Genomic DNA, 56,172 nt, shown 5'->3' on the forward strand with positions numbered 1-56,172 from the left:
TTAAGCAGGCTTTGGGTCATGCTCTCGTCCAAATAAGCCAGATTGGCCGCATGGCCGTCAGCCGCCGCCTTAAGCGGGAGCAGGCGCATGACGAATTCATTGCTTGTCGTAAGTCCGTATTCGCCCTGCGCGGGGTCGGTTACCTGCTTCGCAATGGATCGGAAGTCATCAAACGTCCAGCTGTTTGGCGGCATTTCCACCCCATGCTTGGCCAGTAAATCCTTGTTAACGACAATCCACATCGGCACATCCACGAACGGCACGGCTAGTCTGCGCCCGCGGAAATTCATCGTATCGAAGTAACCGTCCGGGAGCACTTTATCCTGGAAGGAGGAGTCCTTGTCCATATAAGGCTTCAAATTTTCCAACAGCCCTTTTTCCTCATAGGCGAGCAGATCTCCGTCAATCCAGGCCAGGTCGGCAGGTGTTCCGGCCTTCTGCAGCTCTTTGATTTTCGCCATAATGTCCTTCTCGTTCGCTTCCACCTTAACCGGCTCAATCGTAATCCAGGGATATTTCTTATGGAACATCTCGTACAGCTGCAGGTAACGGTCATCCGCCCAAGTGAGCAGCCTGAGCGTAACCGGCGCGGGCTCCGGAGACTTGGCGGGAGACTCTGCCGAATAGCCGGAGCATGCGGCAAGAACCAGTATAAGCGTCAGGAGTAAACTTCCAATAACGTAACGTCTGTTATTCAATTGATACTCCTCCTTTTATAGCAGCATGACATGGAACCGTGCTCCCCTTATTTCACTCAAAGGTCGAATCCAGCTCCTGGCCTTCCTTCAGCACCGGATGCCTTAACGTAATTTTGGTTCCGATCTCCGGTCCCGTTACAATCTTCAGCTTATACGCCTCGCCAAAATACAGCTGCAGCCGGTCATTCACGTTACGCAGTCCCACGCCTCTGCGCGATGGCGAGAACTTGCCGCCTGACGGTTCCTCCGCCTGCTCAAGCTGGTCGAGCACATGCTGCGGTATGCCTTTCCCATTATCGGCGATATCAATCACAATATCATCCTCTTCTTGCCTTGCGGCAATCATGATTTTCCCTTTGTCGAAGTTATCCCTCACGCTATGCTGGATCGCATTCTCCACAAGGGGCTGCAAGAGCAGCCGGAGGAACGGCAGCTCCAGCGTTTCCTCATCGCAAGCGTACAGGATCCGGACGGTCTTGCCCATCCGTGCCTGCTCAATCGCCACATAAGCTTTCACCTGATCGAATTCCCGCTTCAGCGTCGTGATTTCTTTCCCTTGGTTGAGGCTCAAGCGAAGCAAATTGCCAAGCGCCGATACCATCTCGCTAATATCGCTCCGGCCGTGGTTTTCGGCCTTCCACCGGATCGACTCCAGCGTGTTGTACAGGAAATGCGGATTAATCTGATGGCTGAGCACCTGGAATTCCAGCGCCTTCTTGTTGCGCTCCGAGCGCGCAGCATCCTTCACAAGCCCGTCTATCCGGTGCACCATGCTGCCAACGCTCCGGTACAGCCAGCCTACTTCATCCTTGCGGGAGGACCATGGCGATAAAAAATGGAGATTATCCGATTCCAGCTTGCGCATCAGGCGGACAAGATGGGCGATCGGCTGCGTATACGTTACGGTCAGATAGATTACGACACTGAAGCAGCACACCAAGTACACGATCAGAAAAATAATAAGGACACGGTTAATCTCGTCCATGGCACCGGTCAGCTCTTTGAGCGGCGTTAAACTGACAATCGTCCAAGGATGATTGGCCATCGTCACGTAGGTCGCCAGGTAGGTTTGTCCGCCGATAGCGATGGACTGCGAACCGGCGTCGCTTTTTTTCATATAGCCCACGAAAGACTCCGAAGGGAACGGCTGACCGGTCCATTCATTGACGGCCGAATCGTAATGCACAATGCCTTTATCGTTTACGAGCAGCAGCTTTTGATCCTTGAGCTGATCCGACGGGGAGAAATACCGCTCCAGGAAATCGTCCGACAGATCCGTCGCAATAAGCCCCCGCAGCTTGGAATCATACAATCCGGTAAACCGTTTCACGTAAGTGAGCAGCGGCTTTGCGTATTTCCCCTGCTTTGGCATGGTCAGGTACCAGGTCGGCTCTACCGTTGCTTTCGAACGCTGGAACCAGTACTGGTCGCCAATCCTCACGGACTCATCGATAGATCGCATATAGGAAGGGTACTTGGTTGGATTAATCGGATACACCTTCACCCGGAAAGCATCGATAACCGGCGTGGCATGATAGAGAGCCGTCAACATATTTACCGCAAACGATTCCTCGTCCTGTTCGTCAACGGGCTCCTTGTATAGTAAATCCTGAATGCTTTTATTACCGATAACCTCGTTAACCTGTTCATTCAAATTATTTAAATAGATTTCGAAGTTCTTCTTCGCCTGAAGAAGATAGCTCATCGTCATCTTTGTATTCGTCTCGGATATCCCCTCAATCGATTTGATGTGGGAATAGTAGGCGAAGAGCAGGAACGGGACAATGATAATAAGCAAAAAGATAAAAATCATACGGTTGCGGAAGGACGATGCCAGCCGAAACGAAACTTTTCTCATAACGATAACATTCCCCCTTAAAGTTTGCGTTTCCCTCATTGTGACGGCATACCCGATTCTTTACACTAGTTGCGTAATGACTAACCTTCTACGAAAAAGAGAAAAGAGGAACCATCATGCCGTCTTCCAAACGCGTTGTTCATGTCATCTCTCATACCCACTGGGACCGGGAATGGTATATGCCGTACGAAGCCCATCACGTCAAGCTGATCGAGACGATGGATACGCTGCTCCGGACCTTCGAATCCGATCCGGAATTCCGAAGCTTCTATCTCGACGGGCAGACGATTGTTCTCGACGATTATTTGCAGGTGTACCCGGAGAAACGGGAGCAGATCCAGAAGCTATGCGATGAGGGCAAGCTCTCTCTTGGCCCTTGGTATGTTCTGCAGGACGAATTTCTGACGAGCAGCGAAGCGAATGTGCGCAACCTTCAGATCGGTCACCGTGACGCGGCAGCATTCGGGCCGATCTCGAAGCTTGGCTATTTCCCCGATTCCTTCGGCAATATGGGACAGGCCGCGCAGCTTCTGAAGCAAGCCGGCATTGATACGGCGGTTTTTGGCCGTGGCGTCAAAGCGACAGGCTTCAATAACCGGGTGGACGACTCGGGACTGGAATCGCCGTTCTCCGAGCTGGTCTGGCAGTCGCCCGACGGCTCCAGCGTACTGGGGATCCTGTTTGCCAACTGGTATAACAACGGCATGGAAATTCCGGTTGAACCGGATCAGGCCAAGCCTTATTGGGAGCACCGCCTGGCTCGCGCCGAGTTGTTCGCGTCCACCCGGCATTTGCTATTGATGAACGGCTGCGACCATCAGCCGGTACAGACCAATCTGTCCGAGGCTCTGCGCGTGGCAAGGGAGCTATACCCGGATTATGAATTTGTTCATTCCAACTTCGACGATTACGTGCGGGCGGTTGAGACCGAACGGCCTGATACGCTTAGCGTCACGCGCGGCGAGCTTCGCGGCCAGCAGACCGACGGCTGGTATTCTCTCGTAAATACCGCTTCCGCCCGCGTCTATATTAAACAGTTGAATCAGCAAAATCAGACGCTTCTCGAAAAAGTAGCCGAACCGCTTGCCGCAGCCGCGCATCAGCTTGGCAAGCCTTACCCGCATGGCCTGATGCAGTATGCTTGGAAAACCTTGATGCAGAACCATCCGCATGACAGCATTTGCGGCTGCAGCGTCGATGAGGTCTACGACGAGATGAAGACGCGCTTCGCCAAAAGCATGGAGGTTGGCAAGCGGCTGACGGAAGAAAGCGTCAGGTTCATCGGCTCCAGGATCGATACCTCCTCCTTTGCAGCGTACAGCGAGGAAGCCGTGCCTTTTGCCGTCTTTAACACAAGCGGCTACGAAGGCTCATCCGTTGTCACGCTGGAGCTGGAATTCTCCTACCGGTTCTTCGACCAAAGCGAGGATCCGGTAGCGATTGCCGCCGAGGTAAAAGCGCGTACGCATGGCGAAGGTTATCTAGTCAACGCAAAAGGCCAAGCGATTTCGCATTCCGCGGAAGATCTGGGCGTACGCTTCGGCTACGAGCTGCCAAGCGATAAATTCCGCCAGCCCTATATGGCTCGCGCCGTTCGTTTAACCTTTGAAGCGGAGAATCTCCCTCAGCTCGGGTATCAGACGTTCGCCTGGATTCCAAGCCAAGGCAACGCCGTTGCCGGCAAAGCGGGTACGGCTGGAGAGAAGACTCTCCTTAGCGGCAGCCGCGTTATCGAGAACCGCCACCTGAAGCTGACCGTAGAAGATGACGGAAGCTATGCCGTCTATCACAAAACCAGCGGCCAGACCTTCAGCGGACTGGGCGTTTACGAGAATGTTGGCGATATCGGCAACGAATATATTTTCAAACAGCCTGCTCTCGACAAAGCTATTACAACCAAAGGGCTTAAAGCCGCTATTCGCGTCGTGGAGGACACTCCGTACCGGGCGTCAATCGAAATCATCCATTCGCTCGCCATCCCGGCAAGCGCTGACGAACGGTTAGCCCAAGAGATCGGCACGATGGTTGAATTCCGCAACCGGAAAGCCGGACGCTCCGCCGAGCTGGCCCCGCTCGTTATCGTCACCAAGCTTAGTCTGGACCGCAACGGCAAGGGCGTACGCGTCCAGGCAACAATCAACAACGAATCCAAGGATCACCGGCTGCGGGTACTTTTGCCTTCCGATGCCGAAGGCTCTACTCATTTTGCCGATTCGATCTTCGAAGTTGCCGAGCGCCAGACAGTGCCGTCCGCGGTATGGGAGAACCCGAGCAACTGCCAGCATTTGCAGACGTTCATCGACGTTCACGATAAAGAGAGAGGGTTGGCCGCTGCCGGCAAAGGCTTGAACGAATACGAAATCCTGCAGGATGGCCGGAATACGATTGCGCTGACGCTGCTCCGCTGCGTCGGCGAACTAGGCGACTGGGGCGTGTTCCATACGCCGGATGCGCAATGTCTTGGCGCCAATGTCGCCGAATGGATGATCATCCCTTACGGCGGCGTGAACGAGCGTTTTGACGCCTACCGCGAAGCTTACCGGTTCCCGGTACCGCTAACGACGGTTGGCGCACGCTTGCAGGAAGGAGAGCTTCCTCTCTCGGATCAATTCCTCGCTTGGAACGGGGACGGCCTTGCTTTCTCCAGTCTGAAGATCAACGAAGAGCGCGGCGACCTGATGGCCCGCTGGTACAATCTGTCGGGTGAACCAACGGCGCTTGCCGTCCTGCCGAACTCGTCAACGGAAACTTACTTAAGCAACATTATGGAAGATGCCGCGAGCAAGACGGAGGGCGGCAGCATTCCGGTGGAAGGCTATAAAATCGTAACGGTTGGCATCAAGTCTTAAAATCATTCGGATACAGCAAAAGGCAGTTCCAAAGGGAAAGCGTTATTCACCTTGGATACTGCCTTTATGCGTTACTCGTCAATAATGCCGCGCTGCCTGCGGTATTCTTTGGGCGTGCAGCCAACCTGCTTTTTGAACAGCTTCGAGAAATGAACAGGGTCTTTATAACCGACCTGGTAAGAGATTTGGTACACCTTGTACTGGATGTCGCCAAGCATCTCCTTCGCCTTCTCGATCCGGATATCGGTCAAATATTCAAGGAACGTCTGCCGCTTCTCTTTCTTGAACAGCTTGCTGAGCCATACGGGAGTAACGTGTACGGCGCTTGCCACGCTTTGAAGCGTTAAGCTTTCCGCGTAATCCCGCTGCAATATTTTTTCCGCTTCGCATATAATCTGGCTTGGCGTAGCGGAGAGACTCCGGAAATCGGCCGCGATTTCCTTCAGGCATCGTTCGGCCTGCTCCTTGAGCGACTGCAGCGTATCGTATTGCTCCAGCTGCTCCCAAAGCGCAATGGGATTGCTGCCCCATTTTTTATTCGGAATTCCGGCAGCGGCCGCTTTCCTGAAAATCTCGAACAGCCATTCGAAAATGCTCTGCTGAATATCCCGCAGCTGTGTTAGCTGCCACGCCTGTACCATTAATTCGAACCGTTCCATTGCTGCCGTTATATCCTCATCCGATCCGAACTTGACCAGATCCAGTACTTCTTCCGGCTCTGCCAGCTTGAGATCGGCTTGCTCGCTTTCTTCAAAACCGCCTTGCAGCGTAAATACGCGGTTGCCGCCGTAGACGGCCTTCTGCTCGAGGACGCTAAGCGCTTCCGTATACATCTCGTGCAGATGCTCGAAGGTGCAAGGGTTCGTCCGGAGTCCAACGCTTGCCTTCACCTTCACGAAATCATTGATTCGCTTAATGCATAGATGCGCGATTCCGCTAGTCAGCTCGGCCTGTTCCGAACGCAGGCAGCTTAACAGAACAAGCCATCTATTAGAGCTGTCCATGCAGATCGCGTACGGATAAGGATAATCCTCCTCCAGCGTCTGATTCACGACATTGCCGATCCCGAACAGGATCAGGTCCTTCTCCTGCCCGCGCCGGTTCTCAATGGCTTTCAGATCATCGGCGACAATGACCATGACCGTCATATGCTCCACTGTAATCCATTCCATGTTTAACGTCGTGAGCCGATGGCGCCGTCTTGTTTCCTTATACGGGTCATGCTCCTGCTCCACCATCTCCCGAAGCAGCTCTTCGCGCATTTTCGGAATCGCGAACTTTACCTGGTTGATCAGCTGCTGCTCATTATGCTGCTCGAGCCGCTTCCGCTGAATATTTTCGACCGCTTTGCGGACAATCTGCTCCAGCTCGCTTATATTGATTGGTTTAAGAACATAATCGATCGCTCCGGTCTTCATCGCCTGCTTCACCAGATCAAAATCGTCATAACCGCTCACCACAATGGCTTCCGGATCATAATCCTTCATCGGCTGCAAGGCGTTCAGAAATTCCAGCCCGGACATGCGGTTCATTTTTATATCCGTTACGATGAGGTCCGGACGTGCATCCTTCGCCAGCATTAGAGCCGTGTCGCCGTCATCGGCAACCAGCACTTCTTCGATACCAAACGTACTCCACGGAAAGCGGTTACGTAAACCTTCGCGAATCTCGAACTCGTCATCTACGATTAACACACGCAGCATCCGCTCACCCTTCCCCATGATCTATGATCTATGTTGCAATGCGACCATTATATCCTGTCCGCCTGTATAAGCCTACCTCCATACTAAACGACCCGATTTTGGATTGCACGGGGGTAAAAGCAAACTTTATGGGGATGTATTAAATTGTTGAGGAATGCTGCTGCGCTTACCGTTCTTTCTAACCAATGACGAGAAACGGCTCCAGCTCTTTGAAAAGCTTCTTGTAGTTCACGTCATCCGGGATGACAAGCGTTAACGGCTCGTTAAGCTTTAGTACAAACAGGCCAAGAATCGACTTGGCGTCGGCCATTCCGCTTTTGCCGTGAATCCAGATATCGAAGTCGTAACGCGACACGATATGGTTGATTTGTTCAATGTCTTTCACGTCTCTTACTTTAATGGGAGTAATCATCGGGAAATCCCCTTTCGCCATCCAATTTTTTCTTATTAGTTGTTTGCCGGCAGACATTGCTTTATGCGTACAGGCATAACATGTATTGGACAGGTAAGTTTGAAGGGAGGGGGCTGGCTGGCATGGCTTGGCGTGAACTCGTACCAAACGATGCAAGGAAAACTTTCGAGACACTCATCGACCGTAAGAGAAAGTGGGAAAATTGCAAGTCAAGAGCTGTTTTTTGTGCACTGCTATGCTTGTTTTGTTTTTTGATGTTTGGCATTGTCTACTTCCGCAATATCGGCACCATTCACGGCAGCTTTGCGAGATTGTATGAGAGCATTATGAGCAGTTCCTTCCTCATCTTCCTGCTCGCGGTCTTTATCGTCAGCTTTGTTTACCTGTACTGGCTGGCCAAGGAAATCGATAAAGCGAAGAAAAAGTATGAGACTCTTCGGATCGAGACCGTTGATAAATTCGACACAACCTGGCTAAAGAGCATCAACTTCGAGACAAGAAGCGAAATCTCCATTGAGATGAACAGCTACGATATTAATATCGATTATAAAGGTTAAATAAAAGGGGCTGTCTCGATGAGAAAGCCCCTTGCCGTGTATTTAAGCTTAACCTGTTATGGTAGCAACGCTTCTACGTTGGATTTCGTACAGCGTAACGGGCCTGTTTTGACTACTGAATCGAGCTACGTTGGATCGCCTCCATTATATTAGTTCATTTTGGACGGTAGTGGTTCATTCTGGGCCTTTATGCTGGAGTGAATCCAACATAGCGAAAAATGTTTGCCTTTAAGTCTGATTTGACTGGAGAGAATCCAATGTAAGTAAGTTAAGGGAGATTTGTTTCTATTATACGGTTTAAAAGTAAAAAGACGTATGAGCGCTCCATACGTCTTTTTGCATTATTTCCCCGGCACCCCAAAGTCGGGCGTCCCGTCTTCCTTCCAATTGAATGCCTGAATGCGGGCATGGCGGTTAGGATCGGAAAGCGGACTGCCGATAAGCTCTTTATAAGGTCTCGCATGATATACCATAAGGTCGGTCAAGCCGTCCTCGCTGACGGTGAAGCTGTTATGCCCCGGTCCGTAATTCTCCGTCTCCTCATTGGTCTCGAACACAGGCTTGGGATGCTTGGTCCAGCTGCCCGGATCGAGCAGATCCGCATCCAGAGACGCCTCCAATAAACCCATGCAATACCGGTGATCGGTCGCGCTTGCCGAAAAGGCTACGAAAATCCGCCCGTTGCGCAGCAATACGGCCGGTCCCTCATTCACCCGGTAGCCTTGAATCTCCCAGTCGTATTCCGGCGTGGAGATCAATACTTGCGGCCCGATAATCGTCCACGGGTTAGCGAGCTTGGCTACGTACAGATTGCTGTCAGACTCTTTATACTGTGCCCAGATCAGATACCGTTCCCCGTTATGCTCGAACGTTGTCGCATCCAGGGAGAAGCTTTCGAAGTCGAGCTTTATTTTGCCTTTTTCCACCCATGTGCCTGTAATGGGATCTTCATCGCCGCATTCCAGCACATACGGCCGAATCGCCCATTGATCCTCCGCCGTGCCTGCCGCGAAATAGACGTACCACTTGCCCTCGATAAAATGAAGCTCGGGCGCCCAAATATGGTTGCCCATCTCGCCTGTTTCATGCTTCCGCCAAATGACCGTTTCCTGCGCGTTAACAAGCCCGTCCAACGTAGCGGCTTTGCGCAGCACAAGCCGGTCATACTCCGGTACGGAAGCGGTAAAGTAATAGAGACCATCCGTATGCTTAAGCACATAAGGATCCGCCCGGTTTACAATCCAAGGTTTAAGATCATTGCTAGTATCCAACATGAATTCGTCACCTCGAGGAATGAAGTTTTTACTACGTTTGCCTGGATATTATTATAACATTATTATTTATCAAGCGACCTACGCAAAGCGCGAACGTCCCGGACTGGCGGGAGCCCAAACATCCGCGCGTATTCCCGGCTAAAATGCGACGGGCTCTCGTATCCGACCTGAAACGCAGCTTCTGCCGCATCGATCGATCCTGATAAAAGCAGCCTGCGCGCCTCTTGCAAACGGATCTGCTTTTGAAATTGGATCGGGCTCATCCCCGTGACCTCCTTGAAATATTCGTATAGAGATGAAGCGCTCATTCGAGCCTCTTCTGCCAACTCGTCTACTCGCAAGGGCTGGGCAAACTCGCGATTGAGCTTCTCTACCACCCCAGAAATTCGCTGCGCATGGCTTCCGATAACAGCAAATTGCTTCAGGGAAGCACTATTGTCGTTCTGAAGCACCCGATAAATGATCTCCCGCATGGCATAAGGCGCAAGCACAGGGATATCCTGCGGATTCTCAACCAGTTTCGCCAGCCGCAGTATTGCATCCAGGAGTGTATCGTTTATCCGGCTTACCTTTAACCCCCTGCTGGTCTCTTTTCCTACTCTTAGAGCATCTCCGGAAGTCCGAATGACATCCAGTATCTGGCTCATATCGAATAGAATCTGCAGGCTATAGTATGGCGTATCTTCCGAAGCTTCCGTTACTTGTCCTGTAATTGGCAAGTGTACCGAAGCGGTTAAATAACAGCTTGGGTTATACTGATACACCTCTTGTCCCAAAATGACCATCTTGGAACCCTGCGCCACGACGCAAAGGGAGGGTTCATAGACCGAATAAACCGGCTCGGATACCCGGGATGCACGAATCAAGCGCAAACCGGGTACTTGAGTATCATGCGTCCCGTCTTCGGGAGTGTATTTCTCCATAATTTTCAGCAATTCTCTCCTTTGTTTCTCGAACCATTCATTCATCCTCTTCGTCCCACCTTTTGTCCGTGCGATTTACTCAACTTTATCTCTTCCTGGAGGATTAGGCAATCATCATGTAAAATCCGGCTACCGCCTTGTTAATCGATAGAACGATAATAGACCTGTAGATGATACGGAGTCCGTGACCGTAGAAATCGATGCTATCGGAAGGAGTAATTCAAATGACTAACCTAAACAAATCTCATCCCTATGTGGGCGTGTGGGTAACGAAAGATGGTTATATCCGTCATGAGCTGCTGCCGAACGGAAGGTACGACGAAGCGCGCGGAAAACGGAACAGCGCTTATCAAGGCAGCTATACCATCATAGGCGACCATATCGAATATGTGGATGATACAGGGTTTACTGCGGACGGCGATTTCCGCGATTCCGTGCTCTATCACGCCGGTATGGTGCTTTATCGCGAGAAATAGTGAGCGAAAATTTCAATAAAAAAGGAGTAATATGCAATGTCCGAAATAAAAGGAAAAGTCGTTGTCATTACGGGAGCCAGCAGCGGGATAGGGGAAGCAACGGCGAAGCTTCTAGCTAGTCATGGGGCCCATATCGTCATAGGGGCAAGACGCGTCGATAGACTGGAAACTTTGGCATCCCTCATTGAATCTGAAGGAGGATCCGTCATATATCAACCATTGGATGTGACGAAGATCGATCAGATGCAGCAAATCATTCGTTTGGCACAGTCCCGGTTCGGGCGTGTTGATGTCATTGTGAATAATGCCGGCGTGATGCCCCTCTCTCCCTTAGAAGCCTTGTAGATCGACGAATGGAACCGCATGATCGATGTCAATATCCGCGGAGTTCTGCATGGGATTGCTGCGGGCCTCCCCATAATGAAAGAGCAGCAAGCCGGTCACATGATTAACATAGCATCCATCGGTGCCTATGCGGTATCGCCGACGGCAGCGGTATATTGTGCGACAAAATACGCCGTACGTGCCATCACGGAAGGCTTGCGGCAGGAGGTTGGTTCTGACATCCGTGTAACGCTCATTTCTCCCGGCGTGACCGCTTCCGAGCTCGCGGATAGCATTTCGGATGCCGAGGCCAGGGAACTGATGAAAACGTATCGGCGCGATGCCCTTCCCGCTTCCGCAATCGCTAGTGCAATCGCTTATGCCATTGGACAACCAACAGACATCGACGTAAACGAATTGGTGGTCAGGCCTACAGCCCAGCTTGCGTGAAGCAAGTCTCGATCGTGATCGGATGATCATACTCACTTGCTGGAGCTGTCTACCGTTCGGGCCATAACGCAAAGAACCGGATCTCTGGAGATCCGGCTCTTTGCGTTATTTATCATGTTTCCTGACTATTACCCCCAAGCAGCCAGCTCCAGCTCGAATTCGTTAGCGAAATCCGGGCTGATTGGAGTAACCCGCACGTTGACGTCAGCCTTCCAGATGTTATCTGTCGGGATGTCTTCGGAAGCTCCTTCAAACACGTATAGTCCCTTCTCCTGCTGCTGTACCGGCTCCAGCTTCACCTTCCAGATACCTCGATGACCATCGGAGCCAACCGCCTCCACGCGGACGTCCCCGCGCCATATGGTGCCTAGTTGAATTTCGGCACGGAATTTTTTCAGTCCGTTCCTGCTGCCATTGTCCTCTTGAATATTCACGTTCCTGACCTGAACGGCCGACCAATTGCTGCGAATGAATTGCTTGTAGGCCGCAACCCTAGACGCAACCTCATAGTTATCCGCAGCGTACCGCTTCCCTCTCGCGCTTGTTGGAACGTACATCTTATTCCAATAATCGGTGACCATTCTGTGGGTGTTGTAGACCGGTGCAAGCGAGCAGATCGACTCCTTCATCAAGCTGACCCATTCCTCGGGAACATTCCAATCCCCCCGCTTGTAGTACAGCGGAATAATCTCTTCCTCGAGCAGCCGGTAAAGCGATTCGGTATCCTGCTTCGCCTGCAGCCAAGGATCGCCATCGATCGTGCTCTCGATCGCCCAGCCGTTTCGCCCGTTGTAGCCTTCCACCCACCAGCCGTCCAGTACGCTGCAGTTCAGCACGCCATTCAGGGCGGCCTTTTGCCCGCTTGTACCGCTGGCTTCCATTGGCTTGAGCGGCGTATTGAGCCATACGTCCACGCCTTGAACAAGCAGCTTTGCTTTATCCATCGCGTAGTTCTCTATCATGTAAACACGGTTTTTAAACCTTTCATCCTCAGACAACTCTACGATTTTGCGGATCAAGTCTTGCCCCGGTCCATCCGAAGGATGCGCCTTGCCGGCGAATACAAGAACTACCGGACGATTAGGGTTGCCCAGGATGCGCGCGATCCGCTCCGGGTCGTTAAAGATAAGCAGCGCCCGCTTGTACGTGGCAAACCGTCTGGCAAAACCAATGATTAACGGTACTCCGTCCGAAGGAGAGATCGGCAGCCCGAAAGCTTGCAGCATCCTGGCTTTCGCCCGCTGATGCTCCTCCCACAGCTCGATGCTTGGAATCTCCCGAACGGCAGCCCATGCTTCCGGCTCCGCTGCTTTCAGGGACCAGTCGGACGGGAGATGCCGGTCGAACAATTCTTTTAGGCCGGAAGCCAGCCATGTCCCTGTGTGGATGCCGTTCGTGACCGAATCGACGGGAATATCCTTTGCCGGAATGTACGGCATCCACCGGTGAAACATTTCCCGGGTAACTTCACCGTGCAGTTTGCTTACTCCATTCACCTTCGACGAAGCGCTGACGGCAAGGCGCGTCATGTTGAACACGCCGTTCATGCTGCCAAGCGATAATACCCGCTCCCTATCCGCTCCTAGCTGCCAGTAAAAATCGCCAAAATAACGGTCCATCATCTCAATGGAGAACACATCGTGCCCCGCCGGAACCGGCGTGTGCGTCGTAAAGACGGTGCTTGCCTTGACGACTTCAAGCGCCGTCTCGAAAGGCACGCCTTCCGCGGACAGCATGCGGATTCGCTCCAGGGTCAGGAATGCGCAATGTCCTTCGTTCATATGCCAGACCTCCGGCTGAATGCCAAGCGCGGTAAGCAATCTCGTACCGCCAATGCCGAGAAGAATCTCCTGGCTTATGCGAATATCTTGTGCTCCGGGATACAGCGTGTCAGTCAAGCGGCGGTCCGCATCGCTGTTCGATTCAACATCGGTATTCAGCAAATACAGGGTGACAGAGCCCACCTGCACGGAAAACGCTTTTGCATAGACCCTTCTGCCCTCCAGCGGAACCTCGATAATGACAGGATGGCCATTGTCGTCCCGCACAAGCTCAACCGGGTAAACACTAGCCTCTAGGTCGACTTCGGGATACCAATGATGCTGCGAGCCGCCTTCATCAATATGCTGCTGAAAATAACCTTTACCGTAAAATATGCCTACGCCCGTAAGCGGAATATTCAAGTCTGCTGCCGCCTTGATATGATCGCCAGCCAATATGCCAAGACCACCGGAATAAATCGGTAAGGATTCATCAAGTCCAAACTCCGCCGAGAAATACGCAATCCTGCTGTTTTGCATGTTTCCACCTCGTTTTTCGCCAATTTGCGCTATGAAAGCGCCTTTAAAAACTTGATGCCTTACTACTATATGCCGATTCATGGTACTCGTGCCTATACATTTTGTTGAGAGCAGCGCAACAAAAAAGCAGCTAATCATCCGGATTAGCCGCTCTGGTGAATAGAGGTTACGTCAACGTCTTGCTCATTATATAATCAATCTGCTCCTCGTCGCCCATATAAAACGAGTGGGCTCCCGTCCGAACGAATCCCGCCTTCTCATAAAACGTTATGGCGTTTTCGTTCTTCTCCCAAACCCCAAGCCAGAGCTTCTTTTTGCCATGACTAATAGCGATTTCCAATGCCTTGTCAAAGAGATGCTTGCCCAGCCCCTTTCTCTGGAAGCCGGAACGTATATAAATCCTTTCGATCTCAAGCGCTTCATCACCCATCGCTTCCGTTTGGGCATCATCTGCGTTTACCTTTAAATATCCAGCGGCTTCTTCATCGCAAAAAATGAGATAAAATTCCGAAGACGGATTGGACATTTCCTCTTCCAGCTTCTCCGTGTTAAAGGCCCGTTCCAAATAAGCCTGCATCTGTTCTGGCGAATTCTGATCTTTAAAGGTATCGTTAAAGGTTTCAATGCTTATCCGTTGGAGTAACGGCAGATCCTCACGGCCGCATCTGTTGATGGTAACGGTCATTTCAGTATCGCTCCTTTAGGAATAAGGCTTATACAGCCCTGTTGTTATCCTAAATGCTATCTTAATTTTGTTGTATTTGCAACAAAACTTTAACCGTGAGACGATCCTCTACTCATCCATGGCTGCCAACTTTTCGCCCTCCGATGAATGATTTCGCCCAGAAATACATGCCCATACCGAATAAAGTGATCATGCCGCCCGCAAGCTGAAATAAAGAAATGTTTTCTCCTAGCAGCAGATAAGCGAGAATAATAGCAAGTACCGGTTCGCCAATAATGCCTACCGATACGGTAGTGGCCCCGATGGATTTTAACAGCACGTTAAATAAGAATTGCCCAAAAATAGTCGGGATAATCGAAAGCAGCAAGAAGTAGATCCAATCGGACGAGTTATACTCCGTGAAAGAGTAACGGTTCAGCAAATTATGGATAAGCAACACGACGCCGCCGATGAAAAATACGATAATGCTGTAAATATTGGCATCAATTTTGCTGCTTACTTTCTGTCCCGCGAGCAAGTAACCGGACACGGCTAGCGTGCCGATTAACGATAAACCGTCCCCAATCAACGCTTCTCTCGATACGCCTATATCTCCCCATGCGATAAGGATGGAACCGAACAGCGCCGCAATCAAGCATGATACCGTAAGTACGTTAGCCTGTTCTTTAAACAATAAGTATGAACCAATCATGACAAACAAGGGCTGTAAGGCCAGGATGACCATGGAGCTTGCGACCGAGGTATGCACCAGGGATTCCATCCAGAACAAAAAGTGAAGGCCTAACAATATGCCGGCCAGGACCACGATACTCCAGTCTTTCCTATTCAGCTTTATGGAGCGAAGCCGCCTCCACGGCACAAAAGGCAGCATGATGATAACGGTAATAAACAAGCGGTACATCCCCGCCACGGAAGTTGGCGTATCCGAGAATTTAATGAGGATCGATGAAACCGAGACAGACAAAATACTAATAAATAACAATACGAACGGATGAGAGGGCAAAGAAGCTTTCTTTAATTTAAGCATGGTTCCTCCAAGCAAATAGACAATTACCCGTGCACGGGAATTGTAAGGGTAAGCCTAAGCTGGATATAATAATATCATCGCGGTTGTTTATTTTGTGCAATAATATCTTTCATTTATATCGATATATCGTCAACTAAGGAGCATGACTTTGGGGAAACAATTATACGAGGCCATACAATTTCCGGACGAGACCTTTCCGTACATCATGTACAAGCATACGATCCATCGCTCGATTCCCGAAGGCAGAGGCTTTAACGATCTGCATTGGCATGAGGAATTGCAGATTACGCTAGCGACCAAAGGGAATTTAACGATCCAGATTAACGGAATCGACTATCATTTGCATGCGGGTCAGGCTATATTCATCAACAAAAGCGTCCTTCACATCGTGACTCACCTGACTGCCGAAGGCGAATATGTCAGCTTTAACTTCCCGGAGAAGCTGCTTGCCTTCTATTCCGACAGTGCCATGGAAAAAAACTATGTCCTTCCGTTTACCAACTCCTATCTGTTATCCTGCGAGATTAAAGGCGATACGGAATGGCAGAAGCAGATTTTGAACATTCTCTGGTCCATGAAAAAGGAATTCGAAATTAATAAAAGCTGGAGATGGCAGTATGAGGTGTCGATCAAAACCGTTCAGCTATGGTTAATTCTGATCTCGAATATCTCCCTGCCGTCGGAAGAATCCTCCAAGCATAACCGGTTGAAGCAAGAACGGCTGCAATTGATGCTTAGCTTTATCCATCAGAACTATTCAAATCCGATAACGTTGAAGGAGATTGCCGATGCCGCGCATTTAAGCGTGTCGGAATGTACGCGCAGCTTCAAAACCAGCATTCATATGACTCCATACTCCTACCTGGTTAAGTACCGGATTAACAAAAGCTGCGAGCTGCTGCAATCGACGGAATATACGATAACCGAAATAGCCAGCAGAGTGGGCTTCAATCACGTGAACCATTTTATCCAGGCTTTTAAAAAGGATCTCGAGCTTACGCCTAAGGAGTTTCGTAAAATGAGAACGGAATAGTTAGACAAGAAAACCGCCAAGCTTGGCGGTTTTCTTGTCTCTATTCGTCCTGCAAAGTCAGGTAGGCCAATTCGGCTTCGGTAAAACGAAAATGGCTGTAGCCAATGCGACGCGGCATAACGTTACTTTTTCGCCAACCTCTTCACGGCGTTCTGCGATGCCTCCATAATCACTTCACCCAATGTAGGATGAGGATGGATGGTTAACGCCAGATCTTCGACCGTCGCTCCCATCTCGATGGCAAGGCTAAGCTCCGATACGAGGGTGGAGGCCTCTGCTCCAACCACTTGAGCTCCCATAATCAATCCCGTTTCCGCATGGGCGATCACTTTTACGAAGCCTTCCGGCTCTCTGACTGCCAAGGCCCTTCCGTTTATGCCAAATGAAGACCTTCCGGCAATCGTCGGAATCGCTTTTGCTTTGCACTCCTTTTCGCTTAATCCGACGCTTGCCAGCTCCGGCCCGGAGAATACGACAAGCGGGATCACTTTGTAATCAACCATTGTTGGCAATCCGGCAATAGCCTCGGCTGCAACTATAGCTTCGTAAGAAGCTTTATGGGCAAGCGCCGGTCCTGCGGTAATATCCCCGATTGCAAAAACATGAGGAACTTCGGTTCTGCATTGCTTATCCGTCTCTAATAATCCTTTGCTTGTTGTCCGCAATCCGATTCGGTCAAGCCCTAGGCTTCCATCCGTATTTGGTCTTCTTCCGACCGTTACCAGCGCATAATCGGCTCTAATGGAGTGGCGGACGTCATTTCTGACGTAATGAAGCGTGATCCCTTCCGAATCCTGCTCCGCTCTAACAGCTGTGGCTTCGGTTACGATGGTCATCCCGTCGGCATTCATTTGCTTCATGACCGGAGCAACCAGATCTGCTTCGAACCCTGGCAAGACTTGTTGTCCCCCCTCCAAAATAGTGACCTTGCTGCCGAATTTCGCGTACATCTGTCCCAATTCAACCCCGATATAACCGCCCCCGATCACAATCAGGCTCTCCGGTATGCCAGCAAGCGACAAAGCTTCCGTCGAAGACAAGACACGGCTGCCAAAGGGAATGGCCTGAAGCTCAATCGGACGAGATCCCGTCGCCAAGATTGCGTATTTGAAAGCTACTACCTGCTCCGTCTCCAATTGTGTGATCCTGGCCGTATGCTCATCCATAAAGCTCGCCTCACCTTCCAGAACCGTTACGCCGGCACTCTTTAAGAGATATTGAACGCCTCCGGATTGCTTGTTAACGATCGCTTCTTTAAAAGCCTGGGCCTCCTCAAAAGAATCCACGGAGCTGGAACGGCTCCATAACCTGCGCGAATGATAGCGATGCGCCTCCGCGATTAACGCTTTGGAAGGGATACAGCCCACATTCGTGCATATACCGCCTATTTGGCCGCGTTCAACCACGATTGTCTTCATTCCAAGCTGCGCTGACCGTACAGCCGCCGCATAACCTCCCGGCCCTGAGCCAATGACTAAAACATCTGCTTCTATTGGTCTGTCCATTTCCGATAACCTCCCAAACTCTAAATATGATGACCGTAATATATTATTATCATCATATTTAGATGGAGTCAATATTTCGTCTATCTGGCGAATTAAAATTGCATAAACGTTAAAAATCCATATAATAATATTAAGATCATCATATTTACAGGAGTGTTGATTGGGATGCCCTATACCAAAGCCCATAAACTAAATATCCGCGAGAAAATCGTTCAAAATGCCGCCAATGAATTCCGCCAGAAGGGTATCAAGGAAGTTAGCGTTCCTCAGATCATGAAGGGGGCCGGCTTAACGCATGGCGGTTTCTATGCCCATTTCGCGAATAAAGATCAACTCGTGGCCGAAGCTTGCCGGAAAGCCATCGAAGAGACGATTAATCTTCTTCAAGGAGCTACGGTCCGGAAAGAAGAGGCTGCCAAATTACAAACCGTCATCGATTATTACCTCAGCACCACGCATCGGGATCAACGGGAAATCAGCTGCATCCTCCCTACGCTGTCCAGCGAAATCTCCCGTTCTTCGGAAGAAATTAGAGAAGCGTTTACTTTGGAGGTCACCCGGTTTTTCAGCTTCATAGCGGGAATGATCGGAAAAGACAATGAAAAAAGCATGGCCATTGTAAGCTCTATGGTTGGCGCCTTGTTACTAGCCCGTTCGGTTAACGATCCCGAATTAAGCCAGAATATTTTGGAGGCCAGCAAGCGATATGCCAAAGAAATGGCAGCCTTGCAATAAGTCATTCAAGCTGCTCGAGGACGTCATATTAATATATTGTTAAGTTTATAAAAAAAGGTAAGTAGCGTTGCAACCTTTTATGGAAAAGCCCGTCTATGAGGAAGGAACGTTCCAAAAACTTGATGAGGTGATTCCAGCATGACGAAAAAATCCAAATTCGTTACTTTAGCAGCTACAGCCGTACTTACCCTGTCCATTGCCGGACAGAGCTTTGCGGCAACAAATCCGTTCTCGGATATTGCCAATGTACCCGCTAAGGATAAAATTGCGGCTTTGCAAAATAAAGGCCTGGTGCAAGGCGTTGGCGAAGATCGCTACTTCCCTAACGCAACGCTGACGGCTGCACAAGGCATTCAGCTTATTGTTAATGCTCTTGATCTGAACATCGATACGCTTCGTTTCTTCAAAGAGCCTCACGCTACGGACTATTTCCCGAAAGCAGACGATAATGCTTGGTATGCGGATGCGCTTATCATTGCGGCTAACAATAACATTGGCTTGCCGAATGATCTGGATCCTAACAAAACATGGACCAAAGAAGAGTTCACCCACCAGCTTATCCTTGCTATTGAACAGCACAGCAATCTTCCAATGATTAAGATTGCTCCGATGGAGTTCAACGATCAAGACGAGGTATCCATCTCGTACGATGGTTCCGTCCAAAGAGCGCTTGTTCTGAAAATCGCTGAGCTTGACCAGGACGGAAACTTCAACCCTACGGATGATATTACTCGCGCGGATGCAGCCGTACTCATCTACAATGCACTCGCCTATATCGGTGAAGCTCCGGCTCCATCGGCTGAATAATAATTATAAAAAAAACAGCTGGCCCATGTGGCCAGCTGTTTTTGCGTTGCGGTATTTTTTGCGAATGACCTTGTGCATAATGGTGGATAGAATATCCATAATAATACAGGTTAAATGATTTGAAATGCACAAGGAGCAGATAAACGTGAAAATCAAATGGATGCTGGCATTGCTTTTAACCTTTGGGCTCGTTATTGCCTTGAACCCGGCAGGTTTATCCGCTCAGGCGGCTAAGGAACAAAAGGCGGGATGCCTAACACCCCAGATGGTACAATTGAAAACGGATATGCAGAGGGTTTGGATCGACCATACCATTTGGACGAGAAGCTATATTGTAAGCGCGCTGTCTGATCTTAAAGATCAGCAGGATGTTTTGGACCGGCTTTTGAGAAACCAGCAGGACATCGGCGATTTAATTAAGCCTTATTATGGGGATGCTGCCGGAAATAAGCTTGCTGATATACTGAGAGAGCATATCGTAATCGCAGGAAAAATCGTTGCGGCTGCCAAAGCGAACAAACAAGACGAAGTAAAGAAGTTAGAAGCGGATTGGCATAAAAACGCGGATGATATTGCCGCATTTTTAAGCTCTGCAAATCCGAACTGGCAGTTTAAAGCGTTGCAAGATATGCTGTACTCACATCTGCAATATATTACAGAGATCGTCCTGGACTATATTAAGGGAGATTGGAAAGCAAATATTGCGGCGACCGATAAGAATGAGACGCACATGATCCATCTGGCGGACATGGTGACAGAAGGCATTATCAAGCAATTTCCTAATAAGTTTTAACCTTGCATTTTCCTTATATTGCTACTGCAACAGCCGGTCATATTGACCGGCTGTTGTTCAACTGTTCATATAAAGCCCTCAAGCTTTCAGCCACCGTTTGACGAGCGGTGTCGATAACGATGCGATCTCGGTCCCAAGGGTCGTAATGCCTGTTCCTGACCTGCTCCCACGTAGGTAGAACAAAGCCGGAAATATCGGCTTTGCGTGTTTCGACCCGATGCCTATGCTCGCGTTCGTCAGAGCATACCACTTCGATTTCCACAAACGGGACTTCAAGCGATTCCGCCACGTTGCGCCAAGCCTCGCGCGTGATTGGAATGGGATTAACCGTATCCGCTATCACGTCAAGACCTAACCTGAGATTCTGCGATGCAATCGCGTAACATACCATGTAACCCTCAGGTCCATCGACCAACATTCCGGCCTCCTTCATTGCCTGCTCCACCGCATCAACCCGGAGATACACACCCCGTAACTCCCCAGCCAAAGCCGAGGATAAAGTTGTCTTCCCGGTACCCGGCAGCCCGCTAAATATATAGAGCATTTCATCCACCTCCCTCGCAACCCGATAGTAGATTTTTACTTCTATTCCGGAAGCAACTCCGTAAAATAACTTAATCCCTCCGGTCGACAAGCCGGCATTCAGGCCATATTGAAACCTGACTGCGTTGTCTTCCGCGAGGGATTTTATTTTGCTGAAGAATTTACATTAATCTGATTAAGCAGCTTCTGAATGGCTCCGTTCAATACGCCGATCTCCGCTTCGCTCATCCCGCTTGCTTCAAGAAGCGACTTCGGCACGCACATCGATTGATCTTTGAGCGCAATACCTTTGTCGGTAATCCGGATATGCAGGACCCGCTCGTCTTCCTTCGAACGTTCCCGCCGGACTAGTCCCGCGGCTTCCATTCTCTTCAGCATCGGCGTCAGCGTACCGGAATCCAGGACCAAATGCTCGCTGATATCTTTGACCGACATCGTCTCATGCTCCCATAATGCAAGCAAGACCAGGTATTGAGGGTAGGTTAAGTCCAAATCGTCCAAGAGCGGCCGGTACATGCGAAAAATAGCTCTCGAGCACGCATATAACGAAAAACACAAATGAGCATCCAGTGGTACATGAGGCCCCTGTTTATCTTGATTCATCGATCATCCCTCCTTTGACGTTTCTTCGCTGCCCTTCATATTACAATCCTTTTTCTAAAAAAACAATGCAGCTAAAGAAAGCCCTTTGAGCGAATGCTGGTCAAAGGGCTCTTCATCCTCAGTCTAAGGGGCCGCTTACTCCGTGAGCTCGCGCAAGGCAGCCAAGGCGGCTTCGTAATTCGGATGATCGGACATCTCGCCCAAATATTCGACGTATCGGATGGTATCGTTGGCGTCGACGATAAAGATCGCTCGTTGATCCAGCTGCAGTTCTTTTATCAACACGCCATATGCCTCGCCGAAGCTGCGGTGTTTATAATCCGACAAGGTGATGACGCGCTCGATGCCGGCTGTCGCGCAGAACCGGCTTTGCGCGAATGGCAAATCAACAGAGATCGTCAATACGACCACGCCATCACCCAGCTTTGACGCCTCTTGATTGAACCGGCGCGTTTGCGCGTCGCATACGTCGGTGTCCAGCGAAGGCACGACGGAAATGAGCTTGATCTGGCCTGTATAGTCGGAAAGGCTTGCTTCGGTCATTAGATCTTTGTTGATGGTGAAAGCCGGGGCCTTGTCACCGACTTTCAACTCCGGGCCTACCAGCGTAATCGGTTGTCCGCCTACTGTTGCTTTACCTGTACGTTCTTGTGTCATAATAAATAACCTCCATTAAATGATTAGTTTTATAATGCGCTGTTATAAAATCGATTCGAATTAGTGCTGCTCGAACAAGAAACTTTCGCAATCCAATGCCGCTTTGGCGCCGCTGCCCGCCGACGTGATCGCCTGACGGTAGATCGGATCCATGACGTCTCCGCAAGCGAATACGCCGGGAACGTTCGTGCGGGAAGTTCCCGGAACAACCTCCACATAGCCTTGCTCGTCGGTTTGGATCTGGCCGCCTAAGAACCCGGTGTTCGGACGATGCCCGATCGCAAGGAAGATTCCGTCGGTTTCCAGCACTTCTTCCTCTCCCGTCGCGTTGTTGCGAACTTTGAGACCGGTCACTCCTTTATCGCCGGACAATACTTCCAGCGGTGCCGCGTTAAGGCTCCAAGAGATTTTGGCATTTCCGCGCGCGCGATCCTGCATGATCTGGGAAGCCCGAAGCTCCTCTCTGCGATGCACAACGCGAACCTCGGAAGCGAATCGCGTTAAGAACAACGCCTCCTCCATCGCGGTGTCGCCGCCGCCAATCACGATAATTTTTTTGTTGCGGAAAAAGAATCCGTCGCAGGTTGCGCATGTGCTAACCCCTTGGCCGATATTTTCGACTTCGCCGGGTATACCGACCATTTTCGCGGAAGCACCGGTCGATAGGATTACCGCGTCCGCCGTTATTTCGGTGCCGCCTTCCAGGTATAACGTGAAAGGACGTTTCGATGCATCCACGCGGGTTACGAAGCCGGATTGAAATCTCGTGCCGAATCGCTCGGCTTGCTTGCGCATATTGTCCATAAGCTCCGGTCCCGTGATTCCATCGGGAAAACCGGGGAAGTTCTCGACCTCCGTCGTTGTTGTTAATTGTCCGCCAGGTTGCGTTCCTTCAATAACAAGCGGAGTCAGATTCGCCCTAGCCAAGTAAATGGCTGCCGTTAATCCCGCAGGACCCGTTCCGATAATAACCGTTTGTTGATGCATCATGTTTTCCCCCTCAACTTCATTTGCAAACAATTAATTTGTATACAAACTTTATGAACCAATCATACTCGCCGCAAATTAGTTTGTCAACAAATTAATTTTAAACAATCTATATAGCAACAGTTATTTAACGCTGTCGCTCGCCATTTCACTTATCGGTAAGATTGCATAAACTAAAAAAACCGCCGAAATTTCGGCGGTTTTTTTAGTTTATGAAGACTGCTGAGGTGACTATTTAACAAGCCGAATGAAGTACCGGCCGCACAGCACCGCTAATGCAATCCAAACGGCAATAATAAATGTGCCTGTAATCCAATTTTTTGGTTTGCCTAATTTTCTTTGTTCCTCTGCCTTGGCTCGGTATTCCTCAAGCACTTCTTTTGGAAATAACCGGAGAGCTATGTAAACACCAAATGGAACGAGAATAATATCATCCAAATATCCGAGAACAGGTATAAAATCCGGAATCAGATCGACAGGGCTAAAGGCATAAGCAACAACGCAAATAGCAAATATTTTCGCAAATAACGGTACTCTAGGATCACGATAAGCTAAATACATGACCATTAGGTTTGCTTTAAGTTTCCTCGCCATCGTTTTCAATTTATTTAGCAATGACGGCCTGGTTTCACTCGCTTTGGCGTCCATTGTGTAATCACACTCTTTGCTTTCAATCATGTTTCAAATGCTGCAGCGTTTGAACGAAAATTTGCTCAACGTGTTCGTCATCAAGCGAATAGAACACGGTCTTTCCCACTTTGCGTCGCTTCACAATCCGCATATTGCGCAAGGAACGCAATTGATGGGAAATGGCCGACTGCCCCATTCCCAGCACCTCGCATAAATCATGAACGCATAATTCGGACTGTAATAAGGTATGGATAATTCTAACCCGAGTCGGATCCCCTAATGCCTTAAATAAATCAGCTAAATCCGTTGCTGCGGAATCAGGCAACAGTTTTTCTTGTATTTTAGTGATATCAACCGCTGTTCCGTTGCAAGTCTCATCACATGCATCAACTAATGTTTTGTCCGTCATAAGTACCTCACCGTTATTTGTCTTCTAACGTGATGATCATTATAACATAGATGATATAAGTTAACTATGCAGCGGTCATGAGTTACGTATGAACATATTTTCAATTATTAATTCATGATAAGATAGATCCAGTAGTCCAATCCTTCCTTGGAGTTGATTCTTTGTATATTTACTTTTTTGAAACTCTTCTTTACCTCTCGTTTGCCATCACCGCAGGCTATCTGGCACTCGAGTTTATCCCCAGCCGATTCAAACCGGAAGTCGATGTACCCGCTCGCATGATCCAGTTAGCCGCTATCGGAATTCCGGTATTCTCTTTTGCTTCAATCGTAAGAACATCCGTTATTTTAATGGATTTTGCCCCGCAAATGTCTTTCGCCGAAGTTCTCCTGATCGTTTTGAACGACTACTCTTTCGGACGGGCATGGATCATGAGTTTTATTCTTGGCAGCGCTTTATTTATCTTTATTTCTTTTAATGGCTTAAAGCATAAATCTTTGAAAGGGGTCGCAGCCGGTATTTGGACTTGTTTGCTTCTGGTTCATGGATATGCGAGTCATCCCGCCGCACTCTCCAAGACATGGGGACTCCCAGCTCAAACCATACATGTTGGTGCTGTCTCTGTCTGGCTTGGCATTCTTATTCTTGTCGCTTGGTTTCGAAGAGGAAGCTGGAATTGGAAAGCCTTTACCCGCTGGTACACACCGTTGTCGATCGCTTGTATGGCGCTAATTGTAATCGCGGGTTTCGTAATGATGTCAATCATCATCGAGGTTGGGTATATCAGCTCATGGGGAATAAATTATGGAGAGGCACTCCTATTGAAGCATTTATTGTTCATTCCTCTTATCCTGTTAGCATTCATGAATGGATTTCTAACCAAAATATATGCTAACGGCCAGAATGAACGTAGATTGCAATCCTGGCTTAAAGCGGAAAGTTTGATTGCTTTATTTATTCTAATCACTACGGCATTCATGGGGAACCAGGAACCACCTCACGAGACAGAATCGGAGGAACCCGTGCCATCTCCTTTGTTCAAATTGCTGCACGCTGATCTAAATGACTTATCGCTTCAATGGCATTGGAATATGGCTGGCGCCCTTTGCATGGCAATGGGCCTTATCTCGTTCTTTCTTTTATTTGCTGCCTACAGAAAAAACAAAATGAGGTTATTCACTGCCTGCACGGCGGCTGCTGTAATATTTCCTTTCTTAGGCTTGCTTCAATCCGTGAGTTAGAAAAGTTCATTTCGAGAGACAGCTTTCCTTCTTTTGGGCAGAATAGGTTTGACATTTCCCGGCCCGCAACATAATATATGAGCAAGTATTCATATAATGAAAGAAGGAAGTTCCTATGAATGAATTTCGCATTAAAGGACTGTCCTGCGCCGGTTGTGCGCAAAGAATCGAAGATGAAATAAAGCAGCTCGATCACGGTGAAGAAGCGACACTTAGCTATAACTCGGGGAAATTAAAGGTCAGTCCGGATATCTCAATGCCCGAAGTCAATCGCATCCTCAAGTCAGATGGGGCGTATATCTCCGAGCAGCTTAACAAGCTAGCGGAAAGTCACGATCACGTTAACGAAGATCACATACACAATGGTCATAGTCATGGCGAACATGATCATGCTCATGAGCATGGCAATGGAAACAAAATGTTAAAGCTCCTTATTGCCTCCGGTATCATTTATGTTGCGGCTATCTTTTTGGACGGCGTTCTGCCGAATTGGTCCGTTATTATCCTTTATTTATCGGCCACCGTTATTAGCGGTTACACGACTTTTTTCCGCGGATTAAAAAACCTGGCCAAGCTCAAGTTTAATATCGATACGCTTATGACGATCGCATTAGTTGGTGCGGTTGCGATTGGCGAGTGGAAAGAAGCTACATTAGTCGCGATTTTGTTTGGCTTGAACGAACTTCTTGAAGGCTATGGCATGGAAAAAGCCCGTCGATCGATGGAAACCTTGCTGCAAGTGGCGCCGAAGGAAGCCATAAGGCTGGAAAATGGCCAAGAAAGCATCGTCCCTATTTCCACCCTGCAAGTTGGAGATCTCGTAAAAATCAAACCCGGCGAAAAAATCCCGTCTGACGGCGTTGTGTTAGAAGGGAAAAGCTCCGTTAACGAAGCGGCTATTACGGGCGAGTCTCTCCCGATTGAGAAGGAGACGGGTGAACCTGTTTTTGGAGGCAGTATCAACAACGAAGGCTTGCTTATTGTTAAGATCGAAAAGGCCTATAACGATTCGTCTTTGGCCAAGATCCTACACCTCGTTCAAGAAGCTCAGGAGACGAAAACCCCTACGGAGTTGTTCATCAATAAATTTGCCAAATACTATACACCGCTTATTATGATTGTTGCGGCGCTGGTAATCGTGGTCCCTCCCCTTTTCTTTCAGGCTAGCTGGATCACATGGCTTTATCAGGGTCTGTCGGTTCTAATCGTTGGCTGCCCATGCGCGCTAATCCTATCCTCGCCGATTGCGATCGTGTCCGGGATTACGCGTAACGCGAGGAACGGTATTCTCGTTAAAGGCGGCGTTTTCCTCGAGCAGCTTGGAAAAATCGACACCCTTGCTTTTGACAAAACCGGTACGTTAACAAAAGGCGAGCCGCATGTCGCGCAATTAGAGATTTATGATGAAGAACGTTTCCTGACAGTAGCCGGAGCCATCGAGAAATCCTCTTCTCACCCGTTGGCAAAAGCAATCATGAAGGAACTGACCGATAGAAACATCGCGGCGCCCGACCCGGATGAAATTGAAACCATTACAGGACGCGGGATAAAAGCAAAAGTAAATGGCCAGTCTTATTGGCTTGGAAATGAAAAAAGCATTGGGCATATTACGATAACCGAACCCATCCAAAGACAGATTGACCTTTTTAAAGAAGATGGTCTAACGCTTGTTTTGGTAGCCGACGAGCTCCAAGTGCTTGGGATATTCGGAATTGCCGATGAGATCCGTGAAGAAAGCAAAACGGTCATTGCCTCCCTCCACAGATTAGGGATTAAGAATACCGTCATGCTTACCGGTGATCATCAGAAAACGGCAGAGAAGGTAGCTTCAGCGGTTGGCGTCACGACGTTCCATGGAGGCTTGCTGCCGGAAGACAAAGTCCATCACATCAAGGAGCTCTCTTCAAAGGGAATTGTGGCTATGATCGGGGATGGTATTAACGATGCTCCTGCTCTCGCTTCCGCGCAGCTGGGTATTGCCATGGGGAAAGGCACGGACAGCGCAATCGAGACGGCCGACATTGTACTGATGCAGGATCACTTAGGCAAGCTGCCGGCTGCCATTGCAGTCGCCAAGCGGGTTAATCGTATTATTCGTTTCAACATTATCGTTGCCCTTGGGTTAAAAATCATTGCGTTATTGCTGACTATCCCGGGCTGGTTGACCTTATGGATCGCCATTCTCTCGGATATGGGCGCTACCATATTTGTGACGCTTGTAAGCTTAACCATCCTCATTGAAGGCAAAAAAGAAAAGATTTAGCGTTAAGGCAGCCCTGATTGATTCAAAATCAAGGCTGCTTTTTTTTGATGCAAACCTTTAGGATGTCTAGAGAATATAAAACCTTTATAATGAGTAATGACAGCTTTGAAACTACCGTTATATGGAATACGTACATGGAATACGGATCTACAAGGTATGAATCGTAACGATAAATGAAACCAATAAATCGCATGGAGGTGGATCTAATGGGACTTTTTGATTGGATTCGAGAAAGTATTACCGGTCAAAAAATTTGCCCTCCAGAACATCTGGAGAGCTATAAGCGCCTTGGAGAGCAGGTGTACGGCTTGCATGTTGAGCTCGTGAACAGTGAAATGCCAAGAGCTCTTGCGTTTCTGCAGGCTACGCGAAGCATGCAACTGATGGCAGATGCACTATTGGGAGACGCACTCTTGAGCGAACCAAAATCCGTACCCGTCATTACCCACAACCAAGCCGATATCTGGTATGGCAAAATTCCCGACTTAATGGTAGCAACTAGGCAAGAAGCGGCATTCGCGAATGCCGCCTCCATCGCATTGCCGATCCAGCTCGGTCAACAGGAAGAAGGCCCTTCTCCTTGTCCCGTGGAGCATTTGGCAGGCTTAAGACGTTCGGCAGAAGTAATGGATGATATGACAGCGCAAGCAGTTGAATTAATACGGGATCAAGGTGAGAGGTTCAAGGAAGTTATTCTTTTGTACGAATCGGCTAAAACGAGGAAACAAGCAGGCGATGCGATCGTCGGAAACATTTCCAACGGACGCAAGGTATCGGCAGAAAGCCATGAAGATGCCGAGGAACAATATTGGATGGCGCTTTCGGATTATTTACTTGTCGCACAGGGATTAAAGGTCCCTGACCTGGTTAAACGTTCTAATACAGGCTCCTCAGGTCATTTCTTCGTTAATTCTCGCTGCAAACTGGATTCTTCGGACATTTGGAAAGTAACTTCGTCAGAAGCAAGAAATGATATTATAGAAGCCGGCGAATGGGCACAAGCAGTTGAAGACTTGGAAGAACATTGGTCCGCTTGCATAATAACGCCGCTCGAACGTGAGTATGAGACCACAGTTGAAGAGCTTATGAAACAAGGTCTTGTTAAAGAAGACGGCTACTGGTATTGCTGTCCCTTCCCTCCGGTCTACCGGGTAACAGGCGATTCGGTTCATGTGCTTGGAAGAGTGCTTCCTCGAGGCCATGTTTTTGTTTACGAATATGGGGATGATGGAGCTTCGGGAAACTTTATTACGGCAGCTTCTTTCCAATCCGGTGTGGATCGGAAATATTGCGAAGATTGATTACACTAGTTTGAGGAGGGTATTCGATGGGGATCTTTAGCCGCATGAAAGATCTATTCTTATCCAGGGTCAACAGCCCTCAAGAAGAGCATCCCGTGCGAGTTCTGAACGCTTTTATCGAGTCCTACTCAGAAAAACTGCGAGAACTAACCGTTACCGTAAATAAATCGGAATCCGAATGGTTGCTTTTAAAAGGGAAATTGAAAACATACCGGGTCAGCTTATCCATGCATCGGGACAAGGCCGAACTAGCAGCTAAAGAAGGCCATGCTGATATGGCCAGACACTGGCTCACGCAGGCACATTCGCAGGAAGCTTATTCCGAGAAGCTGGAGCCCGAGGTGGATAGATTAGAGCGGGCCACGGAGCAATTAAGAGATACTTTAGCTCAACTTGAAAACAAACTTCAAACAGCCAAAGACATGCGTCAACAATTCATTCTTCGCATGGAAGCAGCCCATTCGCAATTGAAAATAAATGCCGCATTGAATGAATCGTTCTCCGCTTCCGCAATGGAAAGATTAAAAGAGGAAACTTTTTTAGCCGAGGCTAGGGCCGAATTAATGAAATCACGTGCGGAATAATGCAAAGCCTCTAAGATATCATCATCTTAGAGGCTTTTTCTCCGCTAAATCCCACGTATTCGGGGGTCCGAAGCATATGATTTGAAGTCCAGTCACGGAACCTTACGATGACTTTAAGTATAGGTTTTACATAGACAAAATGTTTGTCTTGTCCGGTAATAAGGGATTGAGCATAGTTGTAAAAAGCTTTCCTGTCCTCCGTCGGAATCGTCCATTCGATGCAGCCGACTGTTCTTCCCTCATGCTCGACAAGCCAACCGAATTGTTTGCGTCTGTAGGCGCAGATGGAAACCTCAAGGTAGTGATAGTTGATGACCTTGAGCCAATTCTCGGATCTTTTGTTCACATACTTAGAGTTCTTTTTCTTTGCTACAATGCCTTCCAGACCTTTATCTTCCATTACTTTAAACAAGGCTTTTCCCTCTTGCTCAATGGACATGGTTACATGATAATATCCGCTTGGTTTAAGAATCTGGGCAAGAAGCTCTTTCCGTTTGACAAGAGGCAGATGCGCCAAGCTTTTTCCGTTCAGATACAAGATGTCGAAGACGTAATATTGCACGGGATGAGTTCTGGAGGCTTCTTTTATCTTTGTTGCTTTGCCCATTCGGTATCTTTGGATAAGTTCTTCGAAATCATTCGTTCCGTCGTCCCGCAATATTACAACCTCTCCGTCAAAAACGACATCTATTCCGCTGTCAACGGGAACGTTAAACAACTCGGGGTACTGTCTTGCAACTTCATTGTTGTTCCTGGTATACATATTCACTTGTCCGTTAATAAACGAAACGATTAGACGATGACCATTCAATTTGGGTTCAAATAAATACTCCTCTGAGTTGAAGGGTTCCACAGCTTTCATAGGCTGCATAGGCGAGATAAACATAAACATTCCCCTCTCATCTCACCATTATAACATCGTCATGATCGCTAGCCGATGGTAAGTGATGTGCAAGATGGAGGGGAATGACTGTTTTGCTTGCTATCTTCTTGTATTGGAGAATTGTGCTCCGCTTAAAGACTGTTCTGCCATTTGAACAAGGCGTCTCGTAATGTTGCCGCCAATCGTGCCCGCTTCGCGAGTCATCAGATTGCCGTTGTAACCTTCGGAGAGCGGAATGCCATGCTCGGTAGCGATTTCGTACTTCATGCGGTTCAAAGCTTCTTTCGCTTGCGGTACAACTAAATTGTTGGATTGGTTAGCCATAATAGTCAACTCCTTCTTGGATGTGAGGTTATTTTGTGGAATGACTGGAAAATTATACGCCTGGAATAAAAAATTTTTTTATAACTCAAACGCCATCAAATCACGGCCCATGGTAATTGTTCCTTGGTAGATCTGCCGCATTCCCTGCGTATATTCCGCTTCCGCTTCCTCCGTTGGGAAAGGCGCCGGGATATGATGCGTCAACACAAGATGGGGCACGCCCGCCTGCCTTGCCAGCTCCGCCACCTCCAAGGTGGTGGAATGATACTTAGCCGGATTGCTTAATGACTGTGCCTGTTCCGGGAATTCCGCAATGAGAGCGTCAAGCCACGTTTTATTGTAAGACTCGTGAATAAGCAGATCGGCTCCTTTGCTATACTTGATCATATTCGCGACCGGGATCGTGTCGCCCGAGATAACTACCGACTTGCCATTATACTCAATCTTGTATGCAATCGCGGGATAGACGGGCCTATGATCCACTTCAAATGCGGTAATCCGAATACCTTCCTTGTCGTAGACGACACCTTCATTGTTTTCAAAATATTCAATCCTGGAAGCGTCTTCCGCGGACAAGTTGTAGTGGATCCGCAGGTTTGCGTCGAAATCGAAGGATTCCCGCATCTTTCCGATAATCTCGCGCGTTGTCGTTGGTCCATACACGCTCATCGGCACCGACCTGCCTTCGAACACGCGTCCCGGCACGACATGCGTTCGCCAGCTGGAGATGAATAAGTCGAAGAAGCCCGAGTTATGGTCGCTGTGATGATGAGTGAACAACACATCCGATACGCGCTGCGGCATGATGCCGGCTCTGATCAGCTGGTCCACGACAGCCCCCCCGCAATCCACAACGAACACTTTGCTGCCTGCCAGAATCGCAACGGAGGATTTAGCGCGGTTTCCGAATGCGCGCGGCGTCCCCGTTCCGAGTAGTACGGCCTTCATGCGCTCATGATAATCGGAAACGATATTGTCTTGCGTTTGAATCAACATACCGATACCTCCACTTATTTCGTTACTTCCCTTGCTTCCCTTCATCCAGCAGAGAAGGATCGTAAAATTGGGACAGATCCACCTGACTCTCGTCCTTTATGCCTTTCAAATAGCCCGCGTCAAACGAAACCTTGGCCATCGTCTTGATGACGTTCAGATCCACGTTCTCGGTCAAATGCAAATGGTCAAGCGCCGCCTTGATCAGCTTCGCATCCATGCCTTTTCCGCTTAGCTCTTTCAGCTCGTCGCTAATAAGCGTATAGGCTTCGTCCGGGTGTTCGTTAATAAAGTCGATTCCCTGCTTATTGGCCTTAATGGCGCCCTTGGCCAAATCCCGATGTTCCTTCAGAAATTTATCGCTGGCCATCAAGATGGTGAGCGGATAATCGCCGTCGTTTGGAGGAATTTTATCCCAATCCACCAGCACCACGCCAGTTCCCTCTTCGACCATCTGCGTACCCCATGGCTCCGGAATAAGAGTCGCGTCAACCTCCTTTTGCCGCATGGCGACAAGCGTATCGGCTGGAGCGCGCGTGATGATCTGAACGCCTGATTTGTCCGTCGCAACCTTGAGCCCTTCCTGCTGCAGCAGAAGGCGCAGGGAAATTTCGTTCGTGCTGCCTTTGGTCGGAATCGACACCGTCTTGCCGGTAAGATCCTTAACGGATTTGATGCCGGCGTCCTTGCCCGCGATCAATACCGCACCGCCATTGTTAGAGCCCGAGATGATTCGGAAGTTTTTGCTTTTCAAATATTGATTGATAGCCGGGCCAGGCCCAACGTAGCCTAGATCTATCTGATTCGTAGCGATAGCCGTGGAGAAGTCGGAGCCATTGTCAAAGGCCGTAACTTCAATCTTCGCATTTTTGCCGAATTGATCCTGGAAATACCCTTTCTTAAGGGCCACAAAGCCCGGAGCGTGCGTTACGTTTTTTAAAAGGCCGATTTTTACGGTAACTTGTCCCTCCGAAGAAGCAGCCTGGCCGCCGTTCGAGCCGCAGGCAGCCAGCATGCTCGTCAGCAGGAGCACGGCTCCCAGCAGAATGCTTTTTGTGCCTGGTTTCAAACCAATTCTAATCTTCATCGTTCTCCCCCGTATTCATAAAAATCTTGTTTTTAATTTTTAGCCGCGTGCAGACCGAAGCGCACCATAATGCCATCCTCCAGCCGCTTAAAACAAAAATGGTCGGAGATCGTTCCAATAAGCGCTATGATAATGACGACGCATAGAAGGGTTGCCGTATCCCCGATGTCCCGGCTGTCTTGAAGGGTCTGGCCGAGACCTAGTCCGCGTCCGATCAGCTCCCCAGCCGTCAGGGCGCGCCAGGCGAATGCCCATGCCACGCGAACACCCGTAATTAAATGGGGAAAAGCGGCCGGCAGCATTACTTGATAGAACAGCTTCAGTCCATTGCCTGTGCCCATCATCCGGGCGGCCCGCAAATGAATTTTCGAAATTTGAGCAATGCCGGTTCGGCTCGCCATCGACATCGTCCAGGTTGCGCCAATGGCCGTAATGAAAATGACCGAGGTGTCGTTTAGTCCAAACCAAATGATGGCGAAGGGCAGCCAGGCAATGCTTGGCACGGTCTGCAGGGCGACTACAAGGAAGCCGAAGGTTTCGTCCAGGAACCGAAAGCGAGCGAATAAGAAACCAAGCCCTGTGCCGAGGAGAATGGAGATGACGAAGGAGATAAGTAGTCTTCGCATACTGGCTAGAATCGAGCCGAATAGATGGCCGTTCGCAAACCCGTCAACAAAGGCTTCCGCCGTCTGGAGCGGAGAAGGAAATTTCCAGCCCCAATCGAAAACCCTATATCCCAATTCCCAAATCGTGATCAGGAAGACTAGGAACAGCGTTCTTCTCCAAGCGATAGTCATGGCCCATCTCCTCTCTTACAACCTTCTCCAGCTCCTCGGTGAGCGTCTCCATGATTTTGTTCTCGTAATGATGAATCAGCGGATCGCCCGCCTGATGCGGCCGTGCCGCCTGAATAACAAATTCCTTCTTGATCCGGCCGGGCTGCGTCGCCATAACAAGAACGCGGTCGGACAAGAGTACGGCTTCCCTGATGTTATGCGTGATGAACAGCACGGTTTTGCGCGTTTTCAGCCAGATGTCCTCCAGATCCTTTTGCAGAATATATCTTGTTTGTTCATCAAGCGCCGCAAACGGCTCATCCATCAGCAAGATGTCCGGCTCCATAACGAGCGCTCTCGCAATGGCAACACGCTGCTTCATGCCCCCTGACAATTCATGCGGGTAGCGGTCGATGAATTTGCTGAGATGCACCGATTTGATGCCCTCCAAAGCCCGCTCGTATCTTTTTTTCTTGGGTATGCCTTGCTGCTTCAAGCCAAACGCCACGTTGTCCAGAACGTTCATCCATGGGAATAGACCGTGCTCCTGAAACACGACGACCTTGCCGGCACCCGGTCCCTTGACAGGCTCTCCGTTGACTCGAATCGTGCCGGAGTAGCTCTTCTCGAAGCCGGCAATCAAATTTAGAAGCGTCGATTTCCCGCAGCCCGAAGGACCAAGCAGGGAGACGAATTCCCCTTGTTTAATCGTGAACGATACGTCATCGAGAACCTGGTAGGATTTTTTTTGCTTCTGTTCGAATGCTTTACTGACCTTCTCAATTTCAATCATGCCGGTCCCTTCCTTCCAAGCCGTTTAAGATCAAATAACCGAGAAGAATCGGCTTGGATGATGAATAATAATGTTCTTTTTGCTGTAAGTAATGAGCTGTCTGTCCCGCCATTTGTTCAAAATCTCGGTTACCGTCTGCCTGCTGCAGCCGATCACATAGGAAATTTCCTCGTGGCTCAATTGAAGCTGCACCTCAATCCGATCCTCGCGCTCCCTGCCCATCTGCATCAGGAACCAAGCTAACCGCCAAGCGACCGGACGACTGATCAGCGTTTCCACCATATTTTGCGTCTGCAGCAGCCTTCGCGCGGTAATCACGGCCAGCGCATAAGCGAACGAAGCATTGGATCGAGCCAGATCCTGATACAGCTGCGATTCCAGCGTCATGATTTGACTTTCCGCCAAGCACTGGGCGTAACGCCTGCGGTCAAGCTGGGTAAGCAGCTCCGCGTTGCCGAACATCTCGCCGGGGTAACGAAGGAATAAGGTAATGCCTTGCCCCTCCTGTGAGGTTTGCGAGATTTTGACAAGGCCCGATGCCACGTAATGAGCAGCCGAAGGCGGATCGTGCTCCTGAAATATAAATTCTTGCTTGCGGTAGGTCCGCTCCGTTCCGTATTCGCGGAACACGCTCAGGATGGTTTGCTTGACGTCGTCCTTCTCCTGATAATCCTTGCCAGCGACGATTTCATCCATATTCGTACTCACCTCGAATTCGAGCTTTAAGAATCAGGCATGAGAATTAATCCGACTTTTCACATGTGATATACGGATAATAACACATTTCCCTGTTATAAAAATGTCGGGTATCCGACAAAACGAACAAAATTTTAGTTCGCTTGCTTTCTCCGATCCGCCATGCCATCATCAAGAAAAGAAGTATTGCAAGCGCAAGGGGAAAGGGCAGGGAGTTTCGCATGATTCATTTCAATCCGGATACTTATCAAGTCGCGTACGCGGGCGAACGCGTAAGTTTCTTGCCGAAGGAGTTTGCGCTCTTTCGCTTTCTTTACGAGCATGCCGGACGCTCGTTCACTCGCGAGGCCTTGCTTGATGCCGTTTGGCCGATGGAAGCCCCCACCGACCGGACCGTAGACGACCACATCTACCGCGTTCGAAGAAAACTAGCCGGCTGGAGCCATCTGGTCCGCGTGGAAACCGTCCGGGGCCAGGGCTACAAGCTCGTGCGCCGCGCTCCGGAGTCGAACGTTAACCCGCTAAGCTTTGACGAACAGTTCGCGGTGGACGTGAAGCGATTATTCTCCAGGTATCACAGCCTTGGCATGGGGGCGGCCATGCAGCTGCTATCGGAGAACCGTGAAGTATTAAGCCTGCCAGGCGACCCTTATAATGACGCCTATCTGCGTTTTATTCGCGGCGATTTCGAATGGCTCCTGACAGCGGACGGGGTTTCCCTCTGGCAGAAGCTGACGTATGCCGTGTATATCCACTCCATCATTCAACCGGAGCCTGCAGCTACGCTCCCTTATATCGAAAAGCTTCTTGCCCAAGACAACGCCAATGCACTGGCATGGCGGTATGACTTGCAGCTCAGCCTCGTTCTCCTCTATACGGAAGTCGGAAAGCCGGATCTTGCCCGGGAGGGTCTTGATACAATCAGGCAGGAGATTGAAGGGCTCGACTCCCCTAGCTTCACGGCACTCTTTCTGCTGAAGGAGACGTATCTGGCGATATGGACGGGGAAGCTCGAGGCTGCGGATGCCAAGCTGCGCGAATGCGACGAGCTGCTGCTGCGCCATCCGATCAAGCGCGAGCGGGGAGCTTATCTCGTGGCCATGGCAATGCTCCTATACCGGCGAAGCAGCATTCCCGCCGCGAGACTTGCGCTGGATGAAGGGCTCGAGACACTCCGCCATACGGAGTTCCTCCCCCATCTTCTTTTTAGCTTAAGTACATTGCTGCGATTTCTCGCGATCCACCAATGCGATGAAACGTATCGGCTAGCCTATCAACGGCAATGGGACCAGCTTGCTGTCCGTTATCGCTTTGAAGAGCTGCTGCCTCAAACAGAGCAGTTGCTTAAAAAGCATCTCTGATCATTCTCTGACATTCCCCTGGTACCATTGGAATCATTACGATTCCATTCACGGGGGATAACCTACCAATGTTAAGAAAAAACCGCTCGTTTGCGAAAATGTTCGCCGCCTACGGCCTTTCGGCTTTTGGCGATTATTTCGACTTCATGGCCGTCATGATTCTTCTCGGCTTCATTTGGAAGGCGGACGCGATGACGATCGCGCTGCTGCCTCTATGTTTTGCCGTGCCGGGCATTGCGTTCAGCCAGCTGGCAGGAATTTTGGCGGACCGCTGGAACAAACGTAACCTGATGATCGCCACCGATCTCCTGCGCTCGGGATTAATCGTCCTGCTTATCTTCGCCCCTAACGCGGGAGTTCTTCTCGGATTAATCGCAATCCGCTCGACCGCCCGCGTCTTCCACTTTCCCGCACAACAGTCGATGACTCGGGCCGTTGTTGCGCCGGATCAGCTCTTGCAGGCTACCTCTCTTAACGGAGCGGTCTTCCAGCTGTCCAAAATACTAGGGCCTCTGCTTGGCGCCTCCGCGGCGTCCGCATTTTCCCCTTCCGTCAGCATGGCGGTGAACGCGGTCTGCTACGTCGTGTCCGCCTTCTTGCTCCTTCTTGTCCCCGCCGTCGATGGGCGCGTGCCGGCTGCCGCCTCCGCAACCGGGAAGAAAGGGAGCCTGCGGGGCGAATGGCGCGATGGTTGGCGCCTTCTATGGCACAGCCGCATCTTGCGCATCAGTCTTCTCTTCAGCTTAATCGGGCTGGCCGGCATCCAAATGATTGATGCCCAATTCGCCGTCCTTTTCCGCGAGATTGCCCCGGAACAGCCCGATTTGATGGGCTGGCTCGTAACGGCAATCGGCGCCGGCGGACTTGCGAGTGTGACGTGGCTTCGCCGATACCAGGAGCTTACGGCGTATGGCAGGTTGCTTGGTGGAGGCGTGGCGCTGATCGGTCTGATGTTCGCGGCAGCCGGCGCTTTCCGGCAAGACAGTCCGCTGTGGCTTATGCTGCTCGTATTTTTTATCGGAGGGATCGGTACCGGCTTCACCTCCTCGGGAATGAACTACATTCTGCAGAAGGAGACGCCGCCCGATGCCGTTGGCCGTGTCAGCGGCATATTTGACTCCTTGAACAGCGTCATCTTCGTTATCGCTCCGCTCAGCGGCGGCGCGCTGATCGGTCTAATGGGAGCAAGCCGCACGTTCTTGCTTGTCGGGCTTGCGGTTGGGATAATCGGTGTCGCCGGGATTGTGCTGCGTCGGCAGATGTGGGGAAAGTCGAACAAAGATACGCTGAAGCCTGAGATTTCAAGCAACGCTTAACAAAAAAACGAGCAAGGAGGAGCCTTCCCCGGTTTATAGGGGCAAAGCTCCTCCTTGCTCGTTATCGAATTCGAATGTTCATAACCTATTTATATTTCCGCTGTCTCAAAGCCTCGTACAACAGCACGGTCGCAGCCATCGCGACGTTGAGCGATTCCGCTTCGCCCTGCATCGGAATAATAACCGATTCGTCAACCGTCTTCCGTACCGCATCGGACAGTCCTTCCGATTCATTGCCCATCAGAAGCCAGGTGCCTGCCGTCCAGTCATATGTATAGCAAGTGTGCGTCGCCTGCAGGCTTGTCCCGACAAGCTTGATTCCTTTGCTTTGCGCCTCGGGCAGCAGCTCCGCGAGATCCGCCTCAATAATCGGCAGATGGAATAGCGAGCCCATCGTGGAACGCACCGTCTTCGGATTATACAGATCCACGCTGCCTTTGCCCAGCACAACCGCATCCGCTCCAACCGCATCCGCGCTGCGGATAATCGTGCCAACGTTACCCGGATCGCGTACCCCGTCAAGGACAACAACAAGGCTGTTATTCCGGAACAAAGCGGTATCGTCCCGCTTCAGCTTCTCCAGTACGGCGAACACCGGCGGCGGCGTATCGGTTCCCGTGCATTTCGCCATGACTTGCGGCGTTGCCTGCACCCATTCCGATCCGCCCTCCCGGGCATGCTGCTCCAGCTCCTGCGGAATGCCGCGCTCCGTATTATATACGACGCATTGCACGGCAGCGGAGGACTTGAAGGCTTCCTGCACCAGATGGACGCCTTCAATAATGAATAGGCCTGTCCGGTCCCGGTATTTTTTATCCAGCAAGGAAGCCCACTGCTTCACTCGTTCATTTTGGATAGAGGTTAATAATAAATGATTCATAATTCCGATCAGCCTTCCGAATAAGCTATTTCCAAATTGGATAAATCCGCGTTTCTTCCAACGATAACAAGGACATCCTCCGGACGGATTAGATCATCCGGATAAGGAGCGATGTTCATTTGTCCATTCGTCTTGATCGCCATTACGTTGCATTTGAATTTCGCCCGGATGTCCAGCTGCTTGAGGCTTTTCCCGATCATCGCTTCCGGCGCTCTCAGATCAATAATGCTGTGATCCTCCGAGATCTCGATATACTCCAGGATATTAGGGGAAATCAAATGATGAGCGACGCGCATTCCCATATCCCGCTCCGGATAAACCACTTTATCCGCACCGATCTTGGTTAATACTTTGCCGTGCAATTCGTTTTGTGCTTTGACGACAATCATTTTTACGCCGAGATCCTTCAGGATTAGCGTAGTGAGAATACTTGCCTGAATATCTTCCCCGATGGCCACCACGACAACATCGAAGTTGCGGATGCCAAGGGAACGAAGCGCCTCTTCATCCGTTGAATCCGCCGATACGGCATGGGTAACTTTATTAATGGCGTCCTGGATTTTGTCTTCGCTCGAATCGATAGCCAGCACCTCAAAGCCCATTTCCGTTAGCGAACTGGCGATACTGGAGCCGAATCGCCCCATCCCGATAACTGCAAATTGTTTCTTGGCCATTTCGTTTCATCCTACTCCCTTCAAAGCCTGCAAGATGCGTTTACGACATTGCCTAATCCTGATTATTATAGCATATCCACCGTGCCCGGATGAAAATCGCCCGATTCGGAAACAGTAATGAAGCACGATTTCATGAAGACTTGGAGGGAATCCGATTGATTAATCTGGATTTGCGTCAAGCCATTATCAACAACGTCAGAAACAACACAAAAGAACAAATGAAGGACGTTATCGAGGACTCCGTCGGCAATGAGGAAAAAACGCTCCCCGGACTTGGCGTATTATTCGAGCTGATCTGGAAAGAGATATCCGCCGAGGAGCAGTCAAAGCTTGTTGATGCCCTGCATGCGAAGCTTCAGCAAATGAAGCCTGCTGCGACCTAACGCGCATCCGCTGTATAGACGGTTTTACCGCCGACAATGGTATGCGTAACCCAAGGATGGCCTTGGTATTGATCAACAAGAATTAAATCTGCGGCTTTACCCGGCGCAATCGAGCCGTATTGATCGGCAATGCCAAGCGCCTGCGCCGGGTAAAGAGTCCCCAAACGAACAGCCGCCGGCAAATCCAGCACTTCCTGCTCTGCAAGCATAAAGATAGCCTTTAATAATGAGGACGGATGATAATCGGAGCATATAATAGTTGCTTCGCCTTCCTTGATAACATCCAATGCGCGCAGGTTATGATCATGGGATCCTCCTCTAACGAGATTCGGCGCCCCCACGCATACGAATAGACCCGATCTTGCGGCATATTGGGCGGTTTCCATGTTAATGGGGAATTCCGTTACCGAAACGCCAAATCCCCTTGAACGCTCCACCTGCTCAACCGAATCATCGTCATGGGAAGCAAGCCGAATACCCTGCTGTCCAGCCAAACGGCTGAGCTCGCGGAGATTCTCCCAATCGATCTGGTTTCTGCGCATAAGCAGCTCTTCGACGATAACCTGTACTTCCTCGATGCCAACCCCTTGATTTTTCATGACATATCGTTCAAAAGATCCCGGCGCCCTGTATTGTCCTTGACCCGGGGAATGATCCATAAAGGACAAGTAGTCTATCTTCCTGTCTTTGATATACTGCTCAACGATTGGATAACCCGCCAAGTAAGAGACTTCGTAACGCAAATGGATTCGGTTCCGGATGACCGAGCGCTCTCTCCTGTACTGGTCAATACACTCAACCATCCCGGTAAACAGATGATCCCCCCGCAAGCTTAAGCCAACGCCAAGCGACAAAGAATGGTACATCGTTGTAATGCCGTGAAGCGGCATTTTGCGTTCGAACTCCAGGAACGACATCGCGAGCGGAAATAAAGTATTGGGCCGTGGCTGCACTTCTTTCTCTATCGCGTCGTTATGAATATCAATTAATCCGGGGAGAATATATCGCCCTGCTGCATCAATCCGATTCATAGCCTTATCTCCGCAGCTATGCTCATACTGCCGAATAGCCTCTTCATCAGTCAGAAGCGCGTCAATGATACCGTCCTTGACGGCGATCGTTGCAGCGACAAGCTGGTCTTCAAGCACAACAATCCCATTACGGATGAGCACGCGGTTCTGCGTTTGAGCAGTCATCAGGCATAACCCCTTTCAGGCTTCTACCCAAAAGATACCATAATTTAACTCGGGCCATAAGAGGGTTTAATCGAAAAAAAGCCGGCGGGATACCCGCCGACCTAGAATGGCTTATATTTGACAAATTAGTCCAAGCTGTTCGGTTGAAGACCAAGCGTAAACGGCGCCGGTTTCTCGCAGCTGCTCTTCATGATATAATGTGCGCCTTGCTCGGCCGCATCGAAGAAGCCATGCATCGCTTCCAGCACGTGATAAGCAAGCTCGCCGCTTGGACGCGCCTTGCGTCCGGTAAGCGCCGCTTTCGCAAGATCGGCAGCGCCTAGGCCGCGTACGTTATCCGTGTTCGGATACACGAGCGGAATCTCAGACCACTCATGCGAGCCCGCGCGTTTGAACTGGATAGGACCGCCAAATGTATTCGGATCCGGAACAAGCAGCGTTCCCGCAGATCCGTATACCTCGATTCGAGGCAAAGTGGAGCCGCCTCTTACGTCAAAGGTTTGCAGAATCGTTCCAATTGGACCGGATGCAAACTCGATAATGCCGGCGACATGCGTCGGAACCTCAACCTGAATTTTTTGACCGAACTTCGGCTGGCTTGTAATCGTCCGTTCCGGGAACGAAGCGCGGGCCATGCCGGTTACGCGGCTGATAGGTCCAAGCATGGCTACCATAGCCGTCAGATAGTACGGACCCATATCGAACATCGGGCCGCCGCCTTTCTGATAATAAAACTCCGGTGCCGGATGCCAAGTCTCATGACCGCCCGACATCATAAAGGCCGTTGCGCCGATTGGCGTACCGATCCAGCCGTCTTCGATCAGCTTGATGCTCGTTTGAATACCGCCGCCAAGGAACGTATCCGGCGCGCTGCCCACAAGCAGCCCTTTGCGTGTCGCAAGCTCAAGCACGGCTTGCGCTTCTTCGCGGGTAACCGCGAATGGCTTCTCTACGTATACATGCTTGCCGGCTTCAAGCGCCTGCAGGCATACCGCCGCATGCGCCTGCGGAATCGTCAGGTTGATGACCATACCGATTTCCGGATCGGCGAGCAGCGCTTCCACTGAGCAGCCTCGGATGCCGAATTCCTCGGCTTTCGCCTTCGCCCGGTCTACGTCCAAATCCGCGCAAGCGACAATTTCCATCGAATCGAATTTCTTGCCGTTGTTCAAATACGCGCTGCTGATATTGCCTGTTCCGATAACGCCGACCTTAAGCTTTTGCATGAGCGTGAGTCCCTCCGTTTACCGCTGCCGTTTTGCCTTCCGCGCACCAGTTGAAGCCCCGGCGCATCATTTCTTTGACTACGGGAATATCGATAATGTTGGCTTGATGGCCAAGCGAGTTATAATAGACGCGACCAACGCCCCAGCGCTTCGTCCAAGCTACCGGCATATCAACCGCCTTGTTCAGGGAGTGAGGCCCTTCGGTCACCGGGAAACGGGTTGTTGCGAGCACTTCAACAGCCGGATCGACATGCAGGTAATACTGCTCCGAGCTGACTTCAAAGTCCTCGATGCCTTCCGTCAGCGGGCTGGAGCTATGCTTGATGTTTACGACGTAATCGGTACCGTCATTGCCCGGATGCGCTACCCATTGGCCGCCGGTCATGAACTGCCAGTCCACGTTTTCCCGGAAAGCGTCGCACATGCCGCCATGACAGCCGGCAAGGCCAACCCCGCTTTGAACGGCTTCCGATACGTTTTGCACATACTCCGGCTTAATCTTATCCATCGTCCAGATCGGTACGATTAGATCGAGGCCCTTCAGTTTTTCCCCGTCCGCAAACGCGTCCAGCGTATCCGACACTTCAACCTCGTAGCCTTCCTTCACCAGCACGTCTTCAAAAATACCCGCAACTTCCTTCGGCTGATGACCGTCCCAGCCGCCCCATACGATTAGTGCTTTTCTCATCGTCTTCGTTAGTCTCCTCTGCCCGCAGAATTATTGGAACTCTTTCAAAGCAACCCAGCGACGTTCCGCAATCGAACGTTCCACCGCAACAAGCACCTCTTGGCATCTCACGCCGTCATGGAAGTTCGGCACCGGCTGGCGGTCTTCCGCGATTGCCGTCATCAGCTCATGCACCTCATGAGTGAACGTATGCTCGTATCCGATGGTGTGACCGGCCGGCCACCAGGCATCCATGTAAGCATGGGAAGCATCGGTTGCGAGTACGCGGCGGAAGCCTTGCACATCGTCGGCATCCTCCGTGAAGTAAACCTCAAGCTCGTTCATCCGTTCGAAGTCGAATTTGATGCTGCCTTTGCTGCCGTTAATCTCGAACGCATTCGTGCAACGGTGTCCTGCAGCAAAGCGCGTAGCTTCGAAGCTGCCAAGCGCGCCATTCTCGAACCTTGTCAGGAACAGCGTTGCGTCGTCAACCGTTACTTCCCCGCGCGGCGCGTCCGCACCGCTTTTTGTTGCGCTAAGGCCCGTCATCGATTCGGAAACCGGACGTTCCTTGACGAAGGTCTCTTCCATCCCGATGACTTCCTGGAACTCGCCAACGAGGAAACGGGCCATATCGATCAAGTGCGCGCCAAGGTCGCCATGCGAGCCGGAACCGGCGATTTCCTTCTTCAGGCGCCATACCAGCGGGAATTCCGGATCAAGAATCCAGTCCTGCAGGAAAACGGCGCGGAAATGATGGATTTTACCGATACGGCCTTCCGAGATCAGCTTCTTCGCCAACTGGACAGCCGGAGCAAAGCGGTAGTTAAAGCCAACCATATGCTTCACGCCTGCTTTCTCGGCAGCAGCCAGCATTTCGTTCGCATCCTCCAGCGTCAGCGCAAGCGGCTTCTCGCAGAACAGATGCTTGCCCGCTTCGGCGGCCGCAATCGTAATCTCCTTATGAGCGTCGCTTGGCGCATTAATGTCGATCAGATCAATATCCTCGCGCGCGACCAGCTTGCGCCAATCCGTCTCGCCGCTCTGCCAGCCGAATTGTGTCCGCGCCTTCTCGAGACCTACCGGATCACGGCCGCAAATCGCGGTCATTTCCGGCAGTACAGCGGTTTCCGGGAAAAACATCGGCAGCGCGCGGTACGCGTTGCTGTGTGCCTTACCCATAAATTTATAACCAACCATTCCGACACGAAGTTTGCTCATTCTTAAACTACCGCCTCTCGATAACTTATTTTAGGTTGTTTCTCGCTTAATGAGTTGAACGGGAAGAATCGTATTCCCCGGCTCTTCGGTTTCCGCTGCCAGCAGCTTCATGGCGGCTCGTCGTCCCATCTCGTAAAAAGGAACCGATACCGTTGACAGCTTCGGCGTTACGATTCTGGAGCTGTCCGAATCATCGTAACCGATCAGGCCGATATCCTTGCCCGCTTCAATGCCGTACTCCCGAAGACCGTCCATCAAACCAATCGCCATCCGGTCATTGGCCGCGAAAACAGCGTCAATCCGCTTGCTCCTGATTCCCTCGGATAGCCGTGAGGCCGCTTCATACCCGCTCTTCCTGCTGTAATTACCGGTGAATATCCGCTCATCCTCGTGCCGGATCCCCGATTCCTCCAGCGCGCGCTTATAGCCGGCAAGCCTGTCCCCGCTGCTCGAGAAAGCATCCGGACCGTTCAGGAAGGCAATCTGCTTGAAACCGTTTGCAATCAGATGCTGAACCGCCGCATAGCTTCCCGACTCATGGTCCGCATCGACGGTCAGGTATCCTTCCTCGTCAAACCGCTGGTTCACGAGGCAGAATGGATAACCTTCCTCCTGAAGCTCGGCTAGCGCGGCACGTTCCTCGGCAACATTTTGAGCGCCCAGCACGATACAGGCATCCACCTTCTGCGTCCGGAACAGCTTTGCGTAATCACGCGGACTGTCCGGCTCCCGGAAGATTAGCAGCAGATCATAGTTGCAGGCCTTCGCCGCCTCGCCGATCCCGCTTAATATTTCCGCAAAGTAATAGGTCGAGAACAGATGAACCTTCGGCACAAACGGCAGAATGACGCCAACGTTTCCGCTTTTCCTCCTGGCAAAGCGCTGGGCAAGCGCATTAGGCACATACCCCAGCTCTTTGGCCGCCTCCAGCACGCGAATTCGTGTCTCTTCCTTAATAGGCCCTACATTGTTAAGTACCCGGGATACCGTTGCTTCCGATACACCGGCCAGCTTCGCTACTTCTTTCCTGCTGATAGTCGGCGCCTCCTGTTATTGCATTTATTACTTAAGTCTTTTGCTGCTGTTTAGCTGTAATGTACACGCGTACATTATGTCATGAAAGCGCTATTCCGTCAACCGGATAAGCCAATAAAGATTTCCATTAATATTATGAAAATTTGGGTTGTATGATTTTTACATAACCCCTATACTTTAGCTGGTAGACTACAATTTAGATAAAGGGGAGCAGTACATGTCATTTAACATCGCGCAAAAAAGCCAACTAGACGCCAGGGAGCTACTTCTGCTGGAGCAAGAGGTGAAGGATCGTGGCAAGAATATGGTCATCGCTTACGTTCTCTGGTATTTCCTCGGCATGTTTGGCGGTCACCGCTTCTATCTCGGGCGTACAGGCTCCGCTATTGCACAGCTTATTCTTTCCATTTCCGTTATCGGCGTGATTGTGACTTCCATCTGGTGGATCGTGGATGCTTTCCTCCTGCACACATGGGTGAGAGACCGCAACCGCGCGGTTGAAGGCCAGCTTATTGACGAAATTATGGCTCACAAGCATTTTCACGGTGGCTCATTCTAGGAGGTCATCATGAATCGGCAAGACCTCACGCTGAATGAACTGATGGTATTCAACTCCGAGATGCGGAGTAGCGAAAAATCGGCTGCTATCGCTTATCTGATGCTTCTTGGCGGTCACCTCGGCGTACACCGCTTTTATCTGAAGCGCAAGAAAACGGCCATTATCCAGCTGATTCTTTTCCTCATCGCAACTCTAGCCTATATATTACTCAGTATTGCTTCCGCAGCTGAACAAAAGGCTTTGTTAATTATCAGCACCATCCTATTCGCTCTTCCTGCTGCCGCCTTGTTCATCTGGGTTATCGTGGATCTCTTCTTAATCTCCCGCATGGTCAAAGCGTATAACAAGGAAGTCGAACGGGATTTGATTGAGCAAATTATTCGATACCGGCAATAGCAACGCAATGCAAAAAATCCCCTGATCTCATCCGATCAGGGGATTTTCTTATTCGTTTTAAGCTTATGGAGCAGTCTCCAGGAATTTCATGGTTGGATTCTTATCCATCGCGGTGCGCATCGCATATTCATTCTCGAAGAGAACAACGTAATTGCCCTTTTTGTCCTTCACAAGGGTAGAGTTGATCCGGAACTTCGAAGGATCGATCTTATCGTCAATGATCCAGCGCGCGAATTGGAACGGCATACGGTGCAGCTGAATATCAACGCCGTATTCGCCCTTCATCCGGTACTCGAATACCTCGAACTGCAGGTGGCCGACTACGCCAAGAATCGTTTCGTCAGCAAAGCCGCTTGCCGAGTAGAACACCTGAATGGTGCCTTCCTCCGTCAGTTGGTCTATCCCCTTCTGATACTGCTTATGCTTCAAAGCGTTCTTCACGGTAACCTTGGCGAAGATCTCCGGAGAGAATGTAGGCAGCTCGTCGAATACGACCTCGGAGCCTTGCGATAAGGAATCGCCAATCCGGAAAATACCCGGGTCGAACAGACCGATAATATCGCCCGGATAAGCCGTCTCGACAATATCGCGGTCCTGCGCCAGGAATTGCTGCGGCTGGGACAGCTTAATGTCTTTGCCCGCGCGGACATGGCGGACGCTCATACCGCGCTCGAAACGCCCGGAGCAAATCCGAAGGAAAGCGATACGGTCGCGGTGCGCCGGGTTCATGTTGGCTTGGATTTTGAACACGTAACCGGAGAACTTCTCGTTTGTCGGGTCAACCGAACCGCTGGTGCTCATCCGCGGAGCAGGCTTTGGAGCAAGCTCCAGGAAGTTCTCCAGGAAGGTTTGAACGCCGAAGTTGTTCACGGCGCTTCCGAAGAAGATCGGTGTCAATTCGCCTGCCCGCACTTTATCGAAATCAAACGGATCGCCCGCTACGTCAAGCAGCTCCAAATCCTGTATAAGCTGATCATGCAGGTAGTCTCCAGCCATTTCTCGAATAACCGGATCATTATAATCATCGACTTTGCGAACCTCGATCGTGCTGTGGTCATTGCCTTGGAACAGCTCAACCTGATTTTTCATCCGGTCGTATACGCCGCACAGCTCGCGGCCCATGCCGATTGGCCAGTTCATTGGCACCGAACGAATGCCGAGAACCCGCTCCAGCTCTTCCATCAGCTCGAATGGGCTTTGGCCTTCGCGGTCCAGCTTGTTAATAAAGGTGAAGATCGGAATACCGCGTTTGCGGCAGACCTGGAACAGCTTGATCGTCTGCGCCTCGACGCCTTTCGCAACGTCGATCAGCATGACCGCGCTGTCCGCTGCAGTCAGCGTACGGTACGTATCTTCGGAGAAATCCTGGTGACCTGGTGTATCCAGAATGTTAACCCGATGTCCGAGGTAATCGAACTGCATCACGCTGGACGTAACGGAGATACCGCGCTGCTTCTCGATTTCCATCCAGTCGGATGTAGCGTGGCGGCTCGCTTTGCGGGCTTTTACCGACCCTGCAAGACGAATAGCTCCCCCGAATAAGAGGAGCTTCTCCGTTAATGTGGTTTTACCGGCGTCAGGGTGAGAGATAATCGCAAAGGTACGGCGCTTATCTACTTCCTGTGTAATTTCATTGCTTAACGTTTGGCTCATGCTTGCCTTCCCTTCATAGCGTTGCCGCGAGGCAACGCTCCTTTATCCATTCCCGATCAGCAGCGCGCGTGCGGGCGCCGCTTCGATACCGGTCAATTTCAAAGGCGCAATCACCATGAAATAAGAGCCAGGGGGCACTTCCTTCAGGCGAAGCCCTTCTACAATAATGACATTGTTGCGGAACAATGTCCGGTGGGTTGGATACTCCGCCTGGGAGCGTTCAATCCCAAGTCCGTCCGTACCAATCCCGCGAACCCCTACCTCAACGAGGTAACGGGCGCCATCCTCCCGCAAGAATACGAAATCGGATTCAAAGGAATCCGTAAATGAGTTCTTCGTTTTTACGAGAATGAACTCGCCCTTTTGCAGGCCATGCTTCTCCAGGTCTTCTCTCGTGATGCTGTCGTTCACGTCCGTGAAGTCCAGAACCCGGGCATTCCCGACCAGCTCCTCGAGACCGATTGTTTCGATTGTTGAGCCATCCTCCGGCAACATATGCAGAGGCGCATCGACATGGGTGCCGCAATGGACATCCATATCGATGCGCGATTCGTTAACGCCGTCTGGAGAGGTAGGCTGGGAGTTGATTTCGGGCTGCTTGCCGTCATGGTTGCCCCATACCGGCATGCCCTTTTCGATTGTCATCGAAATATCGTAAACCTTAAACATAAAGGCATATCCCTCCGTCAGCGGTGTGCTTGAAATAAATTACTTGCCGCTATTCGATACCCAAATCACATTGTCTTCTTCTTGCCCGTTAACCGGCCACCATTTGAAGCCGTCTTGCGCCAGCAGCTTTTCAGCTTTCTCCGGGCCCCACGAGCCTGCAGGATAGTGCTGCAGATCAGCCGAATCTTCACGCCATGCAGCCGCAATGCGGTCAACGAATTCCCATGCTTGCGCCACTTCATCCCAACGGGTGAAGTACGTCGAATCGCCGCGAACCGCATCATGGATCAGGCGCTCGTAAGCTTCCGGCGTATTGATGCCGATTTGGCAGCTTTGGCAGAATTCCATGTTTACAGGCTGTACCGAATTGTCTTCGCCCGGCGTTTTGGCATTTACTTTAATATAGATGCCTTCCATCGGGTTAACGCGAATAACGAGCAGGTTCGGCTGCAGGTCATGACGCTGCGCGAACAATACGTTTTGCGGCATCGATTTGAACTCGATAACCACTTCCGTTGTTTTTACCGGAAGGCGTTTGCCTGTACGGATGTAGAACGGTACTCCCGCCCAGCGGAAGTTGTCAACCGCCAGCTTGGCAGCAAAATAAGTTTCCGTTGTAGAGTTCTCGCCTACCGAGTCCTCTTGGCGGTAACCGGGAAGCTCTTTTCCATTGAGGGAGCCTTCGCTGTATTGGCCGCGTACAACCAGATTGCGCACTTCGTCGCTCGATTTGTACGGACGAAGGGAGCGAAGCACCTTAACCTTCTCGTCGCGGATATCTTCGCCATGCAGACGGCTAGGCGGCTCCATTGCGATCATCGTCAGCATTTGAAGCATATGGTTTTGGCCCATGTCGCGAAGGGCGCCAGACTTGTCATAATAACCACCGCGCTCTTCCACGCCAACCGTTTCGGAGAGCGTGATTTGCACGTTTGCGATATGGTTATTGTTCCAGAGCGGCTCAAAAAACGCATTTGCGAAACGGATCACTTGAATATTTTGAACCATCTCTTTGCCGAGGTAGTGGTCAATGCGGTAAATTTCTTCTTCTTTGAAGACTTGCGTGATTTGGTCATTCAGCTTTTGGGCCGATTCCAGATCATAGCCGAACGGCTTCTCGATTACGACGCGGTGCCAGCCCTTGGATTCGAGCAGTCCGCCGTCGCGCAGGCTGAACGATACGGGGCCGAACAGCGACGGTGCAAGCGCCAGATAGAACAGACGGTTGCCCGGAATATTGAATTTGGCATCCAGTTGATCGGACAGAGTAGCCAGACCGCGGAATGCTTCCACATTGTTAATATCAAGCGGCATGTATTCGAAGTGCTCCGCAAAACGGTTCCAGAGCTCTACGTCATCTGCTTTGTAACGGCAGAATTCCACGATCGACTCATACAGGTCGGCGCGGAACTGCTCGTTAGTACGCTCTCTGCGTGCGAGGCCTACAACGGCGAAATTTTCAGACAGCTTTCCTTCTTTATATAAGCTGAACAAGGCAGGAAACAACTTGCGCTTCGCCAAATCGCCTGTCGCCCCGAAGATATAATAAATAGCGCCTTGCGCATTTGATGATTCAACGTTCATTTCAGTTAGTTCCCTCATTCTTTCCATATATTTTTTTATTTTTATTTATGTAGTTTAGCATATTAATCCTTAAACTGCTATTCATCCAATCATAAAAAAAACTAATTGGCCATCATATTTCTTCTAATCGTTTCCTGCTTCGGAAACGGTGTAATCTCCCGTAATTAGCGGGGTTCCGACGATCAGAGACAACGTCCCGGACTCCGTTTCCCGATGCTCGGCAATTTGCAGATTCGCCTTCTTCCCCGCTCCCGCTTCCACCGAAGAGAACAGCTTTTCCGAGTAGTAGGCTTCGCTGACCGTTCCGCTCTCGTCCTTATACCGGTCAACCCGCTTGCCACCCGTGGCTTGGGCCAGACGTTCCGCTGCGTTATTATATTCCGTCTTGCCCCGAACCGTCATACCTCCGGAATAGGAAACGCCCTCTTTCTTTAAGATGGCTTCCGTACGGTTTACAACGGCAAGCAGCTGCTCCTTGTCCGCCTTTTGGCCGGTCGTAAATACAAGCAACGCCTGATGATCCGAGTTTAGCGGGAATATGGACAGTGTTCCCTGCTTCTGCCCTTTTTCATCCGCCTGAAGCTGTTGTTCCGCTCGCTCCAGGTCAGCTGCTTCCCCTTCAAGGTCCCATCTTATTGTCCATTCCGCATTCGCCGCGCCTTTGCTGTAGAGCTTGTCCGTCCACTGCCATATCAGAGCGAGATCATGGGCAACGATTCCCGGATTCTCGTCGGAACGGAGCTCATCCCTATTGAAGACTGCCCAGATGATGCCGACCGCCAGTACAGCGGCCGCCAACATAACCGCTCGCCGTGCTTTCCGCCGGTTGGACTGCTCGGCTGTCGTTTGAACAAATCGATTCGCTGCGATGACAATAACCTCCCTTGACCGTTTATTACTGCTAGGTGTTTAACCATACCTATTCGCCTCTGGGTGAATACACTGGTTGCAAAGCCTAATGCAAGTAAACATAAGGAGGAGCTTGAATGGAACAGATTTATCCTCTCGAGGAAGATATCGTGTCGAGATATTGCGGAATGCCCGTGTATATCATTATGAAAGATGGATCGAGGCATATCGGCAGGCTGAGCAAATGCAAGGGCGGAAAGCTTACGCTTAATGGAGATCCTAACGTTTCCGATGCGGATGAACCGGAGGCTGTTCCGGATAAATCTTCTTCGAAAAAGAGCAAAAAAAACTCGAAATCCAAATTCCAGCAGCAAGCCAAATCAAGCAAGCCGGAACAACCCGTCCAAACGCAATCCTATCCGTTTGACCCTTACTACTACGAGCCTCGCCCATACTATCCGTTCCGCGATTTGATCACGCTTGATTTTGCGCTTGTTGCCTTCTTATTTCTTTTGTTCTGACAGACACCATTCGCCAGCCTTTGCCGCAAAAGCATACTATGCTGGTCATACCAGACGCAAAAGGAGGCAGTCTAAATGCCAATGTTGTCTATAACCCCTGCCAGGCAAACCGATCGGCTTCAAGCCGTTTCCCCGGTTCGCCCTTACGGCAAAAGTACATTCCGTGAAGAAGAGCCGATAAGGCTGCCTCCCGGATCCGATCTATTCGACAGCTTCGATTGGGGCGTCCCTTACCGTCATGCTGCCGAAACGGCGGCAGGATGGCTTCTGCACAGCAGACAAGCCCAGCTGATGATCCGGCTCTCTGCCCGTAAAATCAAACAAAATCCAACGTTGTCCGTCATTGAGGAAGAACTACTGAAGGTAGCAGCAGCCGTAAACGGACTGCTTGCTTTCCTCGAAGAGGCTGAACCCTTCCTTCATCCACGGCTTAAGCTTTCTATCGAGCAAGCAATGTCCCATCCTGCTGCGGTTGAATATGGACTGATGCTTGTGAACGGTACCTGGCAGATCCAGCTCCCCGACCCGTGCAAGGTCGAATCCTCCGTTCAGCTGCTTACCGGTCCAAGAGGCTGGATCACCTCTCTTCACAAAGCGCTGGAAGAACCTCTTTCTGCAAGAGTGCTGGATTTGCTGCGCAAGGATATGCCGCTTCTGCAGCCCTACAGCTGTTATTACAATACCATGGCAACGTATTGGCCTTTTCCTGCTAGCGGAATGCTTCTTAACCGCCGCCTTTAACTTATTTTAACAAAAACAGGTCTCTCCCTCCAGCCGTAAGACGAAAAAAGGGGCTCTCCTAAAGTTCAACTTCAGGCCAGCCCCAATCTGATAAAAACCATGCATTCTACTCCGCAATCCCTTGCTTATGCGCATAAATCGCCGCTTGCGTACGGTCCTCGACGTCAAGCTTGTTAAAGATGTTCGTAATGTGGAATTTCACGGTCTTCACGCCGATAAACAGCTCGTCCGCTATTTCCTGATTGGACATTCCTTGCGCTACCCGCTTCAGCACGTCCATCTCGCGCTCCGTCAAATCATCATGAAGCGCGGCCTGTACCGGCTGCTTCGGCTTGCGGAGACGGTTCATCATTTTGGCGGCAACCTGCGATTCCAATACCGACTGTCCGCGTGCCGCTGCGCGTATCGCATCCGCAATCTCCGTTGCTCTCGCCGTCTTGAGCAGGTAGCTGAACGCCCCCGCTTCAATAACCGGATACAGCTTGCTATCATCGATAAAGCTGGTTAATACGATAACCTTGCACTCCGGATACAGCTCAAGCAGCTTTTGCGTTGTTTCCACGCCATCCATGCCGTCCATAACAAGATCCATAAGCACGATGTCAGGCTTGTAGGCCTGAGCCAGACGAATTCCGTCATAACCGTTGCTAGCTTCCCCTACGACTTCGATACCTTCTTCCGTATCGAGCACCGCAGCAAGCCCGATACGCACCATCTCATGATCATCCACTAATAATACTTTAATCCGTTCATTCAGTTGCTCGATCGGTTCCACCTTATTCACCGCTTCCTTCACATGTACATGGTCCTTACTTCTCTATCTCGCCGTCAATCGGAACCCGGATATCGATGCTTGTTCCCTCTCCCGGTCTCGAGATCATATGTAAATAGCCGCCAAGCTCATTCACACGCTCTTCCATCGTTAATAATCCGTAAGAGGTTTGCTTCTTCGCTTCCAGGTCGAACCCGATGCCGGTATCTTTTAATAACATACGTACTTCGGGGCCTTTCCGATGCAGCTTAATTTCCATACTTTCCGCTTTTGCGTGCCGAAGGGTATTCGACAAGGCTTCTTGCGCGATCCGGAACAAATGGTCCTCGGCCCCGGGCTTCATCGTAATCGAGTCATCAACGTCCAAATCAATCGTCATCGGAACCTTCTGCTTAAGCTCGTCCACCAGCGCGGTTAATGCGGCAGCCAGATTTTTGCCGTCCAGATGAACGGGTCTTAAATGCAGCAGCAGGGCGCGCATCTCGGATTGCGCTACGGAAGCCATCTCTTCGATGAGCTGTACCTGTCTCTTCGCCCGCTCCCAGTCCCGCTCAATCGTACGGCTGACAGCCGTCGCCGTCATCGAGATCGCGAACAGCTGTTGACTGACCGCGTCATGCAGCTCTCTTGCAAGCCGCTGGCGTTCCTCGATAACAGCCGAGAACTTGACCTTCTCCGTCCAGATCGCATCGCTTTGCTCCTGTTCGGACACCGGAACACCGCCTTCCTCCTCCGCCGAATTCAGCGTTACCCGATAGCTGCGTCTGCGTTGCTGCTCGCTGAGCCGTTCAACGGCCTGCTTGAGCTTGGAATTCTGCAGAAAACCAACGATCGCTGCTGCCGCCATTGCTGCTCCGATTACGGTAAGTCCTAAGATAGCCCACTTGCCTTGGAAAGTATACAGTCGCACGTAACCAATCGCTTGCAGCACAATGATGACAAGACTCACGATAATAATGAGCCATAATACGGTCTCGGTCACATTTTTGCGTCTTGCTTCTTTATTGGGCCTCTCCGCACGATGGTGCTCATTCGCTTGTCCTTCAGCCATCCAGGTCCACTCCTTCAAATACGTACGCAGGGAAGAGCAGACCGATCCCCCCGGCAATTTCATTAAGTTAAAGCTTAATGAAATTGCGGTTACCCGGTCCGCTCTCCCGTTTTTGCATACTTCTGGTTAATTATACTTCTTCCGGTTTGTTCAGCTTGCTTTTCAAAGCTTCAAGCTGCTCGTCAACCTTCAGCTTTTTCTCCATATCAGCGGCGCTAAAGGAGCCTGTGTTGTTGCTTGTACCGCTGTATGCTGCCGAGTAAGGAGTGCGAAGAACATCCGCTTCAGCTTCAAGCTGCATGATTTTCTCTTCCATACGGTAGAAGCCTCTCGAAGCCGTACCGCTGTCGATCGTATGGTTCGAAGAAATTTGAGCCATTTGCTTTTGCGCTTTGGCGATTTGAGCGCGGGATGCCAGCTCATTGCGTTTATTGCGAAGCTGGTAGAACTCATCCTTCATGCCGTGCAATTGCTGCATCAGCTCTTCGGCTTGCGTTTTCGCTTGCGCATGAAGATCGCTGTATTCGTTCACCTTCTGGTCGAAATAAAGCTTCTCTTCGAGCAGCTTGCGAGCGAACTCTTCCTGGCCGGCGCGAAGCGCTGCTTCTGCCTTCGACTCGCGGTCGGCAATGCTGCGTACCGCTTCATCCAGACGTTGTTTCAGACGGCGTTCGTTCGCCATTTGTTTCGCTACCGTTACTTCCGCTTGATGAATTTCCGATTCCATGTCGCGCAGATATTGATTCAGCATGACTACCGGATCTTCCATTTTATCCAATACCTCATTCACCGATGCCTTAGTCAGATCCTTCATTCTTTTAAAGATTCCCATTGTTAAATCTCTCCCTTCTCATATTTAGCCAATTTGGCGCGTAATTCTTCAATTTCTTTACGAAGTGCTTTTTTTTCGAGATCATCCATCATGCTATCGAATTGCGACGAAGCTTGCTGGCTTGGACGTGCTTGCGAGAAGTTATCCCATTGTCCTTGCGGCGGGTTTTTGTAAGGACCGCCGAAGGAGGAACCGAAGCCGCCTTGGCCGCCTTGACCACCGTTATAGCCGTTGCCGTACCCGCTGCCGCCGTAGCCGCCTCCAAACCCGCCGGGTCCAAAGCCGTGACCGTTATAAAACGTTGGTTCCTTAGGAACGATAAGGCCGGCAATGATATAGACAGGAATTGCGAATCCGCTTGTAAAGATGGTAACGACGATGAGCAGGATACGGATAAGAGTCGCATCGACATTGATCATTTCCGCGAGTCCGCCGCAAAGACCAAACAGCTTCTTGTCGCGGGTGGAGCGGTACAGTTTTTTCAAGACGACCATCCTTCCTTCTCAAGTTTCTTCTTTAATTGCTGCAGCTCGCGTTCGATAACGGATTGCACCTGGTTGCCTGCTTCGCTGATGAACTCTTTGCCCATCCGGCGAAGATCATGCAAGCTTTTTGCTTCCATTTCCATATCGCCGATCCGGTCTTCCAATCTGCGGAACATTGAGCCCGGCTGAACGCCGCCCGCCTGGCCGCCCTCCGTATACCGCGCATTCATGCGCTGCTGAAGTCTGAGCGACTCCATTCTTGCCGCGTAATATTCGCGTTTGTCATAGACAAGCTGGTACTCGCTGCGCATTTCGCGAAGCTGATCTTCAAGATCGACCGTATTCTGACGGCTTTGCTCATACAGCTCGCGGTATTGATTCGAGCGCTCCTCGCTGGTTGTCTTCTCGTGAAGAGCGATTCGCGCAAGCTGCTCCTCGCCGGCTTTCAGCGCGGTCAATGCTTGCTGCTCGCGTTTTTCCTTCTGCTGCTCTGCTTGCAGCCATTGCGCTTTGAGATGATTGCTATGTCCTAGATATTGCTGGTGCAGCCGTTCCGCTTGAATAATCTCTTCGCGTGTGGACCAGAGAAACTGGTCAATCAGGCGAACCGGATCTTCTGCTTTCTCCAGTCTTTCATTTAAACTTGCCACTGTAATGTCGCGCACTCGCCGCATAATGCTCATGTATGGCCCTCCCAACTTTTTTTATTAGAAATGTCGATTGTTGTTATTTTTTTTCACCATCGAAATACCGAACAGGATCAGCACAACCGCGATACCCAGCATAATCAGTTTCGACAATGCCGGCAGCAGCATCAAAATACCGATTGCGCCGACGATTCCGCCGATGATTTTTTTATTGCTCCTCCAGGCAACTACCCCAAGTCCGATTAATACGATTGCGAACAGGGTACCTACCAGTG

58 protein-coding genes and 1 pseudogene (2 of these 59 cut by a window edge) are annotated in these 56,172 nt (G+C 50.5%); 19 read left to right on the plus strand and 40 right to left on the minus strand.

Annotated elements, in window-relative coordinates; genetic code table 11:
• Both PGL01S_RS02310 and PGL01S_RS02315 read right to left on the minus strand, forming a co-directional pair.
• Positions 1–698, minus strand: the 5' portion of a protein-coding gene (locus PGL01S_RS02310) for an ABC transporter substrate-binding protein (protein ID WP_127490964.1). It extends 628 nt beyond the left edge of the window; 698 of the gene's 1,326 nt are visible here — the first part of the coding sequence; the start codon lies at positions 696–698; its stop codon lies beyond the left edge, outside the window.
• A gap of 52 nt (positions 699–750) precedes the next feature.
• Positions 751–2,556 (minus strand): cache domain-containing sensor histidine kinase, encoded by a 1,806-nt coding sequence (locus tag PGL01S_RS02315; RefSeq protein WP_127490966.1) that lies wholly within the window; start codon positions 2,554–2,556, stop codon positions 751–753.
• 116 nt (positions 2,557–2,672) lie between these two features.
• On the opposite strand from PGL01S_RS02315, the gene PGL01S_RS02320 reads away from it, so the two are divergent.
• A complete protein-coding gene (locus PGL01S_RS02320; RefSeq protein ID WP_127490968.1) occupies positions 2,673–5,405 on the plus strand; it encodes an alpha-mannosidase in 2,733 nt (910 codons plus the stop codon).
• 71 nt (positions 5,406–5,476) lie between these two features.
• Here PGL01S_RS02320 and PGL01S_RS02325 read toward each other — a convergent pair whose 3' ends face one another.
• The gene (locus tag PGL01S_RS02325) at positions 5,477–7,108 is read right to left on the minus strand and encodes a response regulator transcription factor (protein WP_127490970.1); all 1,632 of its coding nucleotides are present in this window, start codon (positions 7,106–7,108) and stop codon (positions 5,477–5,479) included.
• 178 nt (positions 7,109–7,286) lie between these two features.
• A complete protein-coding gene (locus PGL01S_RS02330; protein ID WP_015842777.1) occupies positions 7,287–7,520 on the minus strand; it encodes an HPr family phosphocarrier protein in 234 nt (77 codons plus the stop codon).
• 122 nt (positions 7,521–7,642) lie between these two features.
• On the opposite strand from PGL01S_RS02330, the gene PGL01S_RS02335 reads away from it, so the two are divergent.
• Complete coding sequence (locus PGL01S_RS02335; RefSeq protein WP_164775348.1) at positions 7,643–8,077, plus strand: DUF2663 family protein; 435 nt, start codon at positions 7,643–7,645, stop codon at positions 8,075–8,077.
• Positions 8,078–8,418: 341 nt separating this feature from the next.
• Here PGL01S_RS02335 and PGL01S_RS02340 read toward each other — a convergent pair whose 3' ends face one another.
• On the minus strand, positions 8,419–9,351 hold the full coding sequence (locus PGL01S_RS02340) for a glycoside hydrolase family 43 protein (RefSeq protein WP_174806514.1): 933 nt from the start codon (positions 9,349–9,351) through the stop codon (positions 8,419–8,421).
• Between the two features lie 62 nt (positions 9,352–9,413).
• A complete protein-coding gene (locus PGL01S_RS02345) occupies positions 9,414–10,319 on the minus strand; it encodes an AraC family transcriptional regulator (RefSeq protein WP_127490974.1) in 906 nt (301 codons plus the stop codon).
• 179 nt (positions 10,320–10,498) lie between these two features.
• Here PGL01S_RS02345 and PGL01S_RS02350 point away from each other — a divergent pair, with 179 nt between their 5' ends.
• Positions 10,499–10,750 carry an Atu4866 domain-containing protein gene (locus tag PGL01S_RS02350; protein ID WP_127490977.1) on the plus strand — a complete coding sequence of 84 codons (252 nt, stop codon included), beginning with the start codon at positions 10,499–10,501 and terminating at the stop codon, positions 10,748–10,750.
• A gap of 36 nt (positions 10,751–10,786) precedes the next feature.
• Positions 10,787–11,524, plus strand: a pseudogene (locus PGL01S_RS02355) (SDR family oxidoreductase).
• Between the two features lie 128 nt (positions 11,525–11,652).
• Here the strand turns inward: PGL01S_RS02355 and glgP are convergent.
• The 3 genes from glgP to PGL01S_RS02370 form a co-directional block, all read right to left on the minus strand.
• A complete protein-coding gene (gene glgP / locus PGL01S_RS02360) occupies positions 11,653–13,824 on the minus strand; it encodes an alpha-glucan family phosphorylase (RefSeq protein WP_127490979.1) in 2,172 nt (723 codons plus the stop codon).
• Between the two features lie 166 nt (positions 13,825–13,990).
• Entirely contained in the window at positions 13,991–14,509 is a 519-nt protein-coding gene (gene paiA / locus PGL01S_RS02365) for a spermidine/spermine N(1)-acetyltransferase (RefSeq protein WP_127490981.1), read from the minus strand.
• A gap of 112 nt (positions 14,510–14,621) precedes the next feature.
• Positions 14,622–15,536, minus strand: coding sequence for a DMT family transporter (locus PGL01S_RS02370; RefSeq protein WP_127490983.1), 915 nt, complete (start codon positions 15,534–15,536; stop codon positions 14,622–14,624).
• Positions 15,537–15,684: 148 nt separating this feature from the next.
• Between PGL01S_RS02370 and PGL01S_RS02375 the strand changes: the two genes are divergently transcribed.
• The gene (locus PGL01S_RS02375) at positions 15,685–16,569 is read left to right on the plus strand and encodes an AraC family transcriptional regulator (RefSeq protein ID WP_127490985.1); all 885 of its coding nucleotides are present in this window, start codon (positions 15,685–15,687) and stop codon (positions 16,567–16,569) included.
• 122 nt (positions 16,570–16,691) lie between these two features.
• On the opposite strand, the gene lpdA is transcribed toward PGL01S_RS02375, so the two are convergent.
• Positions 16,692–18,074, minus strand: a complete 1,383-nt coding sequence (gene lpdA, locus PGL01S_RS02380; protein ID WP_127490987.1) for a dihydrolipoyl dehydrogenase — start codon at positions 18,072–18,074, stop codon at positions 16,692–16,694.
• A 165-nt stretch (positions 18,075–18,239) separates the two neighbouring features.
• Between lpdA and PGL01S_RS02385 the strand changes: the two genes are divergently transcribed.
• The 3 genes from PGL01S_RS02385 (at position 18,240) to PGL01S_RS02395 (ending at position 20,409) form a co-directional block, all read left to right on the plus strand.
• Positions 18,240–18,809 (plus strand): TetR/AcrR family transcriptional regulator, encoded by a 570-nt coding sequence (locus PGL01S_RS02385; RefSeq protein WP_127490989.1) that lies wholly within the window; start codon positions 18,240–18,242, stop codon positions 18,807–18,809.
• 138 nt (positions 18,810–18,947) lie between these two features.
• Positions 18,948–19,616: an S-layer homology domain-containing protein gene (locus tag PGL01S_RS02390; protein ID WP_127490991.1), complete on the plus strand. Its 669-nt coding sequence runs from the start codon at positions 18,948–18,950 to the stop codon at positions 19,614–19,616.
• A gap of 145 nt (positions 19,617–19,761) precedes the next feature.
• The gene (locus PGL01S_RS02395) at positions 19,762–20,409 is read left to right on the plus strand and encodes a glycosyltransferase (RefSeq protein WP_174806515.1); all 648 of its coding nucleotides are present in this window, start codon (positions 19,762–19,764) and stop codon (positions 20,407–20,409) included.
• A 37-nt stretch (positions 20,410–20,446) separates the two neighbouring features.
• Here PGL01S_RS02395 and PGL01S_RS02400 read toward each other — a convergent pair whose 3' ends face one another.
• The 6 genes from PGL01S_RS02400 to PGL01S_RS02425 form a co-directional block, all read right to left on the minus strand.
• On the minus strand, positions 20,447–20,953 hold the full coding sequence (locus PGL01S_RS02400) for a P-loop nucleotide/nucleoside kinase family protein (RefSeq protein WP_127490993.1): 507 nt from the start codon (positions 20,951–20,953) through the stop codon (positions 20,447–20,449).
• Positions 20,954–21,096: 143 nt separating this feature from the next.
• Positions 21,097–21,555 (minus strand): MarR family winged helix-turn-helix transcriptional regulator, encoded by a 459-nt coding sequence (locus PGL01S_RS02405; RefSeq protein WP_127490995.1) that lies wholly within the window; start codon positions 21,553–21,555, stop codon positions 21,097–21,099.
• 135 nt (positions 21,556–21,690) lie between these two features.
• Entirely contained in the window at positions 21,691–22,212 is a 522-nt protein-coding gene (tpx, locus tag PGL01S_RS02410) for a thiol peroxidase (RefSeq protein ID WP_127490997.1), read from the minus strand.
• Between the two features lie 60 nt (positions 22,213–22,272).
• Entirely contained in the window at positions 22,273–23,199 is a 927-nt protein-coding gene (gene trxB, locus PGL01S_RS02415; RefSeq protein ID WP_127491100.1) for a thioredoxin-disulfide reductase, read from the minus strand.
• A 231-nt stretch (positions 23,200–23,430) separates the two neighbouring features.
• The gene (locus PGL01S_RS02420; RefSeq protein WP_174806519.1) at positions 23,431–23,847 is read right to left on the minus strand and encodes a YkvA family protein; all 417 of its coding nucleotides are present in this window, start codon (positions 23,845–23,847) and stop codon (positions 23,431–23,433) included.
• 22 nt (positions 23,848–23,869) lie between these two features.
• The gene (locus PGL01S_RS02425; protein WP_127490999.1) at positions 23,870–24,238 is read right to left on the minus strand and encodes an ArsR/SmtB family transcription factor; all 369 of its coding nucleotides are present in this window, start codon (positions 24,236–24,238) and stop codon (positions 23,870–23,872) included.
• Between the two features lie 161 nt (positions 24,239–24,399).
• Here PGL01S_RS02425 and PGL01S_RS02430 point away from each other — a divergent pair, with 161 nt between their 5' ends.
• From PGL01S_RS02430 to PGL01S_RS02445, 4 genes are all read left to right on the plus strand, one after another.
• Positions 24,400–25,479 (plus strand): CopD family protein, encoded by a 1,080-nt coding sequence (locus tag PGL01S_RS02430; protein WP_127491001.1) that lies wholly within the window; start codon positions 24,400–24,402, stop codon positions 25,477–25,479.
• 115 nt (positions 25,480–25,594) lie between these two features.
• Entirely contained in the window at positions 25,595–27,742 is a 2,148-nt protein-coding gene (locus PGL01S_RS02435) for a heavy metal translocating P-type ATPase (RefSeq protein ID WP_127491003.1), read from the plus strand.
• A gap of 206 nt (positions 27,743–27,948) precedes the next feature.
• Positions 27,949–29,043: a hypothetical protein gene (locus PGL01S_RS02440; RefSeq protein WP_127491005.1), complete on the plus strand. Its 1,095-nt coding sequence runs from the start codon at positions 27,949–27,951 to the stop codon at positions 29,041–29,043.
• Positions 29,044–29,069: 26 nt separating this feature from the next.
• Positions 29,070–29,627, plus strand: coding sequence for a PspA/IM30 family protein (locus tag PGL01S_RS02445; protein WP_127491007.1), 558 nt, complete (start codon positions 29,070–29,072; stop codon positions 29,625–29,627).
• Between the two features lie 10 nt (positions 29,628–29,637).
• Here PGL01S_RS02445 and PGL01S_RS02450 read toward each other — a convergent pair whose 3' ends face one another.
• The 7 genes from PGL01S_RS02450 to PGL01S_RS02480 all read right to left on the minus strand — a co-directional run bounded on the left by PGL01S_RS02450 (position 29,638) and on the right by PGL01S_RS02480 (position 35,179).
• On the minus strand, positions 29,638–30,513 hold the full coding sequence (locus tag PGL01S_RS02450) for an ATP-dependent DNA ligase (RefSeq protein ID WP_164775349.1): 876 nt from the start codon (positions 30,511–30,513) through the stop codon (positions 29,638–29,640).
• Between the two features lie 96 nt (positions 30,514–30,609).
• On the minus strand, positions 30,610–30,834 hold the full coding sequence (locus PGL01S_RS02455; RefSeq protein ID WP_015842751.1) for an alpha/beta-type small acid-soluble spore protein: 225 nt from the start codon (positions 30,832–30,834) through the stop codon (positions 30,610–30,612).
• 78 nt (positions 30,835–30,912) lie between these two features.
• Entirely contained in the window at positions 30,913–31,830 is a 918-nt protein-coding gene (locus PGL01S_RS02460; RefSeq protein WP_127491011.1) for an MBL fold metallo-hydrolase, read from the minus strand.
• Between the two features lie 22 nt (positions 31,831–31,852).
• Positions 31,853–32,914: an ABC transporter substrate-binding protein gene (locus tag PGL01S_RS02465; RefSeq protein WP_127491013.1), complete on the minus strand. Its 1,062-nt coding sequence runs from the start codon at positions 32,912–32,914 to the stop codon at positions 31,853–31,855.
• Positions 32,915–32,946: 32 nt separating this feature from the next.
• Positions 32,947–33,711 carry an ABC transporter permease gene (locus tag PGL01S_RS02470; RefSeq protein WP_127491015.1) on the minus strand — a complete coding sequence of 255 codons (765 nt, stop codon included), beginning with the start codon at positions 33,709–33,711 and terminating at the stop codon, positions 32,947–32,949.
• Complete coding sequence (locus tag PGL01S_RS02475) at positions 33,644–34,483, minus strand: ABC transporter ATP-binding protein (protein ID WP_127491017.1); 840 nt, start codon at positions 34,481–34,483, stop codon at positions 33,644–33,646. Before PGL01S_RS02475 ends, PGL01S_RS02470 begins: the two co-directional genes overlap by 68 nt.
• A gap of 30 nt (positions 34,484–34,513) precedes the next feature.
• Positions 34,514–35,179: a Crp/Fnr family transcriptional regulator gene (locus PGL01S_RS02480; RefSeq protein WP_127491020.1), complete on the minus strand. Its 666-nt coding sequence runs from the start codon at positions 35,177–35,179 to the stop codon at positions 34,514–34,516.
• A 221-nt stretch (positions 35,180–35,400) separates the two neighbouring features.
• Here PGL01S_RS02480 and PGL01S_RS02485 point away from each other — a divergent pair, with 221 nt between their 5' ends.
• Together PGL01S_RS02485 and PGL01S_RS02490 are read left to right on the plus strand one after the other, a co-directional pair.
• Positions 35,401–36,540, plus strand: a complete 1,140-nt coding sequence (locus PGL01S_RS02485; protein WP_127491022.1) for a winged helix-turn-helix domain-containing protein — start codon at positions 35,401–35,403, stop codon at positions 36,538–36,540.
• Between the two features lie 68 nt (positions 36,541–36,608).
• Complete coding sequence (locus PGL01S_RS02490; protein ID WP_127491024.1) at positions 36,609–37,856, plus strand: MFS transporter; 1,248 nt, start codon at positions 36,609–36,611, stop codon at positions 37,854–37,856.
• Between the two features lie 85 nt (positions 37,857–37,941).
• On the opposite strand, the gene PGL01S_RS02495 is transcribed toward PGL01S_RS02490, so the two are convergent.
• Both PGL01S_RS02495 and PGL01S_RS02500 read right to left on the minus strand, forming a co-directional pair.
• Positions 37,942–38,736: a TrmH family RNA methyltransferase gene (locus PGL01S_RS02495; protein ID WP_127491026.1), complete on the minus strand. Its 795-nt coding sequence runs from the start codon at positions 38,734–38,736 to the stop codon at positions 37,942–37,944.
• 8 nt (positions 38,737–38,744) lie between these two features.
• Complete coding sequence (locus PGL01S_RS02500; RefSeq protein ID WP_127491028.1) at positions 38,745–39,410, minus strand: potassium channel family protein; 666 nt, start codon at positions 39,408–39,410, stop codon at positions 38,745–38,747.
• 155 nt (positions 39,411–39,565) lie between these two features.
• Between PGL01S_RS02500 and sspI the strand changes: the two genes are divergently transcribed.
• Entirely contained in the window at positions 39,566–39,793 is a 228-nt protein-coding gene (sspI, locus tag PGL01S_RS02505; protein WP_174806517.1) for a small acid-soluble spore protein SspI, read from the plus strand.
• Here sspI and PGL01S_RS02510 read toward each other — a convergent pair.
• The 5 genes from PGL01S_RS02510 to PGL01S_RS02530 form a co-directional block, all read right to left on the minus strand.
• Positions 39,790–40,989: an alpha-D-ribose 1-methylphosphonate 5-triphosphate diphosphatase gene (locus PGL01S_RS02510; protein ID WP_127491030.1), complete on the minus strand. Its 1,200-nt coding sequence runs from the start codon at positions 40,987–40,989 to the stop codon at positions 39,790–39,792. The genes sspI and PGL01S_RS02510 overlap by 4 nt on opposite strands.
• Before the next feature lie 125 nt (positions 40,990–41,114).
• Positions 41,115–42,215: a Gfo/Idh/MocA family protein gene (locus tag PGL01S_RS02515; protein WP_127491032.1), complete on the minus strand. Its 1,101-nt coding sequence runs from the start codon at positions 42,213–42,215 to the stop codon at positions 41,115–41,117.
• Positions 42,202–42,903, minus strand: coding sequence for a ThuA domain-containing protein (locus PGL01S_RS02520; protein ID WP_127491034.1), 702 nt, complete (start codon positions 42,901–42,903; stop codon positions 42,202–42,204). Before PGL01S_RS02520 ends, PGL01S_RS02515 begins: the two co-directional genes overlap by 14 nt.
• Positions 42,904–42,933: 30 nt before the next feature.
• Positions 42,934–44,103: a Gfo/Idh/MocA family protein gene (locus PGL01S_RS02525; protein ID WP_127491037.1), complete on the minus strand. Its 1,170-nt coding sequence runs from the start codon at positions 44,101–44,103 to the stop codon at positions 42,934–42,936.
• Between the two features lie 30 nt (positions 44,104–44,133).
• On the minus strand, positions 44,134–45,138 hold the full coding sequence (locus tag PGL01S_RS02530; protein ID WP_127491039.1) for a LacI family DNA-binding transcriptional regulator: 1,005 nt from the start codon (positions 45,136–45,138) through the stop codon (positions 44,134–44,136).
• A 217-nt stretch (positions 45,139–45,355) separates the two neighbouring features.
• On the opposite strand from PGL01S_RS02530, the gene PGL01S_RS02535 reads away from it, so the two are divergent.
• Entirely contained in the window at positions 45,356–45,697 is a 342-nt protein-coding gene (locus PGL01S_RS02535; RefSeq protein ID WP_127491042.1) for a TM2 domain-containing protein, read from the plus strand.
• Between the two features lie 9 nt (positions 45,698–45,706).
• Positions 45,707–46,093 carry a TM2 domain-containing protein gene (locus PGL01S_RS02540; protein WP_127491044.1) on the plus strand — a complete coding sequence of 129 codons (387 nt, stop codon included), beginning with the start codon at positions 45,707–45,709 and terminating at the stop codon, positions 46,091–46,093.
• A 63-nt stretch (positions 46,094–46,156) separates the two neighbouring features.
• Here the strand turns inward: PGL01S_RS02540 and PGL01S_RS02545 are convergent, their stop codons facing one another.
• The 4 genes from PGL01S_RS02545 to PGL01S_RS02560 all read right to left on the minus strand — a co-directional run bounded on the left by PGL01S_RS02545 (position 46,157) and on the right by PGL01S_RS02560 (position 50,800).
• Positions 46,157–47,746: a peptide chain release factor 3 gene (locus PGL01S_RS02545; RefSeq protein WP_127491046.1), complete on the minus strand. Its 1,590-nt coding sequence runs from the start codon at positions 47,744–47,746 to the stop codon at positions 46,157–46,159.
• Positions 47,747–47,788: 42 nt separating this feature from the next.
• A complete protein-coding gene (locus PGL01S_RS02550) occupies positions 47,789–48,415 on the minus strand; it encodes a cyclase family protein (RefSeq protein ID WP_127491048.1) in 627 nt (208 codons plus the stop codon).
• A 39-nt stretch (positions 48,416–48,454) separates the two neighbouring features.
• Positions 48,455–49,999 carry a glucose-6-phosphate dehydrogenase gene (gene zwf, locus PGL01S_RS02555; protein WP_127491049.1) on the minus strand — a complete coding sequence of 515 codons (1,545 nt, stop codon included), beginning with the start codon at positions 49,997–49,999 and terminating at the stop codon, positions 48,455–48,457.
• Positions 50,000–50,122: 123 nt separating this feature from the next.
• Positions 50,123–50,800 (minus strand): YwmB family TATA-box binding protein, encoded by a 678-nt coding sequence (locus tag PGL01S_RS02560; protein WP_127491051.1) that lies wholly within the window; start codon positions 50,798–50,800, stop codon positions 50,123–50,125.
• 185 nt (positions 50,801–50,985) lie between these two features.
• Here PGL01S_RS02560 and PGL01S_RS02565 point away from each other — a divergent pair, with 185 nt between their 5' ends.
• Complete coding sequence (locus PGL01S_RS02565; RefSeq protein WP_127491053.1) at positions 50,986–51,369, plus strand: hypothetical protein; 384 nt, start codon at positions 50,986–50,988, stop codon at positions 51,367–51,369.
• Between the two features lie 75 nt (positions 51,370–51,444).
• Positions 51,445–52,110: a hypothetical protein gene (locus PGL01S_RS02570; RefSeq protein ID WP_127491055.1), complete on the plus strand. Its 666-nt coding sequence runs from the start codon at positions 51,445–51,447 to the stop codon at positions 52,108–52,110.
• A gap of 106 nt (positions 52,111–52,216) precedes the next feature.
• Here the strand turns inward: PGL01S_RS02570 and PGL01S_RS02575 are convergent, their stop codons facing one another.
• The 6 genes from PGL01S_RS02575 to PGL01S_RS02600 all read right to left on the minus strand — a co-directional run.
• Positions 52,217–52,867: a response regulator gene (locus tag PGL01S_RS02575; protein ID WP_041613999.1), complete on the minus strand. Its 651-nt coding sequence runs from the start codon at positions 52,865–52,867 to the stop codon at positions 52,217–52,219.
• 52 nt (positions 52,868–52,919) lie between these two features.
• Complete coding sequence (locus tag PGL01S_RS02580) at positions 52,920–53,933, minus strand: sensor histidine kinase (RefSeq protein WP_127491057.1); 1,014 nt, start codon at positions 53,931–53,933, stop codon at positions 52,920–52,922.
• 130 nt (positions 53,934–54,063) lie between these two features.
• The gene (locus PGL01S_RS02585) at positions 54,064–54,765 is read right to left on the minus strand and encodes a PspA/IM30 family protein (protein ID WP_127491059.1); all 702 of its coding nucleotides are present in this window, start codon (positions 54,763–54,765) and stop codon (positions 54,064–54,066) included.
• 2 nt (positions 54,766–54,767) lie between these two features.
• A complete protein-coding gene (locus tag PGL01S_RS02590; protein ID WP_127491061.1) occupies positions 54,768–55,259 on the minus strand; it encodes a PspC domain-containing protein in 492 nt (163 codons plus the stop codon).
• A complete protein-coding gene (locus PGL01S_RS02595; protein WP_127491063.1) occupies positions 55,247–55,933 on the minus strand; it encodes a PspA/IM30 family protein in 687 nt (228 codons plus the stop codon). The genes PGL01S_RS02590 and PGL01S_RS02595 overlap by 13 nt, the downstream gene beginning before the upstream one ends.
• Positions 55,934–55,957: 24 nt before the next feature.
• Positions 55,958–56,172 carry the 3' portion of a LiaF transmembrane domain-containing protein gene (locus tag PGL01S_RS02600; protein WP_127491065.1) on the minus strand. It continues 85 nt past the right edge of the window, so the window shows 215 of its 300 coding nt (coding positions 86–300); its start codon lies beyond the right edge, outside the window; the stop codon is at positions 55,958–55,960.

Source organism: Paenibacillus glycanilyticus NBRC 16618 (assembly GCF_004000805.1).
GTDB classification, from domain to species: Bacteria; Bacillota; Bacilli; order Paenibacillales; family Paenibacillaceae; genus Pristimantibacillus; species Pristimantibacillus glycanilyticus.

What these genes read in the sequence shown, in the direction of transcription:
- PGL01S_RS02465 (WP_127491013.1), bottom strand. Translation starts at nt 32,914, where the DNA reads ATGAAGATTAGAATTGGTTTGAAACCAGGCACAAAAAGCATTCTGCTG.
- PGL01S_RS02445 (WP_127491007.1), top strand. Translation starts at nt 29,070, where the DNA reads ATGGGGATCTTTAGCCGCATGAAAGATCTATTCTTATCCAGGGTCAAC.
- PGL01S_RS02435 (WP_127491003.1), top strand. Translation starts at nt 25,595, where the DNA reads ATGAATGAATTTCGCATTAAAGGACTGTCCTGCGCCGGTTGTGCGCAA.
- PGL01S_RS02595 (WP_127491063.1), bottom strand. Translation starts at nt 55,933, where the DNA reads ATGAGCATTATGCGGCGAGTGCGCGACATTACAGTGGCAAGTTTAAAT.
- PGL01S_RS02405 (WP_127490995.1), bottom strand. Translation starts at nt 21,555, where the DNA reads ATGAATCAAGATAAACAGGGGCCTCATGTACCACTGGATGCTCATTTG.
- PGL01S_RS02400 (WP_127490993.1), bottom strand. Translation starts at nt 20,953, where the DNA reads ATGCTCTATATATTTAGCGGGCTGCCGGGTACCGGGAAGACAACTTTA.
- PGL01S_RS02500 (WP_127491028.1), bottom strand. Translation starts at nt 39,410, where the DNA reads ATGGCCAAGAAACAATTTGCAGTTATCGGGATGGGGCGATTCGGCTCC.
- lpdA (WP_127490987.1), bottom strand. Translation starts at nt 18,074, where the DNA reads ATGGACAGACCAATAGAAGCAGATGTTTTAGTCATTGGCTCAGGGCCG.
- PGL01S_RS02490 (WP_127491024.1), top strand. Translation starts at nt 36,609, where the DNA reads ATGTTAAGAAAAAACCGCTCGTTTGCGAAAATGTTCGCCGCCTACGGC.
- PGL01S_RS02440 (WP_127491005.1), top strand. Translation starts at nt 27,949, where the DNA reads ATGGGACTTTTTGATTGGATTCGAGAAAGTATTACCGGTCAAAAAATT.
- PGL01S_RS02545 (WP_127491046.1), bottom strand. Translation starts at nt 47,746, where the DNA reads ATGAGCCAAACGTTAAGCAATGAAATTACACAGGAAGTAGATAAGCGC.
- PGL01S_RS02565 (WP_127491053.1), top strand. Translation starts at nt 50,986, where the DNA reads ATGGAACAGATTTATCCTCTCGAGGAAGATATCGTGTCGAGATATTGC.
- PGL01S_RS02420 (WP_174806519.1), bottom strand. Translation starts at nt 23,847, where the DNA reads ATGGACGCCAAAGCGAGTGAAACCAGGCCGTCATTGCTAAATAAATTG.
- trxB (WP_127491100.1), bottom strand. Translation starts at nt 23,199, where the DNA reads ATGCATCAACAAACGGTTATTATCGGAACGGGTCCTGCGGGATTAACG.
- PGL01S_RS02335 (WP_164775348.1), top strand. Translation starts at nt 7,643, where the DNA reads ATGGCTTGGCGTGAACTCGTACCAAACGATGCAAGGAAAACTTTCGAG.
- PGL01S_RS02515 (WP_127491032.1), bottom strand. Translation starts at nt 42,215, where the DNA reads ATGCAAAAGCTTAAGGTCGGCGTTATCGGAACAGGCAATATCAGCAGC.
- PGL01S_RS02520 (WP_127491034.1), bottom strand. Translation starts at nt 42,903, where the DNA reads ATGAGAAAAGCACTAATCGTATGGGGCGGCTGGGACGGTCATCAGCCG.
- tpx (WP_127490997.1), bottom strand. Translation starts at nt 22,212, where the DNA reads ATGACACAAGAACGTACAGGTAAAGCAACAGTAGGCGGACAACCGATT.
- PGL01S_RS02325 (WP_127490970.1), bottom strand. Translation starts at nt 7,108, where the DNA reads ATGCTGCGTGTGTTAATCGTAGATGACGAGTTCGAGATTCGCGAAGGT.
- PGL01S_RS02590 (WP_127491061.1), bottom strand. Translation starts at nt 55,259, where the DNA reads ATGGTCGTCTTGAAAAAACTGTACCGCTCCACCCGCGACAAGAAGCTG.
- PGL01S_RS02450 (WP_164775349.1), bottom strand. Translation starts at nt 30,513, where the DNA reads ATGTTTATCTCGCCTATGCAGCCTATGAAAGCTGTGGAACCCTTCAAC.
- PGL01S_RS02550 (WP_127491048.1), bottom strand. Translation starts at nt 48,415, where the DNA reads ATGTTTAAGGTTTACGATATTTCGATGACAATCGAAAAGGGCATGCCG.
- PGL01S_RS02370 (WP_127490983.1), bottom strand. Translation starts at nt 15,536, where the DNA reads ATGCTTAAATTAAAGAAAGCTTCTTTGCCCTCTCATCCGTTCGTATTG.
- PGL01S_RS02540 (WP_127491044.1), top strand. Translation starts at nt 45,707, where the DNA reads ATGAATCGGCAAGACCTCACGCTGAATGAACTGATGGTATTCAACTCC.
- PGL01S_RS02385 (WP_127490989.1), top strand. Translation starts at nt 18,240, where the DNA reads ATGCCCTATACCAAAGCCCATAAACTAAATATCCGCGAGAAAATCGTT.
- PGL01S_RS02485 (WP_127491022.1), top strand. Translation starts at nt 35,401, where the DNA reads ATGATTCATTTCAATCCGGATACTTATCAAGTCGCGTACGCGGGCGAA.
- PGL01S_RS02315 (WP_127490966.1), bottom strand. Translation starts at nt 2,556, where the DNA reads ATGAGAAAAGTTTCGTTTCGGCTGGCATCGTCCTTCCGCAACCGTATG.
- paiA (WP_127490981.1), bottom strand. Translation starts at nt 14,509, where the DNA reads ATGACCGTTACCATCAACAGATGCGGCCGTGAGGATCTGCCGTTACTC.
- PGL01S_RS02585 (WP_127491059.1), bottom strand. Translation starts at nt 54,765, where the DNA reads ATGGGAATCTTTAAAAGAATGAAGGATCTGACTAAGGCATCGGTGAAT.
- PGL01S_RS02345 (WP_127490974.1), bottom strand. Translation starts at nt 10,319, where the DNA reads ATGAATGAATGGTTCGAGAAACAAAGGAGAGAATTGCTGAAAATTATG.
- PGL01S_RS02495 (WP_127491026.1), bottom strand. Translation starts at nt 38,736, where the DNA reads ATGAATCATTTATTATTAACCTCTATCCAAAATGAACGAGTGAAGCAG.
- glgP (WP_127490979.1), bottom strand. Translation starts at nt 13,824, where the DNA reads ATGCAAAACAGCAGGATTGCGTATTTCTCGGCGGAGTTTGGACTTGAT.
- PGL01S_RS02480 (WP_127491020.1), bottom strand. Translation starts at nt 35,179, where the DNA reads ATGGATGAAATCGTCGCTGGCAAGGATTATCAGGAGAAGGACGACGTC.
- PGL01S_RS02525 (WP_127491037.1), bottom strand. Translation starts at nt 44,103, where the DNA reads ATGAGCAAACTTCGTGTCGGAATGGTTGGTTATAAATTTATGGGTAAG.
- PGL01S_RS02330 (WP_015842777.1), bottom strand. Translation starts at nt 7,520, where the DNA reads ATGATTACTCCCATTAAAGTAAGAGACGTGAAAGACATTGAACAAATC.
- PGL01S_RS02460 (WP_127491011.1), bottom strand. Translation starts at nt 31,830, where the DNA reads ATGTTGATTCAAACGCAAGACAATATCGTTTCCGATTATCATGAGCGC.
- PGL01S_RS02510 (WP_127491030.1), bottom strand. Translation starts at nt 40,989, where the DNA reads ATGACTGCTCAAACGCAGAACCGCGTGCTCATCCGTAATGGGATTGTT.
- PGL01S_RS02390 (WP_127490991.1), top strand. Translation starts at nt 18,948, where the DNA reads ATGACGAAAAAATCCAAATTCGTTACTTTAGCAGCTACAGCCGTACTT.
- PGL01S_RS02425 (WP_127490999.1), bottom strand. Translation starts at nt 24,238, where the DNA reads ATGACGGACAAAACATTAGTTGATGCATGTGATGAGACTTGCAACGGA.
- zwf (WP_127491049.1), bottom strand. Translation starts at nt 49,999, where the DNA reads ATGAACGTTGAATCATCAAATGCGCAAGGCGCTATTTATTATATCTTC.
- PGL01S_RS02475 (WP_127491017.1), bottom strand. Translation starts at nt 34,483, where the DNA reads ATGATTGAAATTGAGAAGGTCAGTAAAGCATTCGAACAGAAGCAAAAA.
- PGL01S_RS02580 (WP_127491057.1), bottom strand. Translation starts at nt 53,933, where the DNA reads ATGGCTGAAGGACAAGCGAATGAGCACCATCGTGCGGAGAGGCCCAAT.
- PGL01S_RS02340 (WP_174806514.1), bottom strand. Translation starts at nt 9,351, where the DNA reads ATGTTGGATACTAGCAATGATCTTAAACCTTGGATTGTAAACCGGGCG.
- PGL01S_RS02560 (WP_127491051.1), bottom strand. Translation starts at nt 50,800, where the DNA reads ATGTTGGCGGCCGCTGTACTGGCGGTCGGCATCATCTGGGCAGTCTTC.
- PGL01S_RS02570 (WP_127491055.1), top strand. Translation starts at nt 51,445, where the DNA reads ATGCCAATGTTGTCTATAACCCCTGCCAGGCAAACCGATCGGCTTCAA.
- PGL01S_RS02350 (WP_127490977.1), top strand. Translation starts at nt 10,499, where the DNA reads ATGACTAACCTAAACAAATCTCATCCCTATGTGGGCGTGTGGGTAACG.
- PGL01S_RS02455 (WP_015842751.1), bottom strand. Translation starts at nt 30,834, where the DNA reads ATGGCTAACCAATCCAACAATTTAGTTGTACCGCAAGCGAAAGAAGCT.
- PGL01S_RS02470 (WP_127491015.1), bottom strand. Translation starts at nt 33,711, where the DNA reads ATGACTATCGCTTGGAGAAGAACGCTGTTCCTAGTCTTCCTGATCACG.
- PGL01S_RS02535 (WP_127491042.1), top strand. Translation starts at nt 45,356, where the DNA reads ATGTCATTTAACATCGCGCAAAAAAGCCAACTAGACGCCAGGGAGCTA.
- PGL01S_RS02320 (WP_127490968.1), top strand. Translation starts at nt 2,673, where the DNA reads ATGCCGTCTTCCAAACGCGTTGTTCATGTCATCTCTCATACCCACTGG.